This is a genomic window from Gemmatimonadota bacterium (genome assembly GCA_041390125.1).
In the GTDB taxonomy this organism is placed as follows: Bacteria; Gemmatimonadota; Gemmatimonadetes; order Longimicrobiales; family Gaopeijiaceae; genus JAGQIF01.
This window is the reverse complement of record JAWKQN010000008.1, coordinates 115,344-173,014: the sequence shown is the minus strand read 5'-3', so window position 1 is coordinate 173,014 and position 57,671 is coordinate 115,344. Positions and strand designations below refer to the sequence as shown.

Annotated in this window: 46 protein-coding genes (2 of these 46 cut by a window edge); 26 read left to right on the top strand and 20 right to left on the bottom strand. The window is 71.9% G+C overall.

All coding sequences use genetic code 11. The features are described from left to right. The 4 genes from R3E98_09965 to R3E98_09950 all read right to left on the bottom strand — a co-directional run. Positions 1-201: the 5' portion of a hypothetical protein gene (locus tag R3E98_09965; GenBank protein MEZ4423726.1), read on the bottom strand. 90 nt of this gene lie to the left of the window's left edge; only the first 201 of its 291 coding nucleotides appear in the window; its start codon is at positions 199-201; the stop codon falls past the left edge of the window. Positions 202-251: 50 nt separating this feature from the next. Then, on the bottom strand, positions 252-1,565 hold the full coding sequence (locus R3E98_09960; GenBank protein ID MEZ4423725.1) for an aspartate aminotransferase family protein: 1,314 nt from the start codon (positions 1,563-1,565) through the stop codon (positions 252-254). Between the two features lie 7 nt (positions 1,566-1,572). Next, entirely contained in the window at positions 1,573-3,015 is a 1,443-nt protein-coding gene (locus R3E98_09955; GenBank protein MEZ4423724.1) for a CoA-acylating methylmalonate-semialdehyde dehydrogenase, read from the bottom strand. A gap of 228 nt (positions 3,016-3,243) precedes the next feature. Continuing rightward, entirely contained in the window at positions 3,244-4,335 is a 1,092-nt protein-coding gene (locus R3E98_09950) for a CNNM domain-containing protein (GenBank protein ID MEZ4423723.1), read from the bottom strand. Between the two features lie 250 nt (positions 4,336-4,585). Between R3E98_09950 and R3E98_09945 the strand changes: the two genes are divergently transcribed. Beyond that, positions 4,586-5,077 carry an MgtC/SapB family protein gene (locus R3E98_09945; GenBank protein ID MEZ4423722.1) on the top strand — a complete coding sequence of 164 codons (492 nt, stop codon included), beginning with the start codon at positions 4,586-4,588 and terminating at the stop codon, positions 5,075-5,077. A gap of 32 nt (positions 5,078-5,109) precedes the next feature. On the opposite strand, the gene R3E98_09940 is transcribed toward R3E98_09945, so the two are convergent. The 3 genes from R3E98_09940 to R3E98_09930 are packed head-to-tail and all read right to left on the bottom strand — an operon-like array spanning position 5,110 to position 7,288. Beyond that, on the bottom strand, positions 5,110-5,565 hold the full coding sequence (locus R3E98_09940; protein ID MEZ4423721.1) for a pyridoxamine 5'-phosphate oxidase family protein: 456 nt from the start codon (positions 5,563-5,565) through the stop codon (positions 5,110-5,112). Continuing rightward, complete coding sequence (locus tag R3E98_09935; protein ID MEZ4423720.1) at positions 5,565-6,209, bottom strand: response regulator transcription factor; 645 nt, start codon at positions 6,207-6,209, stop codon at positions 5,565-5,567. Before R3E98_09935 ends, R3E98_09940 begins: the two co-directional genes overlap by 1 nt. Next, positions 6,206-7,288 carry a PAS domain-containing sensor histidine kinase gene (locus tag R3E98_09930; protein ID MEZ4423719.1) on the bottom strand — a complete coding sequence of 361 codons (1,083 nt, stop codon included), beginning with the start codon at positions 7,286-7,288 and terminating at the stop codon, positions 6,206-6,208. Before R3E98_09930 ends, R3E98_09935 begins: the two co-directional genes overlap by 4 nt. Positions 7,289-7,501: 213 nt before the next feature. Here R3E98_09930 and R3E98_09925 point away from each other — a divergent pair, with 213 nt between their 5' ends. The 6 genes from R3E98_09925 (at position 7,502) to R3E98_09900 (ending at position 15,225) form a co-directional block, all read left to right on the top strand. Further along, a complete protein-coding gene (locus tag R3E98_09925) occupies positions 7,502-8,401 on the top strand; it encodes a universal stress protein (GenBank protein MEZ4423718.1) in 900 nt (299 codons plus the stop codon). 9 nt (positions 8,402-8,410) lie between these two features. Then, positions 8,411-8,827, top strand: a complete 417-nt coding sequence (locus tag R3E98_09920; protein MEZ4423717.1) for a universal stress protein — start codon at positions 8,411-8,413, stop codon at positions 8,825-8,827. 46 nt (positions 8,828-8,873) lie between these two features. Continuing rightward, complete coding sequence (locus R3E98_09915) at positions 8,874-10,271, top strand: M20/M25/M40 family metallo-hydrolase (GenBank protein MEZ4423716.1); 1,398 nt, start codon at positions 8,874-8,876, stop codon at positions 10,269-10,271. Positions 10,272-10,390: 119 nt separating this feature from the next. Further along, complete coding sequence (locus R3E98_09910; GenBank protein MEZ4423715.1) at positions 10,391-12,466, top strand: HEAT repeat domain-containing protein; 2,076 nt, start codon at positions 10,391-10,393, stop codon at positions 12,464-12,466. A gap of 107 nt (positions 12,467-12,573) precedes the next feature. Beyond that, entirely contained in the window at positions 12,574-12,849 is a 276-nt protein-coding gene (locus tag R3E98_09905) for a hypothetical protein (GenBank protein MEZ4423714.1), read from the top strand. Between the two features lie 84 nt (positions 12,850-12,933). Then, complete coding sequence (locus tag R3E98_09900) at positions 12,934-15,225, top strand: EAL domain-containing protein (protein MEZ4423713.1); 2,292 nt, start codon at positions 12,934-12,936, stop codon at positions 15,223-15,225. Here R3E98_09900 and R3E98_09895 read toward each other — a convergent pair. Beyond that, entirely contained in the window at positions 15,218-16,093 is an 876-nt protein-coding gene (locus tag R3E98_09895; protein ID MEZ4423712.1) for a 5'-3' exonuclease H3TH domain-containing protein, read from the bottom strand. The two genes, R3E98_09900 and R3E98_09895, sit on opposite strands and share 8 nt — an antisense overlap. A gap of 261 nt (positions 16,094-16,354) precedes the next feature. Between R3E98_09895 and R3E98_09890 the strand changes: the two genes are divergently transcribed. The 3 genes from R3E98_09890 to R3E98_09880 are packed head-to-tail and all read left to right on the top strand — an operon-like array spanning position 16,355 to position 18,336. After that, the gene (locus R3E98_09890; GenBank protein ID MEZ4423711.1) at positions 16,355-17,167 is read left to right on the top strand and encodes an aldolase/citrate lyase family protein; all 813 of its coding nucleotides are present in this window, start codon (positions 16,355-16,357) and stop codon (positions 17,165-17,167) included. Between the two features lie 14 nt (positions 17,168-17,181). Next, positions 17,182-18,135, top strand: coding sequence for an aldolase/citrate lyase family protein (locus R3E98_09885; GenBank protein ID MEZ4423710.1), 954 nt, complete (start codon positions 17,182-17,184; stop codon positions 18,133-18,135). Between the two features lie 9 nt (positions 18,136-18,144). Beyond that, the gene (locus tag R3E98_09880; GenBank protein MEZ4423709.1) at positions 18,145-18,336 is read left to right on the top strand and encodes a hypothetical protein; all 192 of its coding nucleotides are present in this window, start codon (positions 18,145-18,147) and stop codon (positions 18,334-18,336) included. 87 nt (positions 18,337-18,423) lie between these two features. On the opposite strand, the gene R3E98_09875 is transcribed toward R3E98_09880, so the two are convergent. Both R3E98_09875 and R3E98_09870 read right to left on the bottom strand, forming a co-directional pair. After that, positions 18,424-19,665 carry an aminotransferase class I/II-fold pyridoxal phosphate-dependent enzyme gene (locus R3E98_09875; GenBank protein MEZ4423708.1) on the bottom strand — a complete coding sequence of 414 codons (1,242 nt, stop codon included), beginning with the start codon at positions 19,663-19,665 and terminating at the stop codon, positions 18,424-18,426. Beyond that, entirely contained in the window at positions 19,662-20,660 is a 999-nt protein-coding gene (locus R3E98_09870; protein ID MEZ4423707.1) for an MBL fold metallo-hydrolase, read from the bottom strand. The genes R3E98_09875 and R3E98_09870 overlap by 4 nt, the downstream gene beginning before the upstream one ends. A 210-nt stretch (positions 20,661-20,870) precedes the next feature. On the opposite strand from R3E98_09870, the gene R3E98_09865 reads away from it, so the two are divergent. Continuing rightward, entirely contained in the window at positions 20,871-21,392 is a 522-nt protein-coding gene (locus R3E98_09865) for a DUF1697 domain-containing protein (GenBank protein ID MEZ4423706.1), read from the top strand. 309 nt (positions 21,393-21,701) lie between these two features. Next, on the top strand, positions 21,702-22,235 hold the full coding sequence (locus R3E98_09860; GenBank protein MEZ4423705.1) for a ferritin-like domain-containing protein: 534 nt from the start codon (positions 21,702-21,704) through the stop codon (positions 22,233-22,235). A 51-nt stretch (positions 22,236-22,286) separates the two neighbouring features. Here the strand turns inward: R3E98_09860 and R3E98_09855 are convergent, their stop codons facing one another. The 6 genes from R3E98_09855 to R3E98_09830 form a co-directional block, all read right to left on the bottom strand. Then, positions 22,287-23,840 carry a M20/M25/M40 family metallo-hydrolase gene (locus tag R3E98_09855; protein ID MEZ4423704.1) on the bottom strand — a complete coding sequence of 518 codons (1,554 nt, stop codon included), beginning with the start codon at positions 23,838-23,840 and terminating at the stop codon, positions 22,287-22,289. Between the two features lie 46 nt (positions 23,841-23,886). Further along, the gene (locus R3E98_09850) at positions 23,887-26,232 is read right to left on the bottom strand and encodes a DUF5916 domain-containing protein (GenBank protein ID MEZ4423703.1); all 2,346 of its coding nucleotides are present in this window, start codon (positions 26,230-26,232) and stop codon (positions 23,887-23,889) included. A gap of 181 nt (positions 26,233-26,413) precedes the next feature. Beyond that, positions 26,414-27,268, bottom strand: coding sequence for a DUF1028 domain-containing protein (locus R3E98_09845; protein MEZ4423702.1), 855 nt, complete (start codon positions 27,266-27,268; stop codon positions 26,414-26,416). Then, the gene (locus tag R3E98_09840; protein ID MEZ4423701.1) at positions 27,268-29,070 is read right to left on the bottom strand and encodes an ankyrin repeat domain-containing protein; all 1,803 of its coding nucleotides are present in this window, start codon (positions 29,068-29,070) and stop codon (positions 27,268-27,270) included. Before R3E98_09840 ends, R3E98_09845 begins: the two co-directional genes overlap by 1 nt. Then, positions 29,070-30,494, bottom strand: a complete 1,425-nt coding sequence (locus R3E98_09835; protein ID MEZ4423700.1) for a DUF1552 domain-containing protein — start codon at positions 30,492-30,494, stop codon at positions 29,070-29,072. The genes R3E98_09840 and R3E98_09835 overlap by 1 nt, the downstream gene beginning before the upstream one ends. Positions 30,495-30,525: 31 nt before the next feature. Continuing rightward, positions 30,526-32,967: a DUF1592 domain-containing protein gene (locus tag R3E98_09830; GenBank protein ID MEZ4423699.1), complete on the bottom strand. Its 2,442-nt coding sequence runs from the start codon at positions 32,965-32,967 to the stop codon at positions 30,526-30,528. A gap of 292 nt (positions 32,968-33,259) precedes the next feature. On the opposite strand from R3E98_09830, the gene R3E98_09825 reads away from it, so the two are divergent. Further along, the gene (locus R3E98_09825; GenBank protein MEZ4423698.1) at positions 33,260-34,129 is read left to right on the top strand and encodes a creatininase family protein; all 870 of its coding nucleotides are present in this window, start codon (positions 33,260-33,262) and stop codon (positions 34,127-34,129) included. A 31-nt stretch (positions 34,130-34,160) separates the two neighbouring features. Next, complete coding sequence (locus tag R3E98_09820; GenBank protein MEZ4423697.1) at positions 34,161-35,156, top strand: alpha/beta hydrolase; 996 nt, start codon at positions 34,161-34,163, stop codon at positions 35,154-35,156. 165 nt (positions 35,157-35,321) lie between these two features. Here R3E98_09820 and R3E98_09815 read toward each other — a convergent pair whose 3' ends face one another. Beyond that, the gene (locus tag R3E98_09815) at positions 35,322-36,728 is read right to left on the bottom strand and encodes a DUF1552 domain-containing protein (GenBank protein MEZ4423696.1); all 1,407 of its coding nucleotides are present in this window, start codon (positions 36,726-36,728) and stop codon (positions 35,322-35,324) included. Between the two features lie 365 nt (positions 36,729-37,093). On the opposite strand from R3E98_09815, the gene R3E98_09810 reads away from it, so the two are divergent. The 5 genes from R3E98_09810 (at position 37,094) to R3E98_09790 (ending at position 42,790) form a co-directional block, all read left to right on the top strand. Further along, positions 37,094-38,056: a DNA-formamidopyrimidine glycosylase family protein gene (locus R3E98_09810; protein MEZ4423695.1), complete on the top strand. Its 963-nt coding sequence runs from the start codon at positions 37,094-37,096 to the stop codon at positions 38,054-38,056. 2 nt (positions 38,057-38,058) lie between these two features. Next, entirely contained in the window at positions 38,059-39,669 is a 1,611-nt protein-coding gene (locus R3E98_09805; GenBank protein MEZ4423694.1) for an amidase, read from the top strand. Beyond that, positions 39,666-40,238, top strand: coding sequence for an NAD(P)H-dependent oxidoreductase (locus R3E98_09800; protein ID MEZ4423693.1), 573 nt, complete (start codon positions 39,666-39,668; stop codon positions 40,236-40,238). Before R3E98_09805 ends, R3E98_09800 begins: the two co-directional genes overlap by 4 nt. A 96-nt stretch (positions 40,239-40,334) precedes the next feature. Next, positions 40,335-41,987, top strand: coding sequence for an amidohydrolase (locus tag R3E98_09795; GenBank protein MEZ4423692.1), 1,653 nt, complete (start codon positions 40,335-40,337; stop codon positions 41,985-41,987). Continuing rightward, entirely contained in the window at positions 41,969-42,790 is an 822-nt protein-coding gene (locus tag R3E98_09790) for an AAA family ATPase (protein ID MEZ4423691.1), read from the top strand. Before R3E98_09795 ends, R3E98_09790 begins: the two co-directional genes overlap by 19 nt. Before the next feature lie 21 nt (positions 42,791-42,811). On the opposite strand, the gene R3E98_09785 is transcribed toward R3E98_09790, so the two are convergent. Further along, positions 42,812-44,824, bottom strand: coding sequence for a S9 family peptidase (locus R3E98_09785; GenBank protein MEZ4423690.1), 2,013 nt, complete (start codon positions 44,822-44,824; stop codon positions 42,812-42,814). Positions 44,825-45,021: 197 nt separating this feature from the next. On the opposite strand from R3E98_09785, the gene R3E98_09780 reads away from it, so the two are divergent. The 7 genes from R3E98_09780 to R3E98_09750 all read left to right on the top strand — a co-directional run bounded on the left by R3E98_09780 (position 45,022) and on the right by R3E98_09750 (position 55,715). Continuing rightward, positions 45,022-46,161, top strand: a complete 1,140-nt coding sequence (locus R3E98_09780) for a THUMP domain-containing protein (protein ID MEZ4423689.1) — start codon at positions 45,022-45,024, stop codon at positions 46,159-46,161. 226 nt (positions 46,162-46,387) lie between these two features. After that, positions 46,388-47,725, top strand: a complete 1,338-nt coding sequence (locus R3E98_09775; GenBank protein MEZ4423688.1) for a M24 family metallopeptidase — start codon at positions 46,388-46,390, stop codon at positions 47,723-47,725. Between the two features lie 163 nt (positions 47,726-47,888). Further along, complete coding sequence (locus tag R3E98_09770; GenBank protein MEZ4423687.1) at positions 47,889-50,537, top strand: serine/threonine-protein kinase; 2,649 nt, start codon at positions 47,889-47,891, stop codon at positions 50,535-50,537. Next, positions 50,534-52,306, top strand: coding sequence for an amidohydrolase family protein (locus tag R3E98_09765; GenBank protein MEZ4423686.1), 1,773 nt, complete (start codon positions 50,534-50,536; stop codon positions 52,304-52,306). Before R3E98_09770 ends, R3E98_09765 begins: the two co-directional genes overlap by 4 nt. Positions 52,307-52,488: 182 nt before the next feature. Beyond that, complete coding sequence (locus tag R3E98_09760; protein MEZ4423685.1) at positions 52,489-54,750, top strand: DUF5916 domain-containing protein; 2,262 nt, start codon at positions 52,489-52,491, stop codon at positions 54,748-54,750. 22 nt (positions 54,751-54,772) lie between these two features. Next, positions 54,773-55,237: a hypothetical protein gene (locus R3E98_09755; GenBank protein MEZ4423684.1), complete on the top strand. Its 465-nt coding sequence runs from the start codon at positions 54,773-54,775 to the stop codon at positions 55,235-55,237. Between the two features lie 61 nt (positions 55,238-55,298). Continuing rightward, the gene (locus R3E98_09750; GenBank protein MEZ4423683.1) at positions 55,299-55,715 is read left to right on the top strand and encodes a YkvA family protein; all 417 of its coding nucleotides are present in this window, start codon (positions 55,299-55,301) and stop codon (positions 55,713-55,715) included. Positions 55,716-55,791: 76 nt separating this feature from the next. Here the strand turns inward: R3E98_09750 and tcuB are convergent, their stop codons facing one another. After that, the gene (gene tcuB / locus R3E98_09745) at positions 55,792-56,874 is read right to left on the bottom strand and encodes a tricarballylate utilization 4Fe-4S protein TcuB (protein ID MEZ4423682.1); all 1,083 of its coding nucleotides are present in this window, start codon (positions 56,872-56,874) and stop codon (positions 55,792-55,794) included. After that, a protein-coding gene (gene tcuA / locus R3E98_09740; protein ID MEZ4423681.1) for an FAD-dependent tricarballylate dehydrogenase TcuA crosses the window boundary here: on the bottom strand, positions 56,861-57,671 show its 3' portion. 593 nt of this gene lie beyond the right edge of the window; the window shows 811 of its 1,404 coding nt (coding positions 594-1,404); its start codon lies off the right edge, out of view — the gene reads right to left on this strand; the stop codon is at positions 56,861-56,863. The genes tcuB and tcuA overlap by 14 nt, the downstream gene beginning before the upstream one ends.

Genomic DNA, 57,671 nt, shown 5'->3' with positions numbered 1-57,671 from the left:
GGCCTGGACGTGGGGGATCAACGCGGGCTCGGCCCACCGATACCCGGTGGCGTGCTCGGCGCTGGTCGAATCCCCGCGGTTGGCCCCTTCCAGCAGGGCCCAGGCGGCGGCCTCGTCGTACCAGGGGGCATCCCGCTCCGGCAGATCGTACCGGGGTGGAGGGCCGCCCGCGGCATCCTCGTTCACGAACGCTCTGGACATGCCTGTGGCTACCACGGGGAGGTGGGCAGGGTCCCGCCCTATTCGCCCCCCTATCCGTCCACCCGCGCGCAGGCCCGCTCCAGCCGCTGGATCCCGTCGGCGAGCTCCTCCTCGGTGACCAGCAGGGACGGCCCGATCCGGATGACCTGACCCCAGTGGCCGCCGAGACCGATCAGGAGGCCCTCCTCCTTGGCGGCCTCCAGCAGGGCCCGTGCGCGGGCGGAGTCGGCGGTGCGGCTCTCCCGGTCCTTCACCAGGTCCAGGGCCTGCATGAGGCCCATCCCGCGCACGTCGCCGATCCAGGCGTAGCGGTCCGCCAGCGCCTCCAGCGCGCTGCGCAGCTGGGCGCCGCGCTCGGCCGCCCGGGTGGGGACGTCCTCCTCGCGCATCACGTCCAGGGTGGCCACGGCCGCCGCCATGGAGACGGGGTTGCCCCCGAACGTGGAGATGGTCTTGCCCTGCCAGGCGCTGGCGATCTCCTCGCGGGTGATGGTCGCGGCGGCGGGATAGCCGCCCGCGATGCCCTTGGCCATGACCATGATGTCGGGCTCGACGCCGTAGTGCTCGATCCCGAACCAGTGATCGCCGGTGCGACCGAAGCCCGCCTGCACCTCGTCGATGATGAGCAGGCCGCCGTAGCCGTGCACGATGTCGCGCACCCGCTCGAAGTAGCCCTTGGGCGGCACGGTGTAGCCGGCAACGCCCTGGATGGTCTCCGCGATGAACGCGGCCGGACGTCCGTTCGTGGTGGTGCGGATCACTTCGTCCAGATCGCGCGCGAAGTATTCGGCCAGCGCGTCCTCGTCCGCGATGGGCACGTGCAGGCGGTAGGTGTCCGGCGCAATGGCGTGGTGGATCCCCGCCACCTGGCTGGCCAGGGGCCGCCAGGACGCGTGGGCCGTCACGTTGGCGGCCAACGAGCTGCGCCCGTGGTAGCTCATGCGCAGCGCGATGATCTCGCTCCGACCCGTGTAGATGCACGCGAGCGCCAGGGCGGTCTCGATCGCCTCCGTGCCGGAGTTCGTGAAGAACGTGCGATCGAGCTGGCCGGGTGCGATCCCCGCCAGCCGCCGGGCGGCCTCCACCTGCGGTTCGCTCACGTACAGTGTGGAGGTATGCCCCAGTCGTGCGGCCTGCTGCTGCACCGCCTCCACCAGGCGGGGGTGGCAATGCCCGATGGACGTGGACAGGATGCCGGAGAAGAGGTCCAGGTATTCGCGCCCGTCCGCGTCGGTGACACGGACGCCCTCCGCTTCGCTCATGACGATGGGCTGGTCGTAGTACGGCGTCACGCAGGGGAACAGCCAGGTGCGGTGCGCATCCAGGATGTCGGCGGCGGAGCGGGTGGCGAGCGTCGGGTTCATGGCGATCCTACCAACGGGAGATGACCACGCGGCGGTCGGTGAAGAACGAGATGGCGTCGGTGCCCTGGGCCTTCAGATCCCCGTAGAACGACCCGCGGGTCCCTCCGAAGGGGAAGAAGGCCATCGGGGCGGCCACCCCGATGTTCACGCCGATCATGCTGACGTCGGCGTGGTAGCGGAACTCGCGAGCGGCCCGCCCGCTGGTCGTGAAGATGGAGGTGGCGTTGCCGTAGCTGCTGCTGCGCAGGAGGGACAGCCCCTCCTCGAGGGAATCCACCCGGTTGATGCCCAGCACGGGACCGAAGATCTCCTCGCGGCCCACGCGCATGTCCGGTCGCACGCCCTCCAGCACGGTGGGGCCCACCCAGTGCCCGTGGGGGAAGCCGTCCACGGCCGTGTCCCGTCCGTCGAGGAGGACGCGGGCGCCCTCGCGCTCCCCTTCACCGATGAACGCGCGCACGCGCTGCCGATGGGGATCCGAGATGACCGGGCCCATGTCCACGCCGTCGTCCAGGCCGTAGCCCATGCGGATGCCACGCGCGCCCTCGACCAGGCGCTCGCGCATGTCGTCGTAGACATCGCCCACGCCCAACACCAGGCTGCCCGCCAGACAGCGCTGCCCGGCGGAGCCGAACACGGACGCGGTCACCGCCTCCTGCACGACCTGGGGATCTGCGTCCGGCATCACGATCATGTGGTTCTTGGCGCCGCCCAGCGCCTGCACGCGCTTGCCGGCCGCGCCCGCGCGCGCGTAGACGAGCTGCGCCACCCGGCTCGAGCCCACGAAGGACACGCCCCGCACGTCGGGATGATCGATCAGCGCCTCCACGACGGCCTGCCCGCCGTGCACCACGTTCAGCACACCGGGGGGCAGACCCGCCTGCTCCGCGAGCTCCACCACCTTCTGATGGGTGAGGGGGTCCTGCTCGCTGGGCTTGAGCACCACGGTGTTCCCGGTCACCACCGCGTACGGCCAGAACCACAGGGGGATCATGACCGGGAAGTTGTACGGGCTGATCACCGCGAAGACCCCGAGCGGCTGGCGCACCGTCTCGCAGTCGATGCCGGCGGCCACGTCCTCCAGGGTCTCCCCCATCATGAGCGCGGGCGCGCCGCAGGCGTGCTCCACATTCTCGATGCCGCGCTGCACCTCGCCGCGGGTCTCCGCCAGGTTCTTGCCGTGCTCGCGTACCAGCTGGGTGGCCAGCTCCTCCTTGTGGGCGTCCAGCAGGGCCTTGAGCCGGAAGAGCACCCGGGCCCGCTCGACCACCGGCGTGGCCCGCCAGGCCGGGAAGGCCCGGGCCGCCGCCTGGACCGCGGCGTCCACATCCGCTGCCCCGGACAGGGGGACCTCCCCCAACCGCTCCCCGGTGGCGGGGTCGGTGACGGGAAGGACGTCAGGGGCGGTGGCCGAGCGCCACTGGCCCCCCACGTAGTTCGCGATCGGCATGCCGGACCCGCTCTCCCGTCGGGGTGATGGGCCCGGACGCGCCCGGCCCCGGGGGCAATGGAAGGGCTGGAGGGGCCGGGCGCCAGACGGGCGGGGGACTACAGAAGCCGGATGAGCCGTCTCCGCAGACGCCCATCGGGCGGACCTGCAGAACCGCGGTGCGCGTCCCGACGCGCGGGGTGGTCCGGAGCCGCGGGGACGCCGGCTCCCCGACGCGGGTGACCGCCGTCAGCCCTCGGGGTCGGTCGGGTCCGCCAGGTTCCCGACGATCGCTTCGAGCGCGTCGGTGATCGTCACGAGCCCCAGGGCCTCGCCTCCGTCCTCGATCAAGGCGATCTCGTGCCCGTGCTCCTGCAGGACGTCGATCGCCTCGCTCACCGGAGCGTCGGCATCGATGCGCACCAGCTCGGTCGTCAGGTCTGCGAGACGCACGCGTCCTTCCAGCAGGCCGTCGAGCTCCGCCATCACCGAGGGCAGATAGAGTGCCCCGGTGAAGGCGCCGTCCGCGTCACGGACCAGGATGCGGGTCACTCCGCTACGACCGATGCGCCTCAGCTGCTCGCGCGTCTCCCCCTGTGCCTCCACGAAGCGGATCCGGTCGCGCGGCACCATGATGTCACGCACGGGAAGGCGCTCGATGGTCAGGGCGCGCAATACCTCGTCGCTCCGTTCCTCGTCGAGCGGCGAGCGCGCGAGCAGGCGCGCCAGCTCCTCGCGCGCCTCCCCATATCCCACCGCGTCGCCGTTCCCCCGCTGTGCGGCCTCGCCCTCGGCCGCCGTCCCGTCCTGCTCTGTCCACGACCGCCGGATCTCCACCCCGAACAACCGCAGCACGGCCTTCGCGGCGCGATCCCCGAACAGGATGAACGGCTTCATGACCTTCGACCAGACGTAGAGCGCGGGCGCCAGGCGATCGGCCACCTGGAGGGGCCGCTCCACACCCAGGTAGGTCGGGGCCTGCTCACCATAGATCTTGTGGATGAGATTGAGGCCCACGATGGCGATCACGACCGAGATCGCGTGCGCGTGGGTCGCGCTCATGGCGCCCACCGCGGGCTCGAGCAGCCAGGTCAGCCCGGGCTCGGCGACGACGCCGAGCAGGATGCTGGTGCTGCTGATCCCGAGCTGGCAGCCGGTGAGGTGGAGCTCGAGCGTCTCGGTCATCTCCCAGGCCCGACGAAGGCCCGGACTCTTCTGGAACGCCTCGGCCGGGAACTGGCGTGCGCGTGTGAGCGCGAACTCGGTAGCCACGAAGAACGCGTTGGCCAGGATCAGCGCCACTCCGGCCGACAGGCGTAGCAGGATCTCGGTGGCGTCCACGCCGCTCCCCTTCGCTGTGGAACCCGATTTGCCTCACACGAGGCCGGAAGCGGGGCTCCGGATCCGACGATGGAGGCGCCCGCGGGACATCGGCCGGAAAGGCGCAATGGATGTGCCCCTTCCGGTGGCCCGGCCCGTGGCGCGTTCGGGTTCCGGGGCGTGTTTCAGCCGCGGGGCGGCTGCACGAAGGACGGACCCCGCACGCGAAGGGAAACCCCGCACGCGAAGGGAATCGAGAGAGGAGACCCGCATGTTCGAAGCCGACGGGGAGCAGCTGGCGTTGCTGGGGCGCGTCGCGCTGGCGATGCTCCTCGGCGGCGTGATCGGGTTCGAGCGCGAGATCGCGGGGAAGCCGGCGGGGATCCGCACCCACATGCTGGTCGCGGGCATGGCCACGGTCCTGGTGGGACTCGGTCAGGCGCTGATCGGTCTCTACGATCTCGACGCGCCCGCCTCGGCGCTGCGCGCCGATCCCATCCGGATCGTGGAGGCGATCATCACCGGGATCAGCTTCCTGGGCGCCGGGAGCATCATCCGTCGGGAAGGCAGCGAGATCGAAGGCCTGACCACCGCGGCCTCCATCCTCTTCACGGCGACCGTGGGGATCGCGATGGCGGTGGGACAGATCGTGCTGGCCGTCGGCCTGGTGATCCTGGGGTTCGTGGTGCTCCGCCCCGTGGACCGACTGGAGCGCTGGATCGAACGGCGTCGCGCGAACCGTCGCCGGTCGCACGCGTCCTGATCGCATCGGCCCGTGGCTGCGGGCCTGCTCCTTCAGCCGCTCGTCGCCTCCCGGCCTTCGATGTCCTGCACGGAGATGCGGAACACGAGCGTGCGGTCGGGCGTGGGATCCCCGACGGTGAGCGTCGCGGGGACCAGCGTACGCAGGCGCTCGATCGCGAACGCCCGCAGGTCCTCCTGACGGGGATCGTCCTCCTTCAGCACGTAGAACCCGCCCTGCACCACCACGCTACGCCACTCGAACATCGACTCGATCTCGTCCACCTCGAACGCGACCGGCCACCACTCCTTCCCGGTCGCCTCGATCTTCGTGCCCTCCGACGTGCGGCCGTACAACCAGCCTTCGTCGTAGACGTAGTGCAGGGGCTCGATGTCGACGCGGCCGCCGCGCGCGTACGCGAGCCGACCCACGTGGTTGCGCTGGAGCAGCGCCAGCGCTTCCTCGGGCTCGAGCCGCCGGAACCGGGGACCCGGCTGCGGCGCGTCCATCACACGTCCCGCAGCAGACCGACGTGCAGGGCGAAGCGCACCAGCTCGGACCGATGGTTGAGCCCCAGCTTCTCCATGATGCGCGCCCGGTACGTGTCCACGGTCTTGGGCGAGATGAACAGCCGCTCCCCGATCTCGCGGGAGCTGAACCCCTCGGCCGTGAGGGCCAGCACCTCGCGCTCCCGCGCGCTCAGCGCGCCGAGCCCGCCGTCGCCGTCCTGATCCTCCGCGCGATAGCGCTTGAGCAGCAGCGTGGTGGCCCGCGGCGGCAGGTAGACCTCTCCCCGCGCGACCACGCGCAACGCGTCCACCAGGGTACGGTCGGCGCTGGTCTTGGTGAGATAGCCGCTGGCGCCGGCCTCGATGACCGGCACCAGATACTCCTCCTCCGCGTGCGCCGTGAGCACCAGGATCCGCGTGCCGTACCCGAGCGCCGCGATGCGCCGGGTGGCGTCCAGGCCGCTGGTCCCCGGCATGGCCAGATCCATGATGACCACGTCCGGTCGCAGACTGCGCACGGCGTCGATCGCCGCGTCGCCATCGGCGGCCTCCCCGACCACCTGGATCCCCGACTCCGCCTCCAGCAGGGCCTTCAGCCCCGCGCGGAACATGGCGTGATCGTCCGCCAACAGTACCCGGATCATACGTCCTCCTCCGGCACGCCCGGGGCGACCGCTGGGGTTCGCCTGCGCAACGTGACCTCCACTCGCGTGCCCGCACCCGGCGCGGACACGATCTCCAGCGCGGCGCCCACGACGGCCGCCCGCTCGCTCATCCCGGCGAGGCCGAGACCCCCGGTCTCCGCCGTCACCGCTTCCACGTCGAAGCCGGTGCCGTCGTCGATGACCGCTCCGACCACCGAGTGCTCCTCGGCGTGCAGCGTGATGCGCACCGTCCGGGCCCGGCTGTGCCGGACCGCATTGGTGATGGCCTCCTGGAGGACGCGGTACAGGACCAGGCGCTCCTCCTCGTCCAGTAGCGCGTCGATCGGCTGCGCCTCCAGCGCGAAGGCGGGCGCCTCCTGCTCCTCGTGCATGCGCGTCCAGGCGCTGAGGGCGGCGGCCACGCCCACCTGTTCGATCTCCGGCGGTCGCAACCCGCTCGCGACCCGACGGATCCCGTCAGCGACCTCGGCCAGCGCGTCGCGGATGGCGAGGATCTCCCGCGCCTGTTCCGTGGGGACGTTGCGGGCCGCGAGGTGGAGGTGGATCAACGAGGCTGCCAGCCGTTGCAGGGAGTCGTCGTGCAGCTCGTAGGCGATGCGTTGGCGCTCCCGCTCCATGGCCCGCACGATGGCGGCCCGCTCGCGGCGCGTCCGTGTCCATTCGGTCAGATCGCGGATCATCGCGATCACGTAGCGCTGGCCGTCCGTGTGGACGGGGGCCAACGCGATCTCGATGGGGAAGATGGTGCCGTCCCTGCGTCGTCCGCGGACGTCGAGCCCCAGACCCATGGGACGCCATCCCGGGGTCCGTTCGTAGTCGGACCGCTGACGCTCGTGCAGCCTGCGGAAATCCTCGGGCACGAGGACCTCCACGGACTGCCCGACCAGCTCGTCCCATCCGTAGCCGAACTGCTGGGCCGCGCGGGCGTTCAGGGCACTGATGCGGCCCTCGGCTCCCACGATCACGATGCCGTCGGGGGAGTCGGTGAAAACCCGTTCGTACCAACCGGGCATGCGCTGTGCGCGCGCCGCGGGGGCGGCGTCCGGAAGGTCTGCCATGACGGAAGAGAAACCCACGGCGCCAGCGAAGCAATGCCGCTATCGTGACGTGGGGGTTTCCCCCACACGGGCAGCGCCAACTGCCCGACAGGAGGATGTGGGCGGGAAGTACAGACCCGGCCGCTCGGGCTCGCTAGATCTTCACGCAGATCCCCCGGGGTGTGCGTGGTCGAAACCCCTGGACCCGAGCGCCCACCCCGGAAAGGAGGCAAGATGCCCAGACGCGTGACGGTGCCCCTGGACGGCTCGCGCTTCGCCGAGTTCGCCATCCCCTACGCTCGTGCCTTCGCCGGTGCCGAGGGTCGGTTGGACCTCGTCTCCGTGGTCGAGGCGCCATCGGCGGTCGGCTTCCCCGGCTACGAGGAGGTCGCCGGGCGGATGCTGGAGGAGTACTACGAGGCGCTACGGACCCGCCTGGCCGCCGCGGACGTGGAGGCCGACGAGGTGGTCCTCTCGGGCTCCGCCGCCCGCAAGATCCTGGATCACGTGGAGGCGGAAGGCTCCGACCTCGTGGTGCTGGCCACCCACGGCCGAGGCCCCTTCAGCCGGGTGTGGCTGGGCAGCGTCGCGGACGGCGTGCTGCGCCACGCCTCCCTGCCGGTGCTGCTCGTCCGGCCGCACGAGACCGAGCAGTCGGATCTCGCCGCCGCGCCGATGCCGGCGCGCATCGTGGTCCCACTCGACGGCTCGGAGCTGGCCGAACGCACGATCCCGGCGTTGGAACGGTTCGGTCTGGCCGCCGGCGCAACCCTGCTCCTGGTCCGCGCCGTGGGCTTCCCGCACTCGGTGGCGTCGCCCTACCTGCCCCACACGATCGTGGAGAACCGGCAGCTCGTGGAGGAGGAGCGCTCCCGCGCCGAGGCGTACCTGGAGCGGGTGGCCGCCGACCTGGCCGCGCGCGGTCTGAAGACCGAAACCGCCGTGGTGCTGGCGGAGTTCGTCGCGCACGGGATCCTCGATCATGCGCGGGAAACCCAGGCCGACTTCATCGCCATGGCCTCCCACGGGCGCGGTGGCCTGGAGCGCCTGCTCCTCGGAAGCGTCGCCGACAAGGTGGTGCGGGGGTCGGACGTCCCCGTGCTCGTGGTCCCCGCACGCAGCAAGGACCCGTAGGCCCCGGCGGTGTCGCCCGTTCCGGACGTGCGGGTGCAGCGCATCCTGGTGGTCGTGGATGATCCCGCGACCTGCATGGAGGCGTTCGCGTGGACGGAGCGGCTGGCCTCCGCGTTCGGCGCGAAGGTGTGGGTGCTGCGCGGTGTCGCGGGCTCCGGGGGCGGGCCCGACCCGCTCCTGGAGGCCGAGCGCGGCCTGGAGCTCGCGCTCGAGCGGGCGGGTCTCGATCGGATGGGGGCCCGCCCGCTGGTCCACACGGGCTCCGTGCTGGAGCACCTCCCGGCCGCCATCAACCTGCTCGGTCCGGACCTGGTGTTGATGCCGCGTCTGGTGGAGGGGCGGAACGCGGCCGATGCGGTCCCCACGGACGGGCCGGCTCTCCTCCTGCTGTCCTGTGGCCCGACCGAGGGCACCGCGCTACCATAGCGGGATCCGCTCCAGGACCCGTTCCGCTCGACCGTGTGGGCGCCCCATGGTAGTCCGAACCCTGCTCGTGTGGGTGACGCTGGCCGTCGCCGCGCTGCCGCTCTCCGCGCAACAACCCTCGTCCGAGTGGGAGCGCCTGGCGCGGGACATCTTCCAGGAGCTGGTGGAGATCAACACCAGCCACTCCGTCGGCGGCACGCTGGAGGCCTCCGAAGCGATGGCGCAGCGTCTCCGCGCTGCGGGCTTCGCGGAGGAGGATGTCGTCGTCACGGAGGTGGCGCCGCGCGAGGGCAATCTGGTCGCCCGCCTGCGGGGACGGAGCACCGGCGCCCGGCCCCTCCTCCTGCTCGCGCACATCGACGTGGTGGAGGCGAACCCCGAGGACTGGACGCTGCCGCCGTTCGAGTTCATCGAGCGGGACGGGACCTTCTACGGTCGGGGAGTGGCGGACAACAAGGACGAGGCCGCCATCTACGTCACCAACCTCATCCGCATGAAGCGCGAAGGCTTCACGCCGGAGCGGGACATCATCGTGGCGCTCACCGCGGACGAGGAAGGCGGGGAGCACAACGGCGTGGAGTGGCTGCTCGAGAACCGGCCCGAGCTCATCGACGCGGAGTTCGCCTTCAACGAGGGGGGCGGCGGAACGCTGCAGGGTGAAACGCGCATCTCGAACAACGTGCAGGCCAGCGAGAAGAAGTACCAGAACTTCACGGTGGAAGCCACCAACCCCGGTGGGCACTCGTCGCTGCCGCGGCCCGACAACGCCATCTACGAGTTGTCGCGCGCGTTGATTGCGATCGGAGGCTACGAGCATCCCGTGCGTCTGAACGAAGTCACCCGTGCCTACTTCAGCCGTACCGCCGAGCTGGTGGATGCGGAGACGGGTGCCATGATCCGGCGCGTGCTGGCCGATCCCGGAGACGCCGAGGCGGTGCGGGCCCTGGCGCGCGAGCCTGGCTACAACTCGCGCCTGCGCACCACCTGCGTGGCCACGCTCCTCGACGGGGGACATGCACCCAACGCGCTTCCCCAACGTGCCACCGCGAACGTCAACTGCCGCATCCTCCCGGACGAGGAGCCGGAGGCCGTGCTGGCCAGGCTCCAGGAGGTGGTCGGCACCGCCGAGGTCACCGTGCGCATGGAAGGCCGGGCACGGAACAGCCCACCGTCTCCGCTCACGCCGGAGATCCTGGGCACGATCGAGCAGGTGACCGAGGAGATGTGGCCCGGTGTGCCGGTGGTGCCCATCATGAGCACCGGTGCGACGGATGCCCTCTATCTGCGCAACGCCGGGATGCCGGTCTATGGGGTGTCCGGCCTCTTCTACGAGAACCCGAACTCGCACGGGATGAACGAGTCGATCCCCGTGCGCTCGTTCTACGAGGGCCTCGAGTTCCTCTACCGGCTGGTGGAGCGCCTCAGCACGCCGAATGTGAGCTGACGCCCGGCACCGGGCTTGCGGGCCCTCCTCGCGCACGGCAATCCGTCCCCCGTCTTCCCGAGCCCCCGGAGTGGGAGGAGTCCATGTGGCGTCGGCGCTCCAACCGAAGTCGCGCGAGCGTGATCCTCGCCCTCGTTCCGTGGCTGGTGGCGTGCGGCGAGGCGCCCGAGCCGGCGCCCGCCCAAGCGGCCGCCGAAGCGACTGATCCCGCCCGCGTGGCGGAGGACCGACGCGGCCTGGGCCCCGAGGGCATCGAGCCCCTCCGGGAGGCCCTGCGGGATCCGGATCCGGCCCGGCGCCTCCGGGCGGTCCGGGGGCTCGGCCGGCTGGAGCGGCCCGACCTGGCCGACACCATCCGCACGGCCCTCTTCGATCCGGAGGAGGCCGTGCGGGCCGAAGCGGCCCACGCGCTCGCGCAGGCGGTGATGGCCGGCGGCGACGCCGTGCCGCGCGTGCACGCCTGGCTGGTGGACCGGATCGGGGACGGCGAGGAGGATCCGGCCGTGCTGGGCGCGGTCGCGCGCGCCCTCGGGCGTCTCCCCTACGCGGGAGCGCCGGGCCCCGACACGGTGGAGGCCACCCTGGTGGGGCTGACCGAGCGGCTCCGTACCGGTGGCTCCGACGCCGCCCTGGTGGACGCGGCGCTCGGCCTGGACCGCTTCATCCGGGGCCAGGGCGAGCGCGCCCCCGGGCCGGCGCTGGCGGAGCTTCTCCGGGAGCTGGCGCTCCACGGTCGCGGGCGCCCCGGGCTGGAGGCCGCCCGGGTCCGACGATTGGCCACCGGGCTGCTGCCGCGCCTGCCCGTCGGGCTCCGCGACCCGGGCCTTGTCGCCGCGCTCGCCGATCCGGATGCGGACGTGCGGCGGCTGGCGGTCGAGGGGCTTCCCGCCGCCTCGGCGGAGACCCTGCGGGAGCGACTGCCCCTCGTGGTGGGCGACCCCGAGCCCCGGGTCCGGATCGCGGCGCTGCGCGTCTGGGACCGCACCCTCAAGCCGTCCCGGGGCTGCGAGCCGCTGCTGTTCGCCGTGCGCGACGGCGATCCCCTGGTCGTGCTGACCGCGCTGGACCTGCTGGCGCGACCCTGCCCCGAAGCCGCCCGCCAGCGCACGACGCTGCTGGCCATCGTCGGCGAGCTGGGCCGGAGCGCGAGCTGGCATGCCCCGGCCCGGGCCCTGGCGGCGCTCGCCGGCAGCGCGCCCGATGCCCTGGCCGGCGTGATCGGCCCCTTCGAGCGGCACGACGTGCCGTACGTCCGCGCCTGGGCGGCGCGGGCGGCCGATCGGGCCGGCCTGGAGCCGCCGTTGACGCGGCTGGCGGGGGACCCGGACCCCAACGTGCGGACCGCGGCGTTGGAGGGCCTGTTCCGCATCCGGCAACACGGGGCGGACGATGCGCTGCTGGCCGCGCTCTCCTCGGACGACCCCCAGCTCGTGCTGACCGCGGCCCGCCTGCTCGAGGGCACCCCGCGCGGCGCGGACGTCGTGCCACCCCTGCTCGAGACGTTGGACCGCCTCGGGGCTCGGCGGCAGGCGACCCTGCGGGACCCGCGGGTGGCGCTGATCGCGCGCGTCGCGGAGCTGGGCGGATCGGCGGACGCGGAGCGACTCCGGCCTGCCCTGCAGGACCCCGATCCGGCCGTGGCCGGCGCGGTGGCCGCGGCGCTCTCCCGGCTGGAGGGGGACAGCGTCTCGGCGCCCGAGCCTCCGACGCCGGTCGGGCGCGTCCCCACCGAGGCCGAGATCGAGCGGCTCGAACGGACGCGGGTGCTGCTGGACCTGGAGTCCGGGGGTCGCGTGGGCATCCGGCTGCTCCCCGACCTGGCCCCCACCAACGTCGCGCGCTTCGTGGCGCTGGCCCGGGCAGGCACGCTCAACGGGCTCGGGTTCCACCGCGTGGAACCCAACTTCGTGGTGCAGGGCCTCAGCCCCGGCGCCAACGAGTACGCGGGGCACGGCGACTTCACCCGTGACGAGGTCGGGCGGGTCTCCCACTGGCGGGGGACGGTCGGCATCTCCACCCGCGGCCACGATACCGGAGACGGGCAGATCTTCGTGAACCTGGTGGACAACACACGGCTCGATCACAGCTATACGATCATCGGCGAGGTGGAGTTGGGGATGGACGTGGTCGATCGGATCCGCGAAGGCGATCGCGTGCGCGCGGCGACGCTGGTGGAGGGCAGCGGCGGCGCGTGAGCCCGGCGCGGGCGCCCGGGAGGCGGACGTGGAAACCGGGATGCCCGCGGCGGCGTAGGACGGGCAGGAGAGCAGACGATCGACGACGATCCGCACAGGGAGGGACCATGCTGGAGCTCATCGGTCTCGGCGTGGCCGGCGTCGCCGGCCTGACCGGGCATCTCAAGTCGAAGGACTTCGTCCGCCGCCGCCTGCGCTTCACCAAGGTGGTGGAGACACCGGGCGTGGGGCTCTTCACCGGCGTGGCCACGGCGGTCGTGGCGGCCCCCCTCGTGGCGGCCCTTCCGTTCGTGGGCGCGGGCATGGGGTTGATCGTGGGTGGCGCGATGGGCCTCGGGGTCGGCACCGGCGTGCAGGCCGCGGCCCGGGAAGTGGCGGAATAGCGGGCCTTTTCCCTGTTGCTTCCCTAGCACACCTCTTGCTCAGCAGTCCGGGAATCCCTTGGAAGCCCGGACCGGCAGGAGACCGTGGGGCGAAGCCCTGGCGCGAGCCGACACGAAGCGTACGACACCACGAAGGCACAGGACGCGATGCTGCGGGGCGCCATCCCCGCCGTGTCGCTGGGTCTGTTCGCCCTGTTCGTGGTCTTCGCCGTCGGGCATGTGTTCCTGCTTCCGCCCTCGGTGGGGCCCACCATGGCGGCGCTGGCGGGCGGAACCGCCCTGGCCTTCCTGGGCCTCCGGCTGGGCTGGCGCCGGGTCGCGCGCCTCCCGCTGTCGGGGAACGCCCTGGCCACCGGCATCGTGCTGCTGGTCACGCTCAACTGCAGCGCGCATCTCGGGCTGACCGGCGATCCCGACACCTCCGCCAACTTCGCGATCCTCGCGGTGGCGGTCGGCCTGTTCGTGCTGTCGCTCACCTGGCTGACCGGCATGCTGGCGGTGATCGTCGGGGTGTGGATCCTCACCGCGCTCACCATCGCGGACTTCCCGCTCGGGGAGTACGGCTTCCTGATCACGGGTGCGGCGGTCGCGTCCTTCCTCTCCACGGTGATCCGCCGACGCCTCTACGGCACGCTCTTCACGCTCAAGGAGGAGTCGGAGACCCAGACCCGCGCGCTCGCCCAGAGCGAGCAGCGCTTCCGGCTGGCGATGGCCGGCTCCAACGATGGGCTCTACGACTGGGACCTGGCATCGGGCGAGGTGTTCTGGTCGGACCGCATCCGGGCGCTGCTGGCGGACGGGGACGACTTCGGGTCGAGCATCCGCGGCCTCGCGGAGCGGATCCACCGCGAGGACATCGAGCGCGTGCGCAGCCAGTTCCATTCCTTCCTCAAATCCACCTCACAGCAGTTCGAGGACGAGTTCCGGATCCGCTATGCGGACGGGAGCTATCGCTGGGTGCTGGTGCGAGGCGCGTGCACGCGCGACGCGGACGGCCGCGTCGAGCGGCTGGCGGGATCGCTCACCGACATGAGTCGACGGGGGGTCTTCGACGCGCTGACGGGGCTTCCCAACCGTCGCCTGCTGCTGGATCGGCTGGCGCGTCTCACGAGCCGCCCCCGCGGGCCGCAGGACGAAGAGACGTTCGCCGTGCTCTTCCTGGACCTGGACGACTTCAAGATCGTCAACGACTCGCTCGGCCATAAGACGGGAGACGACCTGCTCTGCGAGGTGGCCAAGCGCCTGCAGAGCTGCGTGCGCGGCAGCGACACCGTCGCGCGCCTGGGGGGCGACGAGTTCGTGGTGCTGCTCGAGAAGGTGCACGTCCCGCAGGGTGTGCAGATCACCCTCGACCGCATCGTGGCCAAGCTGGGGCAGCCGTTCCAACTCGCGGGACGCGAGCTCTACGTGCGTCCGTCCATCGGCGTCGTGATGGACACCCACGCGTACACGGGTCCGGAGGACGTTCTGCGCGACGCGGACACCGCCATGTACCGGGCCAAGGACCAGTTGCCGGAGTACGCGATCTTCGACGCCACCATGCGCGAGCACCTCACCGAGCGCCTGCGTCTGGAGACGGAACTGCGGGCCGCGCTGGCGCGCGAGGAGTTCGTGGTGCACTACCAGACGATCGTCTCCCTGGAGACGGCCGCGGTGGAGGGGCTCGAGGCCCTGGTGCGCTGGCAACATCCGCAGCGCGGATTGCTCATGCCCGGCGAGTTCATTCCCGTCATGGAGGACACCGGACTGGTGATCCAGCTCGGGGCCGTGGTGCTGCGTCAGGCCTGCCGCCAGATGGTCGATTGGTTCGCGCACATGCAGCCGGACGACATCCCCTATCTGAGCGTCAATCTCTCGGGCAAGCACCTCGCGCAGGAGAACCCCGCCGGCGTGGTGGAGCAGATCCTGTCGGAGACGGGCTTCCCGTCACACCGCCTCCGCATCGAGATCACCGAGAGCGCGATCATCGAGAGCCCGCGCCGGGCCGCGGCCGCGCTGGGACAACTGAAGCTCTTGGGCGTGCGCGTCCTGATGGACGACTTCGGGACCGGACAGTCGTCCCTGGCCTACCTGCAGAAGCTCCCGATCGACACGCTCAAGATCGATCGCTCCTTCATCTCCAGCATGACGTCCCAGCGCGAGGGCGAGGAGCTGGTGCGCACGATCGTGCGCATGGCCGACAGCCTGGGGCTGGGCGTCGTGGCCGAGGGCATCGAGACGGACGAGCAGGCGCGCATGCTGCGCGCGATGCGGTGCGGCTCCGGGCAGGGCTACCTGTTCGCGCGCCCGGCCGAGCTCGGTCTGGTGCCCGGGATGAGGGCCCGTCCGGAGGCGGCCGACGTGGGGGTCGAGAGCGAGCCGCAGACGGTCAGCTGACGCTCCGCAGCCGTTCGGCCCGCTCCGCGAGCCCCGGCGCCCCCAGCGCGCTCGCGTAGCTGTCGAACCCCGCGTCCGGGCCCCTCCAGCGCAGGGACTCCACGTCGTCGAAGAGCGGTGCGTCCATCCGGAGCGTGGCCAGGCGGCGGAACAGCAGCGCCTCCTCCCACTGTTCGACCAGCGTCGCCGCCAGGCGCGCCGCCCCCCGCACCTGGACGTCCCAGCCGGACGGATCCTTCGGGATGCCCTCCAGGTGGCCGTAGCGCGCGAGGAGCGTCGAGGCCGACCGGGCGCCCCACCCGGGCAGACCGGGGAAGCCGTCCGCGGAATCGCCCACCAGGGCCAGCCAGTCCGGGATGGACGCCGGGAGCACGCCGAAGCGCTCCATCACCCCCTGTTCGTCCCGCGTCTCCCGGCGACGCCGGTCGAGCTGTACGATGCGCTCACCGAAGACGCACTGCGCCAGATCCTTGTCCGGCGTGCAGATGATCACCTGCTCCACGCGGGGGTCGGCCGCGGCCAGCGCCGCGCCCGATGCCAGTCCGTCGTCCGCCTCGAGCTCCACCATGGGCCAGACCACCAGGCCCATGCGTGCGAGCGCCTCCTCGAGCGGGTGGAACTGCGCCCACAGGACGGGCTCGATGCCCTCCCCGGTCTTGTAGCCCGGCCACAGGTCGTTACGGAACGACTCGACCACGTGATCGGTGGCCACGGCCACGTGGGTGGCGCCGCTCTCGATCAGCCCGAGCATGGAGGCGAGCACGCCCACGACCGCACCCCGCTCCCGCCCCTCCGCGTCCAGGACGGAGGGGGCGCCGAAGAAGTGGCGGAAGAGCTCGTAGGTGCCGTCGATGAGATGGACGTTCATGGGACGGGTGCGAGGGGACGCGAGGCTCCGGACGAGCACGGCCGCTCCGGCCAGGGTACGCGGTGGGTGCCCGGCGGGCGAGGCCGGGCCGCATCCTCGTTCCCGGGACCGACCGGCGCGGGGACCCGGACGGCCGGTCGTGAGGCCGACGACCGGGGGGATCCCACGCGTGGGTTGCCCCCGGAGCCAGCCCCTGTACCATACCCGGTCGCCGCCGTCCCCGGACGAACCCGTCTCTCCGCACGAGAGGAGGCTCTGCCGATGTCCCGTCCGTCCCGCGTCCTGCCCTGGGCCCTGCCCGCCCTTCTCGCCGTCGCCTGCGGCGGGGGCGAGGACGCACCCGCCCCGGCCCAGGAGCCCACCACCATGTCCGCTGCGCCCGCCCGCCTGCCCGAGCTGCTCGCGAGCGGCCAGGCCGTCTTCGGCATCTTCTCCGGCGACCACACGCGGGAGCAGGGCCGCGCGATGGCCGCGAACACGGAGACAGACTTCGTCTTCTACTCGCTGGAGGAAGGGCCCTTCGACATCCCGGCCATGGAGGCCTACATGGAGGGCCTCTCCGAGGCGGCCGCCGGCGCGCCCCTCCCGGTGCTGCTGCGCATCCCACCGGTACGCGAGGGCCGCGAGGCCGCAGCCGACCACATCCGCCAGGGGCTGGACGCCGGCGTGGACGGGCTCGTCTTCCCGCACGTCGAGTCGGCGGATGAGACCGCGTTCGCGATCGGGGCCATGGGCGACGACGTCTGGCCGGCATCCGCCAACGGGTCGCTGATCAACATCGTGCTCATCGAGGACCAGGCGGGCGTGGCCGACGCGCGCGCCATCGTGGGCGCGCCCGGCGTGAGCGTGGCCATCCCGGGTCCGGGCGATCTGCGCCGGGCCTACGAGGGCGACATGGAGGCGGTCGAGAACGCCATCCAGTCGGTGCTCGCGGTCTGTCTGGAGTTGGACGTGGCCTGCGGCATCACCGCCGGACCGGACGACATCGCCGAGCGCCTGCGCCAGGGCTTCCGGCTGATCATCGTGACCGATCCCGCCGCGCTCCGGGTGGGGCGCGCCGCGGCCGGCCGCTGAGGAGGGAGCCCCCGATGCGCTCGCCTGCTGCCTTCGGGTCGGAGCTCGCCTCCGGCCGCCCGCGCGCCCGCCGTTCCCGCCGGGGACCCGGGGGCCTCGGCACCGCCGCGCTGCCGTTCCTCGCTGCGCTGCTCCTCCTGTCGGCCTGCGGCGGCGAGCCGCCCGCTCCGGCCGGGGAGGGCACCGCGCCAGGTGGAGAGGCCCGTCCCCGCCTGCTGGCCCTCTGGTCGGACGAGCTGCCCGCGTTCGGCGTGTACGTCCCCGACGAACGCCCCCGTCCCGAGGGCGGGGGGCGGCCCCAGGGACCGCCGGTCTACACCCGGGAAGGCGGTCGCGCGCTCGCGTCCAATCCGCTCTACGACTTCCTCTTCCTCAACCTGGAGGGCGCCTACGACCCGGAGGCCGTGCGCGCCATCCGGGCGGGCAGCGCCGAGGTGCCGGCGGACGCGCGCCCCACGCTGCTGGTGCGCATCCCGCCCATCTCGGCCGAGGGCGAGGACGCGGCGCGCGCCCGGGTGCGCGAGATCCTGTCGGCGGGAGCCGACGGCGTGGTGCTCCCGCACATCCGCAGCGTGGAGGAGGCGCGCACGGCCCTCGGCTTCTTCCGCGAAGCGGGGGCGGACGTGTGGTCCCCCTCCAACCCGGATGGGCGGGTGGTGGCGATGCTGATGCTCGAGGATCCGGACGCCGTGGCGGCGGCGGCGGAGGTGGCCGACCTCGACGGCCTCTCCGTGCTCGCCTGCGGGATCGGGAGCCTGACGCAGGCGCTGGGCGGAGACCGCGAGGCTGCCGAGGCGGGCAACCGGGCGGTGCTGGCGGAAGCGACGCGCGCCGGCCTGGCCGACATGATCACCGCGAACGCGGAGTCGATCGAGGCGCGCATCGAGCAGGGCTTCCTGGCGCTGCTGATGCAGGGCCCCACGGCGGACGACGTGATCCGGCAGGGAAGGGCGGCGGCGGGGCGGTAGGGGGGGGCGATGCGTGATGAACCCATCGACTGGTCCCTCACGACGTGGGAGGGAAATCGACGGCGGCAACATCTGGAGTTCCGCCGCCTCTCGTTCCGGGAGAAGATGAAGGTGATCGAGGAGCTGGGCGAGACCTCAGCGGCCTTCCGCCAAGGATCGGATCCGAAGCGGACCGACGCCGAGGTTGATTCCGACGAGTAGCGCTCGTCTTCCGTCGGGCCGGCAAGGCCTCCGGTCGGGCGCGACGCCAACCCCCACCGGCTACGCCGGGGACGGTCGGATCGCCCGCTACCCCGCGGCCGCGACCCCGCGCACCAACGACTCCACCAGCCGCGGCACCGCCGCCTTCGGGGTCGCGCACAGCGCCACGCGCAGCGCGCGCGGTCCCGGCACCACGTAGACGCCATCCTCGCGCATGGTGGCCGCGGCCTTCTCCCCGTCCGCGGTGAATGCGGAGACGAAGAAGCCACCTTCGTAGCGCGGGTACACGAGCCCGGTCCCGGCGGCGGCGTCGTTGAAGGCCTGCACGCGCTCGTCCAGCAGGCGCACGAGGCCCGCCCGCTCCGCGGACGCGCGTCGCGCCAGATCCGGGTCCGTGAGCAGCTCCTGCACGGCCAGCAGGCCCAGGTGGTTGCAGTTGGAGAACGTGGCGCGGCACGAGTAGTTGAGCGCGTTCGCGATGCGCAGGCGTGTGTCCGCGTCGGGATGCACGGCGACCAGCGCACCGACGCGGGCCCCGTACTGGCAGAAGGACTTGGAGGCCGTCCAGGCGATCAACACCGTGGCCGACTCCGTCAGACGTGGCATCTGCGGCAACCAGCCGCCGGCGTGCTCGGGCCCGAAGCGCGCGTAGGCGTGGTCGAGCAGGAACGCCACGGGCGCGCGCGCGCCGGCCCGGGCCACGACGTCCGCCACGGCGGCCCATTCGTCCGCGTCCAGCGAGTATCCCGTGGGGTTGTGGCACGGGAAGTTGAAGACGACGAGCGCCCGACCCTGCCGCTCCACCATCTCCGTCAGCCCGCGTTCGAACGCATCGACGTCCAGGCGCAGGTCGGGGCCGAACATCTCGAAGGTCTCGACCCCCCGACCCGCGTGTTCGGCGATGACGCGGTACGGCCCCCAGAAGTAGCTGCCCGTGAGCAGTCGTTGGCCGGGCTCCAGGAAGTTCATCACCGCGTGATGCAGCGCGCCGGTGCCACCGGGCGTGGCCACGGCCACGGCTTGTCCAGCGGCTTCGGACGTGCCGAAGAGATCCGCGATCACCGCGGCCAGGAAGGGCGGATCGCCCGCGATCGGCGCGTAGGCTGCGCCTCTTTCCGGTGCCACCCGCTGGAACGCCTCCGTCACCGTGCCCATGGTGGCCAGCCGCCCGTCGTCCGTCATGAGCGCGCCCAGCGTCGAGTTCAGGATGGACTCGCCCGCGGCCGCGCGCCGGTTGGCTTCGGCGTTGAGCGCGAAGATGGGGTCGTTGCCGGGTCGAGCCGCTGCGTGGTCCGGCAGCGCGGCGGCGAGCACGCGATGCGCGCTCACCGGGACGCTCCCGGCAGCTCGCCGTCCAGCTCCAGGTAGACGCGGCGGATCGCGGTGGCGCCCTGGCTGGAGCGCAGCGACCACGACTCCAGGTCACCGAAGGTCGCTTGCTCCGCCGCCTGGTCCACGGACACACCGGCGTCGTGGTGCCGACGCGCCTCCGCGATCACGGACTGAACGGCCTGCTTGTACGTCTCCAGCTCCTCCTCCAGCACGGTCGGCGAGTCCACGAACCCGTGTCCCGGCACGTAGACGTCCACGTCCATCGCCTGGGCGCGCTCGATCATCGCCACCCACTCGCTCGGGTAGGCGGAGCGCATGGCCGGGAAGATGCGGTTGAGGTAGGCCTCGCTCATGAACAGGATCTTCTCGGCCGGCAGGTACACGACCAGGTCGCCGCCGGTGTGGGCGCGTCCGAGGTGCAGCACCTGGATCTCCGTTCCACCCAGGTCGAGCGTGCGGGACGTCTCCACCAGCTCGGTGGGCATCACCACGGGAGGGGCGCCCTCGCGGGCGGAGGCCCGGCTGGCCTCGAGGGCGGCCTGCGAGGTCGGGTGCGCCAGGAACGCCGCCGTGGAGGGGAAGGCGGAGTTGCCGGCCGTGTGGTCCCCGTGGTCGGAGCAGATCACCACGTGGGTGATGGGCTGGTCGGTGATCTCGGCGATGTGGTCGACCATGCGCTGCGTCTCCTCCACGCTGCCCTGGCCGTCCGCCACCAGCACGCCCGCGGGTGTGACCACGAACAGGCTCACCGTGGTGAAGCGCTCGTCCCCGGCGGACCGGAGCTGCTCGTACGAATAGACGTTGCGGGCCAGCTCGTGGATGCGCGGGAAGTCCTCGTCGGTGAGGCCGCGGGCGTAGGGGTCGCCGGTGCGGAGCACCTCCTGGCCCGCGGCTGCCGCAGGTGCCGCGGTCGAGGGCGCCTCGGCCGGAGGGGCCTCTCCCCCGCAGGCGAGCAGGACCAGGAGCGGGAGGAGGAGCAGGGAACGGCGCATGGGAAACCTCGGACGGACGGGCGAAGCACGAAGCGCGGGAGACCCTCTCCGGCGCGAACCGCGCAACATGGGGGTGGCCCGCGGGTCCGGCCAAGGGGACGGACCCACCCCCTTGCCCCGGACGCGCGAGCGGGGGCACGCTGCGCCGGAGTCCGACCGTTCTGCCCACGGGCGCGTTCTTCGTCCGCCCCCCATCCCGGAGCCGTCTCCATGCCGCGCCTGGTCGCCCTCTACCGCGCCCTCAACGTCGGGCGCCGCCGGATCGCCAATGCCGACCTGGCCCGACTGCACGAGGCGGCGGGGCTCGCGGACGTGCGCACGTTCCTCGCCTCCGGGAACGTGGTCTTCCAGGCTCCCCGAGGTGGGCGTGAGGCGCTGGCCCGTCGCCTGGAGGCGGCTTTCGCGGCGGAGACCGGATTCGTGAGCGAGGTCCTGCTGCGCGACGCGGAGGAGCTCACCGCCGCCATCGCCGCCAACCCGTTCCTGGACGGCGGACGCGTCCCCAAGCTCGTGCACACGCTCTTCCTGCGGGACGCGCCTCCGCCCGAGGCCGTGGACGCGGTGCGCGCCGCGCACCAGGGGCCGGAGGAGTGGGCCGTGGTCGGGCGCGAGGTCTTCGTGCACTACGTGGACGGATCGGCGCGCAGCGCGCTGGACCTGTCGGGCTTCGGCATGGGCACCGCACGCAACGCGAATACCGTGGAACGCCTGCTGGCGCTGGTGCAGGGCTGAGCGCGGATCGGCACGGCACGTCGGGGCGGCGCACCGCGCGCACGGCAGCGCTCGGCTCGAGATGCCGCCGCCGCGTCCGTGTCCGGGTCCACGCCGGAGGTCCGGTCCGAGGCGGGGTCGGTGCCCGCCCGTTGACCGGGCACCGGGCGCGGTCGAGCTTCGGAGGTGCGACCGGCCGGGCCGGCGCCGCTCGCGCGGACGCCGCACCCGGGCCCGTCCCCCACGGTCCGCTTTCGCGGACGTCCCGTGCGCCGGCCCTTCCGGGCGGCCGCGGAGCGCCCGACCGGTGCTCCGACCCGTGGAGGAACGATGTCCGACGACGCGCGCGATCCGATCACCGAGGCCGCGCTGGAGTCCTTTCCCGCCAGCGATCCCCCGGCCTGGCCCTCCCGACCCAACCCCGAAGCACGCGCGGCCGACGGCGCCACGACGGCCGAGTTCCTCGTCTCGCTCAACGACGCGCTCGCCGCCGAGCTGGGAAGCCTGCTGCGCGGCATCCACGACCTGGGTCGCGCGGAAGGGCCCGTCGGCCAGGCCGTGCGCGCGCTGCTCGAGCCGCATCTGGCGGACGAGCTGGCCCACGCGCGCTTCCTCACGGAGGTCATCGTGGATCTGGGCGGAGACCCGACGACCCAGCCCACGTCGTTCCTCAAGCCGGAGGGCGCCCGTCCCATGCTGGAGTCGGCGCTGCGCTCGGAGCGCGAAGACGCGCGGCGATACGACGGGCAGGCGCACACCGCCGAGGAGCTGGGCCAGGTCGAGCTGGCGTTCCGCCTGCGCGCCATGGCGGCGGACGAGGCACGGCACGCGCGGCAGATCGAGCGGTTCCTGCGCGGGCTCTGACCGCGGGGAGCCCCCGCGGGCTCCCCGGATGACCCGCGGCCCCTGCGATTCCTACGACGCCGGCGCCGGCATGGTCAGCAACGCGGCGTAGAGATCGATCGCGTACCAGAGGTTGGCGATGCGCAGGTTCTCGTCCGGCGCATGCTGGTTGTTGTCGTGGTTGGCCACCGGAACGTTGATGGCGGGCTTGCCCGCGACGTCCGTGAACAGATGCAGCGGCAGGGTCCCGCCCATCCCGGGCGAGAGGATCAGCGCATCTTCCCCGAAGGCCCGGTCGGCGGCGTCGGTCGCCGCGCGGATCACCTGCTGCACGTAGGGGTCGGCCATCTCCGTGCGCGCGGCCGGCGAGCCGCCGCCTCCCGTGACCTTGGCGATGTGCGGGTAGCGCAGGCGCGTCTCCATGTCCGGTTCCTCGGACACCACGTGGTAGCCCTGGCGCTCGATGTGGCGCACGATCAGCTGCCGCATATGCTCCGGATCATTTCCTTTCACCAGGCGGATGCCGAGTGCGGCCACCGCCTCGTTCGGGATCACGTTCGCCGCCAGCGCACCGGTGTTGGCCGCGCTGAGCCCGCGGATGGTGAGCGCCGGCAGGAGCAACCGCTCGGGAAGGCTGGCCGGCTCGCCTTCGGTCCAGGCGAGCCCCAGCTCGCGCTTGAGCTCCGGATCGTAGTCCGGCATGGACTCGAGCGCCGCGCGCTCCTCCGGCCCGAGCGGCGCCACGCTGTCGTACCAGCCCTCCACCAGCACCTCCCCGTCCGGCGCCTTCATGGACGCCAGCAGGTGCGCGAGGAGGTTCCCGGTGTCGGGGGCCCAGTTGCCGTAGTGGCCCGAGTGCAGATTGCGCGTGGCGCCGTAGACGGTCACCTCCATCCCCATGGCGCCGCGCACGCCGAACGTGAGCTGCGGACGACCGCTCTGGTGGGCCGGTCCGTCGAAGAACAGCCAGATGTCCACTTCGTCGATCTGCTCCGCCATGCGCTCCATGTAGCGGCCCAGGTTCGGCGAACCCGCTTCCTCCTCGCCGTCGAGGAAGAAGATGAGGTTGGACGTGGGTTGCACACCGGCCTCCCGGAAGGCGGCCAGGACGGGCAGGATGGCCGCGATGGGGGCCTTGTCGTCCCCTGCCGAGCGGGCATACACGCGCCATTCGGGATCGACGGCCTCGCCCGACGCCGGGAGAGGGCGCGGCGTGCCGCCGGCCTCCATCGAGGCGGTATAGAGCGTGGGCTCGAAGGGCGGGTGCGTCCATTCGTCCGGGTTGACCGGCTGGCCGTCGTAATGCACGTAGATGCCGAGCGTGCGCGTGGCGTTGGGCACGCGCAGCTCGCCGTACACCAGGGGCGCAGCCCCCTCCAGCTCCACCAGACGGGCCTCGACGCCCGCGGCCTGCAGCTGGTCGCGCACGTAGCCACCGGCGCGGCGGATGTCCTCCAGGTCGCGGGCGCGATTGGGATAGGTCAGCAGCTCCACGAAGTCCGAGAGGATCTCGGCCTCGTGTGCCTCCCGCCAGGCGCGGGCCACCTCGGGTCCGCGCTGCGCCGCCACGGGGAAGGGGGTCAGGACGAGCAGCGCCGCGGCGAGCCGGAGCCGGAAGGGGATCATCAGGACCTCCTGGGCGAGCGAGCGGATGGGGAAGGCGGGACGGACCTCAGAACACGAGCGTGTGCGTGTACTTCACCGTGAGGGTGCGGGCTTCCTCGAAAGGACGGCGGGGCAGTCCCACCACGTCCCGATCCAGGTTGAGCCCCTCGTTCCAGACGAACCAGAGGTCCTGGCCCTCGCGGAAGTTGTAGCGGAAGCGCGCGTTGGTGCTGACCTGCCCGCTGAGCGAGTTGTACTGGATGAAGGCGTTCATGGAGGCGCGGGTGTCGACCGCCGCCTGCGCGCGGAGACGAAGCAGGTTGGAGTCGAAGGACTGCTGGCGCTCGTCGAAGCGGATGCGGTTCCACTCCCACCCGCCCCCCAGCTCCAGGTGCGCGCTGGCGGGCCAGGTGAAATCCGTCTCGACGCCGACCCGGGTGCCGTCGTAGAACTGGCCTCCGCGCAGGGTCAGGTTGGGACGGACGGTCCAGCCGCGGGCGGAGCGCAGCTCCAGCGCTCCCTCCGTGGCCCAGTAGGTCCCGGCCGGGATCTGCGCGTCGTCGGAGAGCGCGAAGGCCAGGGGCACGTCCTCGTAGAGCGTGGTGGTCGAGAGCTTGATGGACGAGCCCGGCTTGGTCTCGAGCTGCAGGAACGGCAGCAGCTGGCCCGTATCCACGCGGTCGTCGGCATTGCGCACCCAGACGTTGTTCTGCGCGCCCAGCCAGACGCGCCGCAGTCGCGAGGCCCCGGTGGGGAACCACTGGTAGCTCCAGTCGCTCTGCCCCCGCACGAAGTCCGAGCGCGGCTCGAATCCGATCCCGGGATCGTAGCCCGGACCGGACCACGTGAGGGCGTGCTGATAGCTGAGCCCCTCCACCTGCCGACGCGTCCAGTCCAGCACCAGGCGCGCCGCGTCCAGGCCGCCCGGGAGGCCGTCGCGCACCGCGTCGCCCCCCTGCAGCGTCTGCAGCCACTTCAGCGTGACGTATTCGTTGCCGAAGAGCCGGAAGAGGCCGTCCACGCCGTAGGTGGCGTTGTAGCCCCCGTCGGCGTCGATCCGGCTGGTGGCCATCGCGCCCAGGAACGAGTTGGCGTTCAGGACGCGGCGGCGCAGACGCAGCACGCCGAAGTTCTCGGCGGCCAGGTTGTCGAGGCCGGCCGTCTGCATCTCGATCAGGCCTACGTCCCAGGCGCCGAGGCGCCCGACCAGGCGTGCGCCACCCAGGATGCGCACGGGCGCGCCGTCCGCGAGTCCGATGCGGCGGGAGTAGAAGAGCGTGCCGCGGTCGGCCCCGGTCTCGAACTGGAAGATGCCCGCCCGCTCCTGGAAGAAGGGCCGCTTCTCCTCGAAGAACAGGGAGAAGCGCGTCAGGTTCACCTGCTGCTGGTCGGCTTCGACGGCCGCGAAGTCCGTGTTGACGGTCAGGTCCAGCGTGAGGTTGGGCGTCGGATTGATCTTGAGGTCCCCGCCGAACTCGACGCTGCGGTCCGATGTGCCCAGGAACGCGCTCTCGTCGCCGGCCAGCACCGTCCCGCGCTCGGCGGAGCCCAGGGCATAGGGACTCAGGTAGATGGGCGTGCGAGGCGCGACATCCCGCAGGCGCACGTCCTGCCAGACGGACACCTGCGTGTACGGGTAGCTGCGGGGAATGGCCGGGTACGTCCACCGATCTCCGCGCGCAGGCTCGTACGCATAGACCATCATGCCCATCACCACGGAGCCGTCGGGGCCACTCTCGAAGCGCAGGCTGGAGAACGGGATGCGCATCTCCCCGTGCCACCCGTCCTCGGTGATCCGGGTCTCGAGATCCCAGAACGTGTTCCAGGCGTTGTTGCGCGGACCCAGCCCGCCGCCGCCGCCGTCCGCCTGCTGGCCGTCGCCGGTGATGGACATGTCCATGCGCGTGCCCAGCGGCATCCCCACGAACCGCAGCGCGTTCTCGTTGTCGTTGAACGTGTCGAGGAGGATGCCGAAGCTGTCGTCGCCGCTCCACCGGTCGCGCGTCAGGGAGAACGCGCGGATGTCGCGCGCGTCGGTGTGCCAGAAGCGAGCCGCCACGTACAGGGCCTCGTCGTCGTAGGCCACACGCAGCTCGACGCGCCGTTCGGAGTCCCCCCGGAACGTGGGTTCGTACATGGTGAGCACGAACGGCGGGATGTCGGCCCAGGCGGCCTCGTCGCTCGGGCCGTCCAGCGTGACCGGCCCGCCCAGCCGCGGCAGATCCACGATCCCCTGGGCCTCGGGTCCTCCGCCGGGGGCCAGGCGGCCGGGCAGCGCCTCCCCGGGCGCGGGCGAGGACAGGCCGCCGTCCTGCGCGTGCGCGGAGCCGGGAAGGGCCGCGAGGCCGGAAAGGACGGACAGGACCGCGGCGGGGGCGAAGCGGCGGAAACGGCAACGAAGTGCATCGATCATGGCGGGCGCAAAGTGACGGGCGGGACCGCCGCGACGCCAGGGGCGGCAGAGCGGGCAGCGTCGATCCGCCGGGTGTGCCGCGACCCCGTACGCGGTTCCGGGCTGCCGGAAACGACGGCGGGGCGCCGACCCCCGGTCGGCGCCCCGCTCGGCGATCCGCGATGGGGCGCTCCGCGCCCGCTCAGAACCTCCCGCCCGCGGCCTTCCAACGCTCGTAGCGGAGCCGGAGCGTGGTGACCGGGTTGGCGTTCTCCTGCGGCTGGATGTCCTGGTCCGTCACGTTGATGAAGAACTCGCTGGAGGCCCCGGGGATGTCTCCCGGAGTGGCGCCCAGGATGTAGGCCACGTGCGACGTCTTGTGCGTGCACGGGGCCTCCAGCACCGGGTCGGTGGTGCAGGTGCAGCGGGAATCGCCACCGGCGGCGTCCGCCGCCTCCATCGCGGCCATCACGCGGTCCGCGAGCGAGCCCGTCTCGGCCTTGAAGGCGGCCACGGCCTGATGCACCACGTCGTCGGAGGCCAGGATGTTGCCCTGGACCGAGAACGTGATGCCCAGCTCCGGGATGCTGTCCGCCTGCCAGAGCGAGGCCTGCCCGTTCCCGCTGCCCGAGTGCCCGGCGCAGCGGCCCTGCAGGTCGATGATGCCGAACTGGCGGCGCTGGAAGTCGGGATCCTCCGACAACATGTCGATGATCTGCTCCGGAGCCGTGCCCTTCTGCAGCTCGCGGTAGATCAGCGTCTGGTTCTCCCGCGTGCGGTCCACGCCGGCCTGCGCGGCGGCCACACCGACGCCCGGGATGACGATGGCCTGGATGTCCATCAGTCCGCGGGCGGGGAAGTTCAGGAGCCGGTCCTGGGGCACACAGGTGGCCGACGCGATGACGACGCGGCCGGTGCGCTGGTCCACGGCGATGACGGACCAGGTGGCGGAGAGCGAGACGGGAAGGAGGACCGAAGCGACTGCGGTGAGGAGGGCCGTCCGCGCGAAGCGGTGGGGCCGGGGGGCCCGAAGGCCCCCGCGGCCCGCACGTCGCATCAGCACGACACGCAGCGGTGGTTGTTCTTGGATCCCAGCTTCTCGAGCAGCTCGAGCGCCTCGGGCCAGGGCTGCACGCGCTGCACCGGACCGTTGGCCATGTCGGCCGCGGTCTGGTCGCGCCGGCTCACCACGGTCACATCGGCGCCGTGATCCGCCAGGTACTGGATCAGCTCGACATCGCCCCGGGCTGCCGCGTGATGCAGCGCGCTGTAGCCGTTGTGATCGCGGGCGTTGATGTCCGCACCCAGCTCCTCGACCAGGTAGCGCACGGCCGGCACCCACCCGTCCGGCACGTGCCGGTGGGCGTTGCCCGCGAAGCCCTCGCCGTACCCGACACCCGAGGCGGCGTGGATCGGGTAGACGGCCGGACCGCCCACGGGAACGGGGGGCAGGCCCGACGGATCGTTGTCCCCCACGTCTCCCTGGTCGGACTCCCCACCCCGGCGGGCCGGCACCTTCTTGGTCGGGATGTTCGGGTCGGCGCCGTGCTCGACCAGCAGCTTCATGGCCGGCACGTCGGTGGCGTAGGCGGCGCGCCAGAACGGCGTGGCTCCGGCCACGTCCACCTGCAGCAGGTCGAAGTTGTAGCCCAGGAACCAGAGGTGCTTGGTGAGCCGGACGTTGGGGTCCGCTCCCGCCTCCAGGAACGTCCGCATCATCTGCATGTAGCCGGCCTTCTGGTTCATGTAGGCCATCTGCTGCGGATAACGCGACTTGGGCGCCCAGTGCGTGTTGATCACCGCGAACAGCGGCGAGACGCCCGCGTCCGTGGTGAGGTTCACGTCGGCGCCGCGGTCGAGGAGCTCGAGTCCCAGGTCGAAGTACCCGTTGATGCAGGCCATCACCAGGGGACTCGTGTGGTCGCCTCCGGTGACCTGGTTGATCTCGGCCCCGGCGTCCAGGAGCGCGTGGGCCACGTCACCGAAGCCCTGGCGGACGGCGTAGTGGAGCGCCGCGAGCCCACCCTGTCCCCCGACCAGCTGGCCGTAGGACAGCGGCTCCACGTCCTCCTGCATGCGCTGGGGCAGGTACTCGCCGTCCTGACCCGGCTGGCCCTGTCCGCGCTGCGCCGGCTGCTGCTGCCCGCGCTGCTCCCGCTGGGGGGCTTCCGCGGCCGGACGACCCATCCGCTCGGCGTAGGCCGCGCGCACGCGCCGGTTGCGCGCCACCTGGGCGGCCCGGTCACGCTGCGCCCGCTCGGCGATGTCGACCACGCTCGACGTGAGGCCCACGTCCGCGCCGGCCGCCAGGAGCGCCTTCACGGTCGGAAGCCGGCCGGCCGCCGCTGCGAACATGAGCGGCGTCTGACCGAAGGCCTCGTCGGTGGCGTCCACCTCCGCACCGGCCGCCACCAGCGCCTCGATGGCTTCGGCGCTGGTCGCGGCGGCCGCCATGTGGATGGCCAACGCTCCACCCGTGCTGGTGCGGGCCGTCACGTCGGCTCCCGCATCCAGCAGGGCCTTCACGATGACCGCGTCCCCGCTCCGGGCCGCGAGGTGCAACGGCGTATAGTTGCCGTTGCGCGTGGTCGCCGACGCCTCCGCGCCCGCGTCCAGGAGCAGGCGCACCAACGCCTCGTCTCCGCGCTCGGCTGCCCAGTGCAGGGCGGTCATGCCGTCACCCTGCGGCACGTTCACGTCCGCGCCCCGCGCCAGGAGCGCCTGCACGGCGTCCACCTGACCTCGCATGGCGGCGTCCGCCACCGGGGACTCGGGACCGGTCGCGCCGAGCAGGACCACGGCCATGAACGCCACCATCCAGGCGCCGCTCCACCGGCGCCGCATCGCGCGTGTACTCATCACAGGGTGCCCTGGCCGTCGAGGCCGTCGTTGACGGTCGCGTCCCGGAACTGGAACTCGCCCGTGCTGTCGCCGAAGGACTCCTCCTCCAGCCCCAGCTTGTGCATGAGGGTCAGCATGACGTTGGCCATGGGTGTGCCCGCGGCCGCGCGCACGTGCAGGTTGCCCTGCATCTGCCCATTGGCGCCGCCCATGATCAGGAGCGGGCAGCGCTTGTGGTTGTGCACGTTCGGGTCGCCCATCGGCGATCCGTAGACGATCATCGTCTTGTCCAGCAGGCTCGTGCCGCCCTCGTCCAGGTCCGCCAGCTTCTGCAGGAAATAGGGCAGCATGCTGACGTGGTAGCGGTTGATCTGGGCGAAGTCCTCGATCGCCTTCTCGTTGTTCCCGTGGTGCGAGGCCGGGTGGAACGGCTTGTCCACGCCGCTCTCCGGGAAGACCCGTGCGGACGAGTCGCGGCCCATCTTGAACGAGAAGGTCCGCGTCATGTCCGACGCGAAGGCGAGCGCCTGCAGGTCGAACATCAGCTTGACGTGCTCCTCGAAGGAGTCCGGCACGCCGGCCGGCGCCTCGGGGAGGTCACGCAGCTCGCCGCTGGTGTTGTAGGCCTCGACCAGCTGGATGCGGCGCTCGAGCTCCCGGATGTTGTCCAGGTAGCGCTCCATCCGGATCCGGTCTCCCGAACCCAGCTCGCGGTTGAGCTGCGCCACGCGGCCCGCGATGAAGTCCAGGATGCTCTTGTTCGTGCGCCGACGGCTCGCCCGCTCCTCCGGCGTGCCGCCTGCTCCGAACAGCATGTCGAACGCGACCCGCGGATCCCGGATCATCGGGAGCGGCTCGGTCGGCGACGCCCAGGAGATGGTGTCCGTGTAGACGCAGGCATAGCCGTACGCGCAGCCGCCCGCCTGATCGATGTTCTCGATGCAGAGCTGGAGCGACGGGATGGGCGTGTCCTGCCCGAACTTGTGGGCGAACTTCTGGTCCATGGACGTGCCGGCGTAGATGTCGGAGCCGACCGTCTGGTGCGGGTGCGCCTGGGTCAGGAACACCGCGCTGGACCGGAAGTGGTCGCCGCCGATCTCGGGTGTCTCGAACGCCTCGGCGTTCCGGACGTCCGTGTCGGAGACGATGGTCAGGTAGTTGCGCCACGGGTCGAGCGAGCTCAACGACGTGGGAGAGAGGTCGAAGGCGCTGCCGGTCGCCGCGGGGGACCAGAAGTTCTGGGCCGCGCCGTACTCGCTGGCTCCCGCCGCCCCGTGCACCATCTCGATGGCGACCAGGCGGGTCTTGTCGAGCTCGGCCGCGGCGTTGCCGAAGAGCCGGCCCGCCGGGAGCATGGCATCGAGGAACGGCAGCGAGACCGAGACCCCCATGCCCTGCAGGAACGTCCGCCGGGCGATGTGCTTGCCGGTGAGAATCGTCATCTCTTCTATCTCCTTCAGGTCTCGGTTCGGATCAGTTGCCGGCGGGGGCGTCCGCGGTCGTCGCGGCGGCCCGCTTGAAGCGGAAGGCGTCGGTCATGATCACGCCTTCGATCAGCGACTCGAGGCGGTAGTCGTCCTTGGCGGCCTCGGCGACCACGGCGCGGACGGTCGGCATGTCACGCGCCTCGATACGGCGTCCCAGGGCGTACGCCATGAGGTTCTCCGTGAACGAGCGCGCCACGGACTCCGGTCGACGCAGCAGCGCGTTGCGCAGGCCCTCCACGCCCTCGATGGTCGAGCCGTCGTAGAGGGTGCCGTCCGCCTCGACCGGCGCACCGGCGTCCTTGATCCGCCAACGGCCCGTCACGTCGTAGTTCTCCAGGGCCAGGCCGATCGGGTCCATCATGATGTGGCAGGCGTTGCAGGTCGGGTTGGCGCGATGCTGCTCCATGCGCTCGCGCACCGTCAGCACGCGGCCCTCCGACGCCGTCTCCTGCTCCTCGAGCGTGGGGACGTTGGGCGGCGGCGGGGGCGGCGGGCTGCCGAGCAGCACCTCCATGACCCACTTGCCGCGCAGCACCGGCGACGTGCGGTCCGCGTGCGACGTCAGCGTCAGCACCGAGCCGTGTCCGAGCAGGCCACGCCGCTGGTCGTTCGGGTACGAGACCATGCGGAATTCGTCCCCGGACACACCCGGGATGCCGTAGTGCCGCGCCAGGCGCTCGTTGACGAACGTGTAGTCCGCCGTGAGCAGATCGAAGAGGCTGAGCCCTTCGGCGCGCACGTGATTGAAGAACAGCTCCGTCTCCGTGATCATCGCGTGCGAGAGCTGTTCGTGATAATCCGGGAACGTCAGCGGATCGGGATGGACCTTGTCGAGGTCGAAGAGACGCAGCCACTGGTAGGCGAAGCGCTCTCCGAGCGCATCGGCGCGTGGATCGTCGAGCATGCGCTCGGCCTGCGCGCGCAGGACCTGCGGATCGCCCAGCTTCCCGGAGTGCCCCAGCTCCACCAGCTCCTCGTCGGGCGGCGTGCCCCACAGGAAGAAGGCGAGGCGCGTCGCCAGGTCCAGACCGCTGATCTGGTAGACGTCGCCGGCCTCCACCGCGTGGGTGGGCTCCTCGAAGCGGAAGACGAAGTCCGGGCTGGCCAGGACCGCCTGCAGACCGGTGCGCACGCCGAATTCGAATCCGCGCTGGTCCGCGCCTTCGCGATAGATCTTCATGAGCGGGTCCACGTCCGCGTCGGTCACCGGGCGGCGATACGCTTCGGCGGCGATGCGGGCGAGGATCTCGCGGGCGCAAGGCTCCTCCTCGCTGCCCTGGCCGGGATGGCAACTGAAGATGCGCGCGCGCACCGGCGTCTCGGACACGCCGGTCACGTTGTACGGGCCGGTGATGGCCAGGTCCTGCAGGTGGGGCAGGCTCGTGATGCCGTAGGAGTAGCCGATCTTGTGGTCGGCCACGCTCCACTCGTGGGGACGCAGCACGTCGTCCACGGGGCCCTCGGCACGGCGCAGGAACGCAGCCGACACGCGGTGCGGTCCAGCGGTGATGGCGATGGGCTCCGACAGCAGGTTGGCGCCGTTCGGGTCCTGCACGTGCATGAAGCGGTCGATGTCCAGCAAGGCCTTGCGCTCGCCGTCCACCGAGATCTCGATCTGTTCCTCGAACGGGGAGGTCTGACCGAAGAAGTTGCCCGTGGACTCGGTGATGAACGACATGCGGAAGGTGTACTCGCCGTCCGCCGGGAAATTGTGGATCACCGAAAGCCCACCGCGCGTGCCGAACGGAGCGCCCTCGACGCGTTCCCGCTGCTCGGCGTAGCGCGAGATCTCATAGGAGGTCTCGGCCGGCGTGGCGCGTGGATCGCCCACCGCCATGCGCGCGATCTCGCCCGCGGCCGTCAGGTAGGCCTCGATCAGGGTCGCCGAGAGCACCTGCGCGTCCGCGATGTTGTCGAAGCCCGCGCTCATGGTCTCGGGCGGCAGGAACGCGTCCGCGTCGATCTCGAGACCGAACAGCTCATGGATCGAGCGCTCGTACTCGGCGCGGTTGAGCCGCTGGAACGGCCGGTAGCCCGGATCGGGATCGGCGGCCGCGGCGCGGTCCAGGCGGGTTTCGAGGGTGCCGGCGAGGGCCGCCAGCACGGCCTCCTCGGGACGGCGGGCGCTCGAGGGCGGCATCATTCCCGCCCGCAGCTTCCGGATGATCTTCTCGCCGACCTCGGGATCCGCGTCGATCGCCGAGGCGTCGAAGCTCGCCAGCGAGAGGTTGCCGCGCAGCGCTCGATCGTTGTGACAGCGCTGACAGAACGCCTGCACGGTCTCGTTGGCCGCGTCCACGGACATCGTGTCGGCCGGATGGGTCGACGCCACGACGGGGGAGGGGCCGGATCGTGCAGTCAAGCCGCCGAACGCGAACAGCGCGGCCAACAGCGTGGTGACGACAGCGGCGGGGGCGATTCTGCTCATTCGCTCCTCACGGAAGCCAGCGGGAACTGGCGGGTACTTCGGTGCCACCCGGGGCCCGATCGCGGGACCTGGGGACAACCGGTATGACCTGTCGATACCCTTTGAGAATAAGGGCTTGCGGCGTTTCGGGCCAGCATCGCCTACCCGCAGGAGGGGTGCCGCGGGGGAGCCTCGCCACGGGCGCCGCGGGTGCGGCTGGCCGGGGGCGCGGTGGGGCACTACCGTGTGGGGGCCTCCCGCCGGCCCCAAAGGCCGGGGCGGCGCCGTTTTCGCCCGTTCCAAGGAGCCCCGCATGACGTCCGGACGCTGTGTCGCCCTCGCCCTGGCCCTCGGTGGCCTGCTCCCGACCGTTGCGCTGGCGCAACGCCCTGATGCCGCCGAGATGGAGCGGCGCCTCCAGGAGGAGCTCAAGGCGCCCCGTCCGATCGAGGCCGGCAGCTCGGTCTGGCTGGAGGAGCTGACCTGGATGGAGGTCCGCGACGCCCTGGCAGCGGGGACCCGGACGGTCATCATCCCGACCGGAGGGATCGAGCAGAACGGGCCGTACCTCGCGCTCGGCAAGCACAACTACGTGCTGCAGGGCGCCTGCGCCGGGATCGCCGAGGAGCTGGGCGACGCGCTGTGCGCCCCGATCGTCAAGTACGTCCCGGAGGGGGACATCGACAACCCCAGCGGCCACATGCGCTACCCGGGCACGATCAGCCTGCGCGAGGAGACCTTCCGCCAGATGCTGGACGACATCGGGAGCAGCCTGAAGGCCCACGGGTTCGAGCACGTCGTCTACATCGGGGACAGCGGCGGGAACCAGCGGGGCATGCAGGCGGTGGCCGAGGCGCAGAACGCCCGGTGGGGAGAGGAGGCCCACGCCCACTTCATCCCCGAGTTCTATCGCTACGAGGACGCGTTCGCGTACATGGAGAACGAGCTCGGGATCAAGGAGCCGACGAGCGACGGCATCCACGACGACTTCGTCATCACCTCCCTGATGATGGTCACCGATCCCAGCACGGTCCGATACGACCAGCGGGTCAAGGCCGGCAAGGCCACCATCAACGGCCTGAGCATCGCGCCCAAGGACAAGACGGTGGAGATCGGCCAGCGCATCATGCGCTTCCGGGTGCAGGAGACCGCCAAGGCCATCCGGGCGGCGCGGGGCTCCTAGCCCCGACCGGCCCGCGACATCGGAGGGTGTGGTGCGCTGGCGCCGCGCGCTCCTGCTGGCCGCGACCGGCGCGGCGGTGATTGCGCTGGTCGGACCCCGGGCCCGGGTCGGTGACCCGCCGCGCCTCGCGGATGCCGCCACGCTCGGCCTGCCCCGCGACCCGACGGCGCTGGGCCCGTGGCTGGAAGCCCGCGAAGCCGCGGTGGGGGACGTCCGCCCCGGCGCGGCCAGGACGATCGTGTGGGCCGATCCGGCGGGGCCGGCACCGACGGATCGGGTGGTGGTCTACCTGCACGGATTCTCGGCCACCCGCCAGGAGGTCCGGCCGCTGCCCGACTCGGTCGCGGCCGGGCTCGGCGCCAACCTCTACTACACCCGACTGGCGGGGCACGGCCGCCCCGGAGAGGCGATGGCGGAGGTGTCCGTAACGGACTGGATGGCCGACGTGGCCGAGGCCTTCGCCGTGGCCGAGCGCCTGGGGGAGCGCGTCGTGCTGATGGGCACCTCCACCGGCGCGAGCCTCGCGCTGTGGGCCGCCACCCGTCCGGAGTGGCGTGAGCGGCTGGACGCGCTGGTGCTGATCTCGCCCAACCTGGGACCCCGCGACCCGCGGGCCCGCATGCTCCTGTGGCCCTGGGGCGGGACGCTGCTGCGGGTGGTGCAGGGCAGGGAGCGCGTGTGGGAACCGGCCAACGCCGAGCAGGCGCGGCACTGGACCACGCGCTACCCGAGCCGGGCGCTGCTCCCGATGATGGCGTTGGTGGCGCACGTGGAGGACCTGCCCCTGGAAGCCGTGCACACACCCACGTGGATGGCGTACAGCGCACACGATCAGGTGATCGCGCCGGAGGCGGCCCTGGCCGCCTTCGAGCGGCTCGGGTCGCAGCGCAAGACGACCGTGCTCGTGCGCGACAGCGACGATGCCGCGCAGCACGTGCTGGCCGGTGACATCCTCTCGCCGAGCACCACCGCGCGGCTCAGCGACGAGATCGTGACGTTCGTGGAGGCGTCCGCGCCCAGCGGGTGAGCGCGGGCCTGCCTGTCACCGGCGTCTTGTGACCGGGCCGTCCTGTGACCGGGCCGTCGTGTGACCGGGCGACGCGCGGCGTGCGCGGTGCGCGAACGACGAAACGGGGCGGCGGATCTCTCGACCCACCGCCCCGTTCGTGCAGCTTCGTGCCGGAGCCGGCTCCTACATCTCCGACGTCGCGCTGGTCGAGAAGGAGAGCGGCCCCGTGCTGTCGCCGAAGCTCTCCATGTCCTCGAGCCCCATGGCGTGCGCCACGGTGAGGAGCGCGTTGGCCATGGGCGTCCCGTCCGGCGCCTTGATGTGCTGGCCCATCGGCAGACGGCCGTTGGCTCCACCCGCGATGAAGAGCGGGCAGCGCTTGTGGTTGTGGAGGTTGGAGTCTCCCATGGGGGAGCCGTACACCACGACCGTCTTGTCCAGCAGCGTGGAGTCGCCCTCGTCCAGGTTCTTCAGCTTCTCGAGGAAGTAGGGCACCATGCTGACGTGGTACTCGTTGATCTTGGCGAAGTCGAGGACCCGCTTCTCCTGGCCGCCGTGGTGCGAGGAGGGATGGAAGCCCGCGTCCACACCGGAGCCCGGATAGACCCGCCCGGAACCGTCGCGGCCCATCTTGAACGTGAACACCCGCGTGATGTCCGACGCGAAGGCGACTGCCTGCAGGTCGAACATGAGCTTCACGTGCTCCTCGAAGTCGTCCGGCACGCCGGCGGGGGCGCCCATCAGCTCGCGCTCCTCCCCGCTGGAGTTGCGCGCCTCGATGCGCTCGATGCGGCGCTCGATCTCCCGGATGTTCTCCAGGTAGCGGTCCATGCGCACCGCGTCCGCGGGCCCGATCTGGCGCTTCAGGGTCGCGACCTCGCGGGCCACCCAGTCCAGGATGCTGCGCTGCTCGCGACGGCGGATCGCGCGCTGCTCGGGCGTGCCGCCGGCACCGAAGAGCTGGTCGAAGACCACGCGCGGATCGCGGATCATCGGGAGCGGCTCGGTGGGCGACGCCCAGCTCACGCTGTCCGTGTAGACGCAGGCATAGCCGTAGGCGCAGCCCCCGGCCTGATCCACGTTCTCGATGCAGAGCTGCAGCGAGGGGATGGGCGTGTCCTGCCCGAAGCGCTTGGCGTAGTACTGATCGAGCGAGGTGCCGACGAAGACGTCGGAGCCCTGCGTCTGCTTCGGGTGCGCGTGGGTCAGGAACACCGCGCTGGAGCGGAAGTGGTCACCGCCGATCTCGGCAGCGCTGCGTGCCTCCGCCCCTTCGACGTCGGTGTTGCTGACGATGGTCAGGTAGTCCTTGAAGGGCTCGAGCGGCTTGAGCGAGCTGGTGCCGAGGTCGAAGCTCTTCCCCACCTGCGCAGGGGACCAGAGGTTCTGCGTGGCACCCCACTCGTTCGCACCGGCGGCGCCGTGCACCATCTCGATGCCCACGAAACGGACCTTGTCCAACTCGGCGGCCGTCTGACCGACCAGCCGTCCCGCCGGCAGCATGGCGTCCAGGAACGGCAGCGAGATACTGGCCCCGACTCCCTTCAGGAAGGAACGGCGCTCGATACGCTTGCTGGTGAGGAAGTGCATGTTCCACGAGCTCCTGGCGTGCGTCCAACGATCCACGTCCGGGCCCTGCTCCGGGCCGGCGGGTACAGCACTATCAGAATACGGAGGCAGCGCCGTCTTGACCAGATCGATGGGCGCTCCTGCCGGTGGTGCTCCTGACGTCTACCCGGGATAGCACGATTCGAGCCGTTCCCCAGGTGGGTCAAGGAGTTGCGGGCAGGGAGGGTGGCCCCGGCAGGACCCGCGGTGCTGGACGCCGACCCGGCCGGCTGCTACCCGTGCGTTGCGGCCGCGGGGGGCGGAGCCGTGGCCCGGTCCGCGGCCGCGCACGGACGCCTCCGCCGCCGCCGGGATCGGCCCGCGCGGTTCCGGTCGACCCGATCCTCGTGTTCCATCCGTCGCGCGAGCGCAACGTGCCCGAGCTTCCCGAGATCGCGCTGTACGTCGAGGCCCTCCGACCCCGGGTCGTGGGGCATGTGCTCCAGGACCTCCGCGTCCGCTCCCCGTCGCTGCTGCGCACCGTGGACCCGCCGGTGTCCACGCTGGTCGGCCGGACCGTGGCCGACGTCTTCGCGCTCCAGAAGCGGATCGCGTTCCGGTTCGAGCCCGATCTGGCCGGAGAGCCGCTCTTCGCCGTCGTGCACCTGATGATCACGGGACGCTTCCAGTGGCTGAAGCCCGGCGCGCAGGTGCCGCGGAAGACCGGCCACGCGGCCTTCGACTTCGACGACGGCACGCTGCTGCTGACGGAGCAGGCCACACGGAAGCGGGCGGCCCTGCACGTCCTGAAGGGAGAGGCCGCCCTGGCGGAGCTGCACCGGGGAGGCGTCGAGCCCCTGAGCGCGACACCCGGCGCGTTCGCCGAGGCGCTCCGCCGCGAGAACCGGACGCTCAAGCGCGCGCTGACCGATCCCCGCCTGGTGAGTGGAGTCGGGAACGCGCACTCCGACGAGATCCTGCTCGAGGCCCGCCTCTCCCCCGTACAGCTCACGCGGAACCTCAGCGACGCGGAGGTGGAGCGGCTGTGGGAGACCACGCGGGCCTCGCTCACGCGCTGGAGCGCGCGGCTGCGCGAGGAGTGGGGCGACCGCTTCCCCACGAAGGTCACCGCCTTCCATCCGGAGATGATGGCGCACGGGAAGTTCGGGCAGCCCTGCCCGCAGTGCGGCAGCCCCATCCAACGCATCCGCTACGCGGACCGCGAGACCAACTACTGCCCCGGCTGTCAGACCGATGGGAAGCTGTTGGCGGACCGGGCGCTGTCGCGCTTGTTGGGGAAGGATTGGCCGCGCACGTTGGAGGAGATGGAGGACCACATCGATCAGCGGAGCGGGAGGAAGCCCGGGTGAGGATGCGAGAGGGACGTCGGCGGCTGCGGCCCGGCGCGGTTTCGGCGCTGGCGATCTCGGGCGGGCTCGTGGCCGCGGCGTGTGCCGCCGCCGGCCCCGAGCCCGAGCCCGTGGAGGTGGTCGAGGCCACGCTCGCGGAGCTGCAGGACGCGATCCGGGGCGGACGCACGACCTGCCGGATGGTGGTGCAGGCGTACCTGGAGCGCATCGAGCGCTACGATGGCTCCACCGGTCTGCACGCGATCACCGAGGTGAACCCGCGGGCGCTGACAGTGGCGGATTCCATCGATGCGGCGCTCGCCGCCGGGGAGACCCCCGGCCCGCTCTTCTGCGCGCCGCTCCTGGTCAAGGACAACTTCGACACGCACGACCTGCCCACCACGGGGGGCTCGGCCGCGCTGCAGGGCTCGCTCCCGCCGGACGACGCCACCATGGTGGAGCGCGTCCGGCGGGCGGGCGCGATCGTGCTGGCCAAGACCAACATGGCCGAGTGGGCCTTCAGCCCGCGGCAGACGGTGAGCTCCTCCTACGGCACCACGGCCAACGCCTACGCGCTGGACCGCGTGCCCGCGGGCTCGAGCGGGGGCACGGCCTCCGGGGTGGCGGCCAGCTTCGGGGTGGCCGGCCTCGGGAGCGACACGGGCAATTCCATCCGCGGGCCGTCGTCCCACCTGGCGCTGTTCGGGATCCGCTCCACCATCGGGCTCACCAGCCGTGATGGCGTGATCCCCCTCGCGTTCGATCGCGACATCGCCGGCCCCATGGCCCGCACGGTGGAGGACGCCGCGCGCATCTTCACGGTGGTCGCGGGCTACGATCCCAAGGATCCCTACACCGAGACCGCGCGCGACTTCGACGTCCCGGACTACACCACCTTCCTGGACGCCAACGGTCTGCAGGGCGCTCGCATCGGCGTGCTGCGCACGCTGGTGGACCGGCCCGACGCGGACACCGCGGTGACCCGGGTCTTCGAGGCCGCGCTGACCGATCTCACCCGCCTGGGCGCGGTGGTCGTCGATCCGTTCGAGGTGCCCGGATTCGAGGACCACCTGCGGGCCCGCACCGGCTGCTCCCGCTTCCGCTACGACGTGGCGCGCTACCTGGAGACGCTGGGCGAGAAGGCCCCCATCCACGACGTGATGGAGGCGTACGAAAGCAAGACGTATTCGCCCTACATCGAGGAGCGTCTCGCGGCCAATCGCGATGCCCGCACGGACGTGGCGCCCCCCGCCTGGGATCCGCCCTGCCCGGACTACACCGAGCACCCGGCGCGCATGGCGTATCGCGATGCGGTCGTGGCCGCGATGGACGCCGCGGACGTGCAGGCGATCGTGTACCCGACCTGGCGCAATCCGCCCGCGCACCTCGATCGCGCGGAGGAGGAGTACAAGGGCGACAACAGCCAGTTGGTGGCCCCGGCCACCGGGCTGCCGGCCGCCACCGTCCCGATGGGGTGGACGTACGGCGAGCTGCCCGCCGGCCTGCAACTGCTGGCCCGCCCGTTCGACGAGGGCACGCTCTTCCGACTGGCCTACGCCTACGAGCAGGGCACGCATCATCGGCACGCACCCGCAGGCTTCCCGTCCTTGCGGCCGAGCGAGGCCTCGCCGTGAGCGCGACGGGCGGGACGCTGACCATCGTCGGGATCGCCGGGAGCCTGCGGGCCGGCTCGTACAACCGGGCGCTGCTCCGGGCCGCGGCGGAGCTGGCCCCGTCGGATCTCTCGATCGAGCTCTTCGACATCGCCGAGGTGCCGCTGTACAACGCGGACCTGGACACCGACGAGGCGCGTCCGGCCTCCGTGCGCGCCCTGAAGGACGCCGTGGACTCCGCGGACGGCGTGCTGCTGGCCGCGCCCGAGTACAACTACGGTGTGGCGGGGGTGCTGAAGAACGCGCTCGACTGGGTCTCGCGTCCCGGCTTCCGCTCGCCCTTCCGCGACAAGCCCACCGGCATGATGGGCGCGGCACCCGGCCTCTCCGGCACCATGCGCGGTCAGGAGCAGCTCAAGCTGAACCTGCTGGGCATGGCGGCCGCGCCGTTCCCTCATCCCGGTGTCGTGGTGCCGCGCTGTCGCGAGAAGTTCGATGAGGACCTGCGTCTGACCGACGACTCGGTGCGTGACTTCCTGGCCTCGTATCTGGAGGGGTTCCGGGACTGGGTGCGCAGGTGCGGTCGTTGAGCGGATTCGGTGGCTGAGCGGGTGAGCGTGTCCGGTCGGCGCGCGCGCGGTGATGTGGACCTCGAGAGTACGGGTGCGCTCGCGGAGCACAGGCCCATGCGCAGGCGCGCAGCCATCCTGGGGCTCTCGCTGTTCCTGGCCGCCTGCGGCGCCGAGCCGCCCGCCGACCTGGTGCTCACGGGAGGCCGCATCCATGTGACCGTGGGCGGCCCCGTGGTCGACGCGATCGCCCTACGGGACGGGCGCGTGCTCGCGGTGGGTGGCGAGTACGACCTGGAGCGCTGGATCGGCCCCGACACGCGCGTCGAGCCGCTGCGCGGCGCCACGGTGCTGCCGGGTCTGGCGGACAACCACCTGCACTCGATCGGTGGCGGGCCAGGCGTGGACCTCTCCCGGGCCCGCTCGCTGGGAGACATCCACGCCGCCCTGGCCGAGCGCGCGGCGGGCACCCCGGCGGGAGAGCCCATCGTCACCAACTCCGATTGGCACGAGGGCCAGCTGGCCGAGCAACGCCTCCCGCTACGGGACGAGCTGGACCGGGCGGTGCCCGACCACCCGCTCGTCGTGGTGCGCGGCGGGCACGAGTACATCCTCAACAGCGCCGCGCTCGCGCGCTTCGGGATCCGCGCCTCCGATCCCGATCCACCCGGCGGACGTATCGGCCGCTATCCCGACGGACGCCTGAACGGCGAGTTGGTGGACCGGGCCAAGGAGCCCGTCCGGCTGCCGCCGTCTGCACCGGCGGACCCCGTGGCCTCCTGGGAAGATGCGCTGTCCGAGCTCAACCGGCTGGGCCTCGTGGCGATCCGTGTGCCCGGGGGCTCGCGCGCGGAGTACGACGCCTTCGCCACGCTGCGGGACCAGGGCCGCCTCACGGCGCGCGTCGAGTACCTGTTCCGGTGGCCGCGCGGAGCGGGCGCCGAGGACGTGGACTCCGTCCTCGCGGGATGGCCGGCGCCCGACAGCGGAGACGATTGGCTCCGCGTCGGCGGGGTGAAGCTGGGCGTGGACGGCGGCTTCGAAGGCGGCTGGATGCGCGAGCCGTACGAGGAGCCCTGGGGGGAAGGTGGGACCTACCACGGTCTGCAGACCATGGCGCGCGACGACTTCATCGCGGTGGTGCGCGCCCTGAACGCGCGCGGGTGGCGCGTGGCCACGCACGCGGTGGGCGACGCCGCCATCGACCTGGTGCTGGATGCGTACGAGGCCGCGCACGCGGAGACGCCGATCACGGACCGGCGCTGGGTGATCGAGCACGGCTTCATGCCGCGGCCGGAGCACTTCGAGCGCATGCGCGCGCTGGGGCTGCACGTCACGGCCCAGGACCACCTCTATCTGGCGGCGCCCAGCCTCGTGTCCTATTGGGGTCGGGAACGGGCGGAGTGGACGACGCCGCTCAAGGCCTACCTGGACGCCGGGATCCCCGTCTCCACCGGGACGGACTCGCCGGTGGTGCCCTACCCGCCGTTCTGGACGCTCTACCACTTCACCACGCGCGGGACGATCAGCGGCGGGGTGATGGGCGCCGACCAACGACTGCCGGCCGCGGAGGTGTGGCGGGCCGCGACCGAAGGCTACGCGGCCCTGACCTTCCGCGAGGGCGTGAGCGGCACGCTGCAGCCGGGCCGCTTCGCGGATCTCCTCGTCCTGGAGGAGGATCCGTTCGAGATCGATCCCGAGCGCCTCGAGGACCTGGAGCCCGTCCTGACCGTGGTCGGCGGACGCGTGGTGTGGCCGCCCAGCTCCTGAGTGTCCAGCGCAAGCGCTGGCCGGAGGGCGCGGCGGCTGCATCGTTTCCGTTCGGCGTGCCGTCTCTCGCCGCGCTGGAGCCGCTCGATCTGGCTGCGCCCGTCACGTTCTTCGTGGGCGAGAACGGCTCGGGCAAGTCGACGTTGCTCGAAGCGCTGGCCGTGGCCGCGCGCCTCCCGGCGGTGGGCCGACGCGACCCGGCGAGCGACGAGACCCTGGCGGCCCAGCGTACGCTGGCGGGGCACCTGCGCCTGTCCTGGAGTCGTCACCGCACGCACCGCGGCTTCTTCCTGCGGGCGGAAGACTTCTTCGGCTTCGCAGCGCGCCTGCGGGCGGACCGCGCGGTGCTGGAAGCGCGCCTGGAGGAGATCGAGGTGGAGTTCGCGGACGCCTCGGACTACGCAAAGGCGCTGGCGCGGGGACCGGCGGCCGGGTCGCTGCACGAGATGAAGGCGCGCTACGGGGAGGACATCGATCATCAGTCGCACGGCGAGAGCTTCCTGGCGCTCCTACGCTCGCGCCTGGTGCCGAACGGGCTCTACCTCCTCGACGAGCCCGAGGCGGCGCTGTCGCCGCAGAGCCAGCTCGCGTTCATCGCCATGGTGCGGGAGGCCATCGACGCGGGTGGGCAGTTCATCATGGCCACGCACTCGCCCATCCTCATGGCCATCCCCGGTGCCGCCATCGTCAGCTTCGACGAGCGGCCCCCGCGGCCGGTCCCGTTCGACCAGCTCGCACACGTCACACTGATGCGCGATTTCCTCGCGCACCCGGAACGGTTTCTCCGGCACCTCTGGGGGTGAGGGCCGCGCGAGCCGCCCTCCCTACTGCGCCCGCGGCCTCCCCGGCCGCAGGTGGGTGTCGAACCAGGCCAGGATGCGGCCGGTCACGTCCATCAGCAGCTTGGGCTCACGAGGACCGTGCGGCGTGCGCGGATAGACCACGAACTCCGTCGGCACACCCCGCCGGTCCAGCGCCCGGTAGAACTCCTGTCCCTGCGTGAAGGGCACACGGAGATCCTCGGCGCCATGGATGACCTGGGTGGGCGTGACCACCTCCTTGATGCGGTAGATGGCCGAGTGCTTCTCGTAGGTGTCGTAGTCGTCCCAGAACTCCCCGCCCATGTGGCCGGCCAGGTAGTCCTGGATGTCCGTGGTGGTGACCATGCTCACCAGGTTGGGGAGGCCCGCCCCCATGCTGGCGGCCTTGAACCGATCCGTGCGGGTCACCGCGAACGACGTCATGTAGCCGCCGTAGCTCCAGCCCATCAGGAGCAGCGAGTCCGGGTGCGCCACGCCCATGTCGATGACGTGGTCCACGCCCGACATGAGGTCCTCGTAGTCGCCGTAGCCCCAGTCCATGAAGTTGGCGTAGCGGAACTCCTTCCCGTAGCCGGTGCTGCCGCGCGGGTTGGGACGCAGGATCGCGTACCCCTTCTGCGCGAAGGTCTGCAGCATGTAGATGCCGGGGTTGCCGGTGAAGCTCTGCGAGAACACCCCGGCCGGCCCGCCGTGCACGTTCAGGATCAGCGGGACACGCTGCCCTTCCCGGTAGCCCACAGGATACGTGAGCAGCCCCTCCACCGGCGTGCCGTCCTTGGATGTCCAGTCCAGCACGACGGTCCGACCCATCGGGGGCCGGGGCACGCCGGCGTGCACGTCCGAGATGCGCGTGGGCTGGTAGCGGCCGACCGGAGAGACGTACACGTCCGCGGGCGTGTCGCTCGTCTGCCAGGTGAAGGCCATGCGGTCCGCCTGGCTCGCAACGGCCGCGGCGCCATGCACGCCCTGGCCCTCCGTGAGCGCGCGCGGCGCACCCCCGTCCGCCGGGAGGGCGAAGACCTGGCTGGTGGTGCCCACGGATTCCGCGTAGTACACCGAGCGGGAATCGCGCGACCAGGCGAGGAGGTTGGGGGAGCGGTCGTGCGTGTACGCGAGCCGCGTGGGCGTGCCGCCGTCCGGTTGGATCACGTAGACGTCCCCGAGGCCGATCGGCTCGGGCTGATCTCCGGACGACACGTAGGCGATGCGCCGTCCGTCCGGGGACCACAGCGGGCTGCCCTCCGCTCCCGCTCCGCTGACGAGGGGCTGGGGCGTCCCCCCCTCGGCCGACACGATGGCCAGGTCGCCCTGCATCTGGCCGGTGTTGATGCGCGGATCGGGCTGGGACGCGAACACGATGCGGCGCCCGTCCGGGGCCCAGTCGAACGCGTTGACATGGAACGCGCCTTCGGTGAGCCGGGTGCCGGCGTCCGGCGTCCCGTCGTCCGCTGCGTCGGCGTCCACCACGTAGAGGTGCGCGAACTTGAAGTTGCGGTCCACCAGGATGACGTCGCGCTTCTCCTTCTTCGCCTGCTTCTCCTCCTCCGTCTCGGGGTCGGTGGACGTGAACGCGATCCGCCTTCCGTCCGGCGCCCACGCGAAGCCGCCCACGCCGGTCTCCGCGTCGGTGAGCTGCCGCGCCTCTCCGCCGCCCACCGGGATCAGCCACACCTGGTTCTTGCCTGAGCGCGCGCTCGAGAACGCAAGGGTCCGGCCGTCCGGCGAGAAGGCGGGATTGTCGGAGGACGTCTCGCCGCGCGTGTACTGCAGGCTCCAGGATCCGTCGGCCGCCGCCACCCAGATCTGGCTGACGTACTCGGACTTCTCGCCCTCCATCACGGGCTCGCGGACGACCCAGGCCAGCAAGCTCCCGTCGGCGGACAGCGTGGTGCCGGACACGCCGTCGTAACGCATCTGCAGGGACTCGGTCCACCCGCCCTCCTGGGCGTGGAGCGCGGGCGCGGCGGCGAGGAGCAGGGCGAGCGCGAAGGAGCGGACGAACGGGCGGTGGATCATGGCGGCCTCCGGAGATGGACGCGTCCAACCTCCGGCGGCGCCGCGCGACCGGCAAGGGTGGGGACCCGTGGCATCCGCCCCTGCGTTGCCTGCCGACGACCCGCGCCGGTGCAGCGCGGCTGCCCGCGGTGGCGTCCTGCGCACGCGGGCCCCAGGCCGCGCCTGGGCAGCATCGGGGCCCGCCGCGAGATTCGGCCATGTCCACCCCCGATCGCTCCTCGTTCGCCGCCTTCGCCGTGACGGCGCCCGGCCTCGCGCCGCTGGCGGCCCGTGAGCTCTCCGACCTCGGCCTGGGGGGGGGGCGGGTCAGCGCCGAAGGCGTCGAGCTCACCACCGATCTGGCCGGCCTCTGCCGCGCCAACCTGGGGCTCCGCACCGTCTCCCGCGTCCTGGTGCGGGTGGCGCGCTTTCCCGCCGCCCACTTCAACGAGCTGGAGAAAGCGGCGGCGGCCGTGGATTGGGGCCGCTGGATCGCGCCCGGACGTCCGGTGCGCCTCCGGGTCACCAGCGCCAAGTCGCGCCTCTACCATCAGCGCGCCGTCGCGGAGCGCCTGCTCCGCGTCCTCGGCGCGCCGGCGGCTTCCTCCGACGCGCCGGACGAGGAGACGCCGCTGCTCGTGGTGCGCATCGTCCGGGATCGCTGCACGCTCTCGCTGGACAGCTCCGGGGCCCTGCTGCATCGCCGGGGATACCGGCTGGACAGCGCCAAGGCGCCGCTGCGCGAGACGCTGGCGGCGGCGCTGGTGCTGGCGCTGGAGTGGGAGGGCGAGCGACCGCTGCTCGATCCCTTCTGTGGGTCGGGGACGATCGCCATCGAGGCGGCGCTGCGCGCGCGCCGCCTGGCGCCGGGGCGGGGGCGCGGCTTCGCGTTCGAGGCCTGGCCCGGCTTCCGTCCGGACGTGCTGGCCAACGAGCGCGAACGCGCCGCGGCTGCGGAGCGGCCCCTCGACGTGCCGATCCTGGCGTCCGACCGCGACCGCGGCGCCGTCGCGGCAGCGCACGCCAACGCCGAGCGGGCGGGGGTCTCCGCCGACCTGCGCATCGAACGACGACCGGTCTCCGACCTGCAACCCCCGGCGAGCCCCGGCCTGTTGCTCGCGAATCCTCCATACGGTGTCCGCGTGCGCGGGGGTCGCGATCTGCGTGACCTCTACGACCGGCTCGGCCAGGTGCTCCGGGGAGGCTGCGCGGGATGGGACGTGGGACTGCTCTCCGGGGATGTGGCCCTGACCCGGCGGGTCGGGATCCCCCTGGAGACGCGGCTGCAGACGAGCAACGGCGGCCTGGCCGTCACGCTCCTGGCGGGCCGGGTGCCGGACGCCGGGCCGGCGGGCTAGACCGGGTGCCGCTCCGCGCCGGCGCGACGATCCGCGGGCGGGGCGCGGCCGGACAGTGCCGGCGCCACGGATGTGCGAGAGTGGCGCGGCCGGACCTTGTCGGCGCCACGGATGTGCGAGGGTGGCGCCGCGGGCACCCGACCCGCCCGAGGTGGCGCAGCGCACGACCGAGCCCGAGACTACCGGTTCGTCCTCCGTTCCGACCCGTCCGCCCGGTGTCCCGTCCATGCACAGGTGGTTGCGCCTCGCCCTTCTGCTTCCGCTCTCGGCCTGTCGCCTGGAGCCGGCCCCGCTGGCCTCGAACGACGTGCCGCTGCTGCCGTGGTCGCAGCAGATCGAGGAGCGCGAGCGCTGGCTGCAGATCCGCCATGACGGCCTCCTCGACATGATGCGGCGCCACGGGATCGACATGTGGATCGTGGTCAACGAGGAGTTCCACGACGACCCGCTGACCGAGTACGTGGCCTCACCGCGTCCCTACACCGGGCGAAGGGACGTCTTCGTGTTCGTCGATACGGGCGACCGCCTCCGGAAGGTGGCCGCGACGGGCTACTGGGAGGAGAGCGTGGCGCGCTTCTTCGAGTCGCCCATCGATCCCGCGCCCGCGGCCGACGTGCTGAAGGCGTTGTGGGAGGAGCACCGCCCCGAGGCCATCGGCCTGGGCACCGGGGGCGCCCGTGGCATGACGCGCAGCCTCGGGCACGATGCCTGGACCTTCCTCTCGGAGGCGATGGGACCCGAGGCCACGGCCCGCTTCGTGTCGGCGGAGCCGCTCATCGAAGAGTATTTGGCCACCCGGATCCCGGAGGAGCGTCCCCACTACGAACGACTGGTGACGCTCACGGAGGCGATCACGCGCCGTGCGCTCTCCAACGAGGTGATCACGCCCGGGACCACGACCGTGGGAGACGTCCGCCGTTTCCTCTACGATGCGCTGTGGGAGGCGGGAGTCGACACCTGGTTCCAGCCCGACCTGCGCGTGCAGCGGCGCGGCATGGAGGGTGTGGGGTCGCGCGGATTCCTGGCGGTGGCGCCCGAGGAGACCGTGATCCAGCGCGGTGACCTGGTGCACATCGACTTCGGCATCTCCTACATGGGTCTGGACTCCGACTGGCAGAAGATGGCGTACGTGCTCCTCCCGGGAGAGCAGGAGGCGCCCGCGGGCCTGCAGGGCGCGGTGCAGAACACCATGGCGCTCCAGGACGCGCTCATGCTGCGCGCCTCCCGTCCGGGCCGCACGGCCGGAGAGGCGTACCAGGCCGCCATGGCGGAGATGGAGTCGGCCGGCATCACCGCGCAGATCTACTCCCACCCGCTGGGGAACCAGGGTCATGGGCTGGGACCCTCCATCGACTTCCGCAGCGTGGGGCGCGGCGACGCCGAGGCAGCCGGCCAGGTGCTGGTGGAAGGCGCCTATATCTCCATCGAGCTCAACACGCGCACGGCCGTGCCCGAGTGGGACGGGCAGGAGGTCTACATCATGCAGGAGGATCCCGCGGAGCTCACGGCGGAGGGATGGCGCTTCTTCCGTCCGCGCCAGGAAACGCTGTACCTGATCCGCTGAGGATGGACAGCGGAGCGCTGGCGAGGCCGCCGCACCCGGCCCACCGTGGGAACGGACCGGCGCGATCCGGCGGCCGTCCCCCTCGATTCCCGAACCGACTCGATCGCTGACCACTTCCGACCGCTGGAACCGGGCCCGAGAGCTCTTCGACCGCGCCCTCGCGTTGGCGCCGGCGCAGCGCACCGCCTTCCTGGCCGAGCTGGCGGCCGACGACGCAGCCCTGGCGGCCGAGGTGCGCGGCCTGCTCGCCGCAGACGCGGAGGCCGAGGACTTCCTCGAGGGTGGCGCGCACCCCGCCTGGGCGGGCCGTCGGTTCGGCCCGTGGCGGGTGGTGGGCGAGGTGGCCCGGGGCGGCATGGGGATCGTGCTGCTCGGGGAGCGCGCCGACGGCCGCTACGACGCCCGCGTGGCCATCAAGGTGTTGAACACGGCCTACCGCGACGGCCTCGCTGCGCGCTTCCGCACCGAGGGTCGGATCCTCGCCGAGCTGGACCACCCCAACATCGCGCGGCTGTACGACGCCGGGGAGACGCACGACGGCCTCTCCTACCTGGTGATGGAGTACGTCGACGGCGATCGCCTGGACGTGTGGGCCGACGCCCAGCGCCTCGACGTGCGCGGCCGACTCGAGCTGTTCCGCACGGTGCTGGAGGGCGTGGCGGCCGCCCACGCGCGTGGGGTGGTACACCGCGACCTCAAGCCGTCCAACATCCTCGTCACCACGGCCGGCGTGCCGAAGCTCGTGGACTTCGGCATCGCGAAGCTGTTGCACGCCTCCCCCGCCGCGGACGCGACCATCGCGCTCACCCGCACGGCCCTGCGGGTGATGACCCCGGAGTACGCCAGCCCGGAGCAGATCCGGGGGCTACCGGTGGATGCGAGCTCCGACGTGTACTCGCTGGGAGTCGTGCTGTATCGGCTGCTGACCGGGCACCCGCCGTATGCGTTGGCGGACACGGAGCCCGGCGTGGCCGAGCGCATCGTGTGCGAGCAGTCGCCCCGTCGCCCCAGCGACGTGGTGACGCGTCCGCTGTCGGTCGCCTCCGAAGGGCGCGCCCCGGAAGAGAGCGCCGAACGGGCCGCGGAGCTGCGCTCCAGCACCCGCGACCGGCTGCAGCGGACGCTGCGCGGAGACCTCGACACGATCGTGCTCACGGCCCTGGGGAAGGAGCCGGGAGAGCGGTACGCATCCGCGGCGGCGTTCGCGGAGGACATCGGACGGTATCTGGAGGGCAGGGCCATCCTGGCGCGCGCGCCCAGCCTGACGTACCGGGCCAGCCGCGTGCTGCGAAGGCGATGGAAGGCCGTGGTGACGGCAGGCGTGCTCCTGATGACCACCGGCGGCGCCTTGTGGCAGGCCCGGCTCGCGGCCGAGCAGCGCGCGCAGGCGGAAAGCAACCGGGCCGAGCTCGAGCGCCTGGTCGGTGACGTGCTGAGCGGGCTCAGCCCCTATGCGCAGGAGGCGCCGAGCGGCGCGACCGCGGCGCGCGCGGCTGCCGTCACGACCGCGTTGCGCTCCCTCGATCAGCTGGCGCGGGGGTTGGGGAGCGAGCCGGATGCGGCGCTGCTGGGTACCCTGGCGGGTGCCTACTTCAACGTGGGCCTCGTGGAGGGGCATCCCTCCAACCCCAACCTCGGCAACGCGCGCGGCGCGCGGGAGAGCTTCCGAACCGCGGAGGGGCTGTGGGAGCGGGTGGTGCGGGCGCAGCCCCGGGACCCGGACGCGCGCTTCGGCCACGCGCAGGCGCGCATGGCGCTGGGTGACTCCTACCTCTTCGGGGCGCGCAACGATTCCGCCGCGCTCTACTACGGTCAGGCTGCGGCCACGCTCGATTCCCTCCATGCCGAGGCTCCCGACGACGCCGTCGTCGCCGGGCAGCTCTCGAACGCCGCCTATCGCCTGGCCGCCATCGCCGACAGCGAAGGACGCCTGGACGACATGGTGGGTTGGATGCAGCGGGGCCTGGCCATCGACGAGCGGAACGCCGAAGGGCTGGAACCGGGTGCGCAAGCGGATCAGCGCCTGGCGAATCTGGTCAACTCACGCCGCAACGTGGGTTACGCGCTCGGCAAGGTCGGACGGCTGGAGGAAGCGCTCGCCGTCCAGCGTGCGGCGGTGCGTCTGGCGGATTCGCTGGTGGATCTGCCGACTGCGGGTCCCGTCACGCGCAGCTTGCGCGCCTACCAGTACGAGCAGCTCGGGTGGCGCCTTCTCGAGCTCGACCGCCTGGAGGAAGCGGACATCGCGCTCAGCCGGGCCGTGGATCTGGCCGAGGCGAATCGCCGCGAGGACCCGAGCAACGCCAGCGCGACGGTTGCGGTGGGAACCGCCTACGAGGGCCGCGGACAGGCCCGCATCAAGGCCGACCGGTGGGAAGAGGCGTTGTCGGATCACCGCCGCGCCCTGGCGCTGCTGGAGCCGCAGGCGGAGGCCTGGCCGTCGCTCGGCTTCATCGTCTCCCAGATCCATCGCGAGATCGGCGAATCGCTCGGGGCCCTGGGCCGCTTCGAGGAGGCGGAGGCAGCGCATCGCTCCGCGTTCGCGGGCGCGGAAGCCTTGCTGGCGCTCGACACTGCGCACGTCCCCGCGCGCAAGGTGCTGGCGGTCTCCCATTTCGCCTACGCGCGCCTGCAGCGCCAGCGCGCCCGGGCCGGGGTGGAACCAGCCGCTGCGTGTGCGGCCGCGCGCGTCGCCGAGGACCGCGCTCGTGCGCTGTGGACCGCGCTCGCCGACGCCGGTCAGGTCTTTCCCGGCGAAGCCCTCATCTGGGAGGACTTCGAGCAACGCATGCCTGAGGGAGTGTGCCCGTGAACGCCAACCGCAGCATCTCCGTGACGCCCGGCGCGTCCCCATGGACCCGTGCGGCCAGGGTCGCGCGGCGTGCGTTCCTGGGTTCGGCCGTCGCGCTCGCCGCGTGCGGCCCCCCGCCTGCCGACCGCGTCTTCACCGGTGGCACGGTCTACACGGCGGACGCGGAGCAGTCGCGCGCCGAGGCCGTGGCGGTGCGCGGGGAACGGATCGTCTACGTGGGAAGCGCGGAAGGCGCCCAGCGCTTCGTCGGCGAGGAGACCGACGTCGTCGAGCTCGAAGGGCGCATGCTCCTGCCGGCCTTCCGGGACGCCCACGTGCATGCGATCAGCGCCGGCATCGAGCTGGGCCAGTGCGATCTGAACGACCTGCGCTCGCTGGAGGAGATCCGCGCGCGCGTGGCCGCCTGCGCCGAGGCGCGCGGCACCGCGCCGTGGATCGTGGGCGGTGGGTTCGACCTCGGGCTCTTCCCGGGCGGTGCGCCCGGACGCCAGCTGCTGGACTCGCTGACGGGTCCCGTGCCCACCTACCTGTCGTCCGCCGACGGGCATTCGGCGTGGGTGAACACGGCGGCGCTCGCCGCGGCGGGAATCGACCGCAGCACGCCGGACCCCGACGCCGGGGTCATCGTGCGCGACGCGAGCGGCGCGCCCCAGGGCACCTTGCGCGAGACAGCCACCGATCTGGTGTCCGCGCACCTCCCGCCCACGCCCCCGGCCGCTCGTGCCGAAGGGCTGCGGCGCGCGCTGGAGCGGATGGGTCGCTTCGGGATCGTGTCCTTCCAGGAGGCGAGCGCCAGCGAGGCGTTCCTCGAGACCTATCACGCCGCCGCCACCGAAGGCTGGCTCACGGCACGGGTGCGCGCGGCCCAGCGGGTGGATCGCACGCAGGGTCCGGAGCAGGTGGACGCCATGAAGGCGCGGCGCGAGCGCTACCAGGCGCCGCGCCTGTCGGCCAACTCGGCGAAGATCTTCGTGGACGGCGTCATCGAAGGGGGCACCGCCGCCCTGCTGGAGCCCTACCTGCCGTTGCCGGGGGAGGCCGCGGACGTGTCCGGGCCCGATGGCCGGGGCCTGCCCAACTACACGCCGGATGCGCTCACCGCGCTGGTGGCGCGGCTGGACGCCGAGGGCTTCCAGGTCCACATGCACGCGATCGGGGATCGCGGGATCCGGATGGCGTTGGACGCGCTGGAGGCCGCGCGTGCCTCGAACGGCGTGCGCGACGCGCGTCACCATCTGGCCCACATCCAGCTCGTCCATCCGGACGACCGGGACCGCTTCGCGGCGCTGGATGCCGTGGCCAACGTCCAGCCGCTCTGGTCGTTCGCCGACGCCTACATGACCGAGCTCACCGAGCCGCGGCTGGGGCCCGAGCGATCGGCATGGCAGTATCCCCTCCGCAGCCTGGCCGACAGCGGAGCGCGCCTGGCGGCAGGCAGCGACTGGTCGGTGTCCTCGCTGAACCCGCTCGACGCCATCCAGGTGGCGGTGACCCACCGCAGCCTGGAGCCCGGGCCCGACGAGCCGGTCTGGAATCCGGACGAACGGGTGGACCTCCCGACCGTGCTGGACGCATACACGCGCGGAGGGGCGTGGGTGAACTTCGAGGCCGCGGAGAGCGGCTCGATCGAGCCCGGGAAGCTGGCCGATCTGATCGTGCTCGACCGCGACCTCTTCGGGACCGATCCGGTCGACATCCACCGGGCGCGGGTGCTGTTGACCCTGCTGGAGGGGGAGCTCGTGTTCCGGGATCCGGCGCTCGGCGGCTGAGACGGCAGGGCCCGATCGAGCGGATCGTGGAGCCCCGGACCGGGCCTCCAGCCGCGTCAACGGGGGCCGGTGACCACCGGTACGCCTGGGCGCGGTCACCCCGCGGGCCTCGTGCGGTGGCGGAGGCGCGCCGATGCCTGCCATCTTGTCCCGACGCCCGATCCTTCCTTCCCGCCGGTGCCATGACCCGTCGATCCCACGCGCTCCCGTCCGCCCTCGCCCTGCTCCTGCTCGCGGCGCCGCTCGCGGCCCAGAACAACCAGGGAGCCGGAATGGACCCGGCGGCCGCGGGCCCCCGGCGCTTCCTGGCCGAGGCGCGACCGGTCACGACCCCGCCCACGCTGGACGGACGCCTGGACGACGCGGTCTGGGAGGGTGTGCCGGCCCTGGGCGGGTTCGTCCAGCGCATGCCGTTCGACGGGGACGCCGCCAGCGAGGACACCGAGGTCCGGGTGGTCTACGACGACCAGGCGATCTTCGTGGGCGTCTGGGCCTTCGACACCGATGTGTCCGGCATCGTGCAGGGCGACCGCATCCGCGACTTCGAGCTGGAAGAGAGCGACGCCGTCGTGCTGGTCTTCGACACGTTCCGGGACCAGGTCAACGGATTCGTGTTCGGCACGACGCCGGCCGGCATCGAGTACGACGGTCAGGTGGCCAACGAGGGGCAGGGGGGCGGCAACTTCCTGGGTGGGGGCGGGGGCGGGAACCAGCGGCGCTTCCAGGCCGGGGCCGGCGGCGGCTTCAACAAGAACTGGGACGGCAGCTGGAACGTGGCCACCAGCAGCGACGCCCGCGGCTGGTACGCCGAGTTCCGCATCCCGTTCACCACGCTGCGGTACGGATCGGACGGACGCAGCTGGGGCTTCAACGTCATGCGCCGCATCCGGCGCCGGAACGAGGAGGCGTTCTGGACGCGCGTGCCCCGCGAGTTCAACCTCTACCGCCTGAACTTCGCCGGAGAGCTCGCCGGGCTGCGCCCGCCGTTCCGCCGCCTGGCCAGCGTGACGCCCTACGTGCTCGGCTCGACCGCCCGCGACTACGAGGCGGGGGAGACCTCCTTCGCCTCCGACGCAGAGGTGGGCGGCGAGGCCAAGGTGCAGGTCACGCAGGGCCTGACGCTCGATCTGACCGTCAACACGGACTTTGCGCAGGTCGAGGTGGACGACCAGCAGGTCAACCTCACCCGCTTCTCGCTGCTGTTCCCGGAGAAGCGGCCGTTCTTCCTCGAGAACGCCGGGTTCTTCACGGTGGGCGGGGGCGGCGCCGACCTCTTCTTCAGCCGCAACATCGGCATCGCGTCGGGGCAGCCCGTGCCGATCCTGGGGGGCGCACGCCTCTCCGGGAAGGCGGCGGGCCTGAACGTGGGCATGCTGCACATCCGCACCGACGGCCTGTCCTCGGTGCAGGGGGAGAACGCGTACTCCGCGGTGCGCCTGGCCAAGGAGCTGCCCAGCCGGTCCCGCGTCGGCGGCCTGTTCGTGGATCGCAGCGGCGAGCTCGGCGGGGACTTCAATCGCACCTACGCGTTGGACGGCCAGGTGGGGATCGGTCAGCCCTTCACGTTGAGCTCCTGGGTGGCACGCACGGAGACGCCCGGCGTCTCCGAGGCCGAAGGGGCCTGGAACGTCAATGCCGCCTGGAGCAGTCGGAGCTGGACCAGCAACGCCCAGGTGCAGGAGTTCGGGGAGAACTTCAATCCCGAGGTCGGCTTCGCCCCGCGCGTGGGCCATCGCTACTACCAGGCGATGGTCATGCACTACATCCGTCCCTCGCGCATCCTGCGCGAGATGCGCCCCCACATCTCCTACTTCACGTACCGCAGCACCAAGAGCGGTGTCGCGGACGGGTTCGAGGAGACGTCACGCGTGCATGTGGACTCGCACTTCGAGTGGGCCGACGGCATGATGTTCAGCCCGGCCATGAACTGGGTGCGCGAAGGCCTCTACGAGCCCTTCGAGATCGCCGAAGGCATCGTGGTCCCCACCGGGACGTACGAGGGCTGGGAGGCGGCCTGGCGCTTCAACACGAACCAGTCGGCGCGTCTGTCCTTCGAAGGTGGGATCGACTGGGGGGCGTTCCTCTCCGGGACGCGTCGGGGTGGGAGCGGCTCGGTGACGCTGCGCCAGGGCAACGCGCTGACGACATCCGTGCGCTTCGCCTACAACGACGTGGACCTGGAGGAAGGCCGCTTCCAGACCCGGCTCGGGGGCATGAGCGTGGGGTACTTCTTCACGCCCCGCCTGTATCTGCAGTCCCTGCTCCAGTACAGCGACCAGGCCGACCGCTGGTCCGCCAACGTACGCCTGGGCTGGCTGAACACCGCCGGCACCGGCCTGTTCATCGTCTACAACGACGTCCAGGGCGTGGATGGGCTGCAGGGTCCCCTGGGGCGGTCGCTGATCCTCAAGTTCACGCGGCAGTTCAACGTGCTGGGCGGATAGCCCCAGGCCGTACGGGGGAGTCATGAAGAGAGGAGCGGCGGTGCTCGCCGTCCTCGTGATCGCCGCCGGAGCGGTTCCCCCCGCCGCCCGCGCCCAACAGTACTCCAGCGCCGGTGTGGGGATGGTCCGACCGCTCGGGGACTTCGGCGACACGCGCGACGCGGGTTGGACGGTGCGTGGGGAGGTGGGCGCGTCCCTCGTGGGCATCATCGAGGCGCACGCCCAGGTCGGCTGGTCCGGCTTCCCCCGGGTCCCCGGTCCGGAAGAGGACGCCGACGACCACATCGTCCATGCGGGCATCGGCACGCGCCTCGGCCTGGGCCTCACCTTCCTGGGCCTGAACCTGCTCTGGTTCACGGACGACGGCGCGGGCGCCGTCTGGGTACCGGAGGCCGGAGCGCGGCTGGGGCCGCTCGAGCTCGTCGCCGACCTGCGCCCCACGGGCAACCAGACCTGGATCGCGCTGCGCGCCGGCGTCCGGTTCTGAGCTGCGCGGGACGACCGCGCGGGGTCGAGATCACGCAACCCTCCAACACCGAAGGAGTCCCATGGCCATCCCATCGATGGATCAGATCAAGGAGATGCTCGGCAGCGCCGAGATGAAGGCGCGGGCCGAGAGCGCGGATACGCTGGCGGCCATCCGGAGCGGGTTCGGCCCCGCGCTCGAGCGCGTGAAGGCACAGCTCGGCGAGTCCTGGGGGGACGTGCGGACCATCTACGACATGGCCTTCGACGACACCTTCGAGATGAAGAAGGAGGTCAAGTACGCGGTCGTGGGTGCGCTCGCCTACCTGGTGAGCCCGGTGGACCTGCTGCCCGAGCGCTTCCTGGGCGCGCTGGGGCTGGCCGACGACGTGGCGGTGCTGCTCTGGGCGCTGAAGTACGCGCAGCCCGAGATCGAACGGTACCGGGCCCACCGGGCGGCTTCGCCGGCGGCGGGGACGGGCGGCGGCGGCGGCGCGTAGGGCGCGGTGGAGCGCGGCGCGCCGGTCGCGGGTCGGCGCGCCGCGCACGTCCGGGACGGGGGCGGCGGGGTTTCGGTCAACGTTGGCCCCGCTCCCCGTTCCAGCGCACCAGGGCGCCGAAGCGGTGCACCGCGTGCACCAGCTTCCCGTACGGCAGGGTGACGAACAGGCCGAACACGACGCCCAGATGCACGACCAGCAGCGCGCCCATGGCGGCCGTCTCGCGACCGAAGAGGACCGCGAACCCGGTCAGGGCCGTCAGCCCGAGCAGCACCAGGAAGGGCGTATCCAGGGCGCGCGCGGGTGGGAAGGCCGGATCGGGGTCGGCCCCACGCCGCAGGGCCAGCAGACCCGCCGTGCCCAGCAGGAGACCGACCCCGCCGGCGGAGCCGAGCACTACCGGTAGGCTGGTCCAGGCGTAGGGGGCGTCCAGCCCCAGCACGTGGTGGTAGAAGGCGGCGACCGTCGTGGCGGCGAAATCGGTCAGGAAGCCCCAGAACACCAGGTGGTGGAAGACGCGGCGTCGCCTGGAGCTGCGCTCCTCCGGGTAGGGACAGCCCTCCCCTCCACCCCCCAGATACGTGAGGCGGGCCGCGTCCAGGGTGGCCGCGATCAGCGGCCGCACGCCCCCGGTGTCGCGCAGCCAACCCGCGGCCCGGATGCTCAGGAGCCAGGCTGCCAGGACCAGCAGACCCAGCGCGCTGCCCATGCCCACCATGACGGCGTAGGGCACGACCGCGTAGAACGAGCCCGGACCGACGTGGCTGCGGGTGAGCACGTCCGGGCCCGGTCCCCACAGGACGGTGCCGAGCACCGCGAGCGTGGCGCCGGCCACCGCCGCGAACGCCACGCGTCCCGGACGGCGGAAGAGGCTGCCGAGCGCGCGAGGGCGCGCCAGGTCCCGGTAGGTCTGGAGCCGCAGGTCCGCCAGCACGCGCGGGACGTTGATGTCGAACGGGTGCGGCGGCGCGTACTGGCAGGCGTACCAGCAGCCTCGGCAGTCGTGACAGAGGTTGGCCAGATAGTTCAGGTCGTGGTCCGCGAAGACCGTGCGGAGCTCCATCGCCTGGAATACGGCACAGAACCCTTCGCAGTAGCGGCAGGCGTTGCACAGCGTCATGACGCGCCGCGCCTCCGCGAGCGTCTCAGGAGCGGGCATGACGCGCCGCCTCCTCCCCCGCGATCCGTCCGAACACGGTGCCCAGCGTCATGCCGAACCCGGCGAGGTAGCCCTTCCCCAGCACGTTGCCCGACATGATCTCCCCGGCCGCGAAGACGTTCTCCAGGCGGCTCCCGTCCTCCAGCACCACCCGCGCGTCGGCGTCCACCCGCACCCCCATGTACGTGAACGTGATGCCCGGTCGCAGCGGCCAGGCGCGGAACGGTGGGGTGGCGATCGGAAGCGCCCAGTGGCTCTTGGGCGGGGTGAGGCCTTCCGTGCGGCAGTCGTCGAGGCGCATGGGGTCGAACGTTCCGTCCACCACGGCGGCGTTGAACGCACGCACCGTGTGCGCGAGCCGCTCCGGATCCAGTCCCACCGCGCAGGCGAGACCCTCGATGGTCTGCGCCTCGAACGGAGGGAAGGCGGACGGCATCATCAGCCCCACCGTGCGGTCGTCGACGATGGACCAGGCGATCTGGTCGGGCTGCTGCGCCACGAGCCGTCCCCAGATCGCGTAGCGCTTGGGCCAGACGTCCTCGCCTTCGTCGTAGAACCGTTCGGCGCGTGCGTTGACCGCGATGCCGAACGGGACGGTGTCGAGGCGGGTCACGATGCCGCCGTCGAAGCGGGGCGCGCGCCCGTCCACGGCGACGGCGTGGCACTGCGAGGGGTCGCCGATGGCGCGGGCGCCGTGGGCCAGCAGCGTCTCGAGCACCCGGCCGGTGTCGTAGGGCGTGCCTCGGATCACGAAGTTGTCGGCGGCGGGGCCCCACACGCGGCGGAGCCACTCCTCG

What these genes read in the sequence shown, in the direction of transcription:
- R3E98_09960 (MEZ4423725.1), bottom strand. Translation starts at nt 1,565, where the DNA reads ATGAACCCGACGCTCGCCACCCGCTCCGCCGCCGACATCCTGGATGCG.
- R3E98_09955 (MEZ4423724.1), bottom strand. Translation starts at nt 3,015, where the DNA reads ATGCCGATCGCGAACTACGTGGGGGGCCAGTGGCGCTCGGCCACCGCC.
- R3E98_09945 (MEZ4423722.1), top strand. Translation starts at nt 4,586, where the DNA reads ATGTTCGAAGCCGACGGGGAGCAGCTGGCGTTGCTGGGGCGCGTCGCG.
- R3E98_09940 (MEZ4423721.1), bottom strand. Translation starts at nt 5,565, where the DNA reads ATGGACGCGCCGCAGCCGGGTCCCCGGTTCCGGCGGCTCGAGCCCGAG.
- R3E98_09935 (MEZ4423720.1), bottom strand. Translation starts at nt 6,209, where the DNA reads ATGATCCGGGTACTGTTGGCGGACGATCACGCCATGTTCCGCGCGGGG.
- R3E98_09930 (MEZ4423719.1), bottom strand. Translation starts at nt 7,288, where the DNA reads ATGGCAGACCTTCCGGACGCCGCCCCCGCGGCGCGCGCACAGCGCATG.
- R3E98_09925 (MEZ4423718.1), top strand. Translation starts at nt 7,502, where the DNA reads ATGCCCAGACGCGTGACGGTGCCCCTGGACGGCTCGCGCTTCGCCGAG.
- R3E98_09915 (MEZ4423716.1), top strand. Translation starts at nt 8,874, where the DNA reads ATGGTAGTCCGAACCCTGCTCGTGTGGGTGACGCTGGCCGTCGCCGCG.
- R3E98_09905 (MEZ4423714.1), top strand. Translation starts at nt 12,574, where the DNA reads ATGCTGGAGCTCATCGGTCTCGGCGTGGCCGGCGTCGCCGGCCTGACC.
- R3E98_09895 (MEZ4423712.1), bottom strand. Translation starts at nt 16,093, where the DNA reads ATGAACGTCCATCTCATCGACGGCACCTACGAGCTCTTCCGCCACTTC.
- R3E98_09890 (MEZ4423711.1), top strand. Translation starts at nt 16,355, where the DNA reads ATGTCCCGTCCGTCCCGCGTCCTGCCCTGGGCCCTGCCCGCCCTTCTC.
- R3E98_09885 (MEZ4423710.1), top strand. Translation starts at nt 17,182, where the DNA reads ATGCGCTCGCCTGCTGCCTTCGGGTCGGAGCTCGCCTCCGGCCGCCCG.
- R3E98_09880 (MEZ4423709.1), top strand. Translation starts at nt 18,145, where the DNA reads ATGCGTGATGAACCCATCGACTGGTCCCTCACGACGTGGGAGGGAAAT.
- R3E98_09870 (MEZ4423707.1), bottom strand. Translation starts at nt 20,660, where the DNA reads ATGCGCCGTTCCCTGCTCCTCCTCCCGCTCCTGGTCCTGCTCGCCTGC.
- R3E98_09865 (MEZ4423706.1), top strand. Translation starts at nt 20,871, where the DNA reads ATGCCGCGCCTGGTCGCCCTCTACCGCGCCCTCAACGTCGGGCGCCGC.
- R3E98_09860 (MEZ4423705.1), top strand. Translation starts at nt 21,702, where the DNA reads ATGTCCGACGACGCGCGCGATCCGATCACCGAGGCCGCGCTGGAGTCC.
- R3E98_09855 (MEZ4423704.1), bottom strand. Translation starts at nt 23,840, where the DNA reads ATGATCCCCTTCCGGCTCCGGCTCGCCGCGGCGCTGCTCGTCCTGACC.
- R3E98_09850 (MEZ4423703.1), bottom strand. Translation starts at nt 26,232, where the DNA reads ATGATCGATGCACTTCGTTGCCGTTTCCGCCGCTTCGCCCCCGCCGCG.
- R3E98_09845 (MEZ4423702.1), bottom strand. Translation starts at nt 27,268, where the DNA reads ATGCGACGTGCGGGCCGCGGGGGCCTTCGGGCCCCCCGGCCCCACCGC.
- R3E98_09840 (MEZ4423701.1), bottom strand. Translation starts at nt 29,070, where the DNA reads ATGAGTACACGCGCGATGCGGCGCCGGTGGAGCGGCGCCTGGATGGTG.
- R3E98_09835 (MEZ4423700.1), bottom strand. Translation starts at nt 30,494, where the DNA reads ATGACGATTCTCACCGGCAAGCACATCGCCCGGCGGACGTTCCTGCAG.
- R3E98_09830 (MEZ4423699.1), bottom strand. Translation starts at nt 32,967, where the DNA reads ATGAGCAGAATCGCCCCCGCCGCTGTCGTCACCACGCTGTTGGCCGCG.
- R3E98_09825 (MEZ4423698.1), top strand. Translation starts at nt 33,260, where the DNA reads ATGACGTCCGGACGCTGTGTCGCCCTCGCCCTGGCCCTCGGTGGCCTG.
- R3E98_09815 (MEZ4423696.1), bottom strand. Translation starts at nt 36,728, where the DNA reads ATGCACTTCCTCACCAGCAAGCGTATCGAGCGCCGTTCCTTCCTGAAG.
- R3E98_09805 (MEZ4423694.1), top strand. Translation starts at nt 38,059, where the DNA reads ATGCGAGAGGGACGTCGGCGGCTGCGGCCCGGCGCGGTTTCGGCGCTG.
- R3E98_09795 (MEZ4423692.1), top strand. Translation starts at nt 40,335, where the DNA reads ATGCGCAGGCGCGCAGCCATCCTGGGGCTCTCGCTGTTCCTGGCCGCC.
- R3E98_09785 (MEZ4423690.1), bottom strand. Translation starts at nt 44,824, where the DNA reads ATGATCCACCGCCCGTTCGTCCGCTCCTTCGCGCTCGCCCTGCTCCTC.
- R3E98_09780 (MEZ4423689.1), top strand. Translation starts at nt 45,022, where the DNA reads ATGTCCACCCCCGATCGCTCCTCGTTCGCCGCCTTCGCCGTGACGGCG.
- R3E98_09775 (MEZ4423688.1), top strand. Translation starts at nt 46,388, where the DNA reads ATGCACAGGTGGTTGCGCCTCGCCCTTCTGCTTCCGCTCTCGGCCTGT.
- R3E98_09760 (MEZ4423685.1), top strand. Translation starts at nt 52,489, where the DNA reads ATGACCCGTCGATCCCACGCGCTCCCGTCCGCCCTCGCCCTGCTCCTG.
- R3E98_09755 (MEZ4423684.1), top strand. Translation starts at nt 54,773, where the DNA reads ATGAAGAGAGGAGCGGCGGTGCTCGCCGTCCTCGTGATCGCCGCCGGA.
- R3E98_09750 (MEZ4423683.1), top strand. Translation starts at nt 55,299, where the DNA reads ATGGCCATCCCATCGATGGATCAGATCAAGGAGATGCTCGGCAGCGCC.
- tcuB (MEZ4423682.1), bottom strand. Translation starts at nt 56,874, where the DNA reads ATGCCCGCTCCTGAGACGCTCGCGGAGGCGCGGCGCGTCATGACGCTG.